At 61.7% G+C, this 43993-nt stretch carries 36 protein-coding genes and 1 riboswitch; of the genes, 19 read left to right on the forward strand and 17 right to left on the reverse strand.

The genetic code is table 11. The features are described from left to right. Nucleotides 1–64 precede the first annotated feature (64 nt). Together GFJ39_RS09550 and GFJ39_RS09555 are read right to left on the reverse strand one after the other, a co-directional pair. Nucleotides 65–988 carry a 4-(cytidine 5'-diphospho)-2-C-methyl-D-erythritol kinase gene (locus GFJ39_RS09550; protein WP_407645881.1) on the reverse strand — a complete coding sequence of 308 codons (924 nt, stop codon included), beginning with the start codon at nt 986–988 and terminating at the stop codon, nt 65–67. A 2-nt stretch (nt 989–990) separates the two neighbouring features. Further along, complete coding sequence (locus GFJ39_RS09555) at nt 991–2766, reverse strand: tetratricopeptide repeat protein (protein WP_153431120.1); 1776 nt, start codon at nt 2764–2766, stop codon at nt 991–993. Between the two features lie 100 nt (nt 2767–2866). On the opposite strand from GFJ39_RS09555, the gene GFJ39_RS09560 reads away from it, so the two are divergent. Together GFJ39_RS09560 and GFJ39_RS09565 are read left to right on the forward strand one after the other, a co-directional pair. Then, entirely contained in the window at nt 2867–3724 is an 858-nt protein-coding gene (locus GFJ39_RS09560; protein WP_153431121.1) for a uracil-DNA glycosylase, read from the forward strand. A 317-nt stretch (nt 3725–4041) separates the two neighbouring features. Further along, nucleotides 4042–5871: a transglycosylase SLT domain-containing protein gene (locus GFJ39_RS09565; protein ID WP_325062903.1), complete on the forward strand. Its 1830-nt coding sequence runs from the start codon at nt 4042–4044 to the stop codon at nt 5869–5871. A gap of 75 nt (nt 5872–5946) precedes the next feature. On the opposite strand, the gene GFJ39_RS09570 is transcribed toward GFJ39_RS09565, so the two are convergent. Next, nucleotides 5947–6525, reverse strand: coding sequence for a YqaA family protein (locus tag GFJ39_RS09570; protein WP_153431122.1), 579 nt, complete (start codon nt 6523–6525; stop codon nt 5947–5949). A 145-nt stretch (nt 6526–6670) separates the two neighbouring features. Here GFJ39_RS09570 and GFJ39_RS09575 point away from each other — a divergent pair, with 145 nt between their 5' ends. Continuing rightward, the gene (locus tag GFJ39_RS09575; protein WP_153431123.1) at nt 6671–7219 is read left to right on the forward strand and encodes a cytochrome b; all 549 of its coding nucleotides are present in this window, start codon (nt 6671–6673) and stop codon (nt 7217–7219) included. A gap of 85 nt (nt 7220–7304) precedes the next feature. Here GFJ39_RS09575 and GFJ39_RS09580 read toward each other — a convergent pair whose 3' ends face one another. From GFJ39_RS09580 to ccmA, 3 genes are all read right to left on the reverse strand, one after another. Beyond that, nucleotides 7305–10625, reverse strand: a complete 3321-nt coding sequence (locus GFJ39_RS09580) for a S41 family peptidase (protein ID WP_153431124.1) — start codon at nt 10623–10625, stop codon at nt 7305–7307. Between the two features lie 103 nt (nt 10626–10728). After that, nucleotides 10729–11394, reverse strand: a complete 666-nt coding sequence (gene ccmB, locus GFJ39_RS09585; RefSeq protein WP_153431125.1) for a heme exporter protein CcmB — start codon at nt 11392–11394, stop codon at nt 10729–10731. Further along, complete coding sequence (ccmA, locus tag GFJ39_RS09590) at nt 11391–12026, reverse strand: heme ABC exporter ATP-binding protein CcmA (protein WP_153431126.1); 636 nt, start codon at nt 12024–12026, stop codon at nt 11391–11393. Before ccmA ends, ccmB begins: the two co-directional genes overlap by 4 nt. Before the next feature lie 189 nt (nt 12027–12215). Between ccmA and GFJ39_RS09595 the strand changes: the two genes are divergently transcribed. Together GFJ39_RS09595 and GFJ39_RS09600 are read left to right on the forward strand one after the other, a co-directional pair. After that, entirely contained in the window at nt 12216–13010 is a 795-nt protein-coding gene (locus GFJ39_RS09595) for an amino acid ABC transporter ATP-binding protein (RefSeq protein ID WP_407645882.1), read from the forward strand. Continuing rightward, the gene (locus GFJ39_RS09600; protein WP_153431127.1) at nt 13010–14536 is read left to right on the forward strand and encodes an ABC transporter substrate-binding protein/permease; all 1527 of its coding nucleotides are present in this window, start codon (nt 13010–13012) and stop codon (nt 14534–14536) included. Before GFJ39_RS09595 ends, GFJ39_RS09600 begins: the two co-directional genes overlap by 1 nt. Before the next feature lie 223 nt (nt 14537–14759). On the opposite strand, the gene GFJ39_RS09605 is transcribed toward GFJ39_RS09600, so the two are convergent. Further along, nucleotides 14760–16769: a hypothetical protein gene (locus tag GFJ39_RS09605; RefSeq protein WP_153431128.1), complete on the reverse strand. Its 2010-nt coding sequence runs from the start codon at nt 16767–16769 to the stop codon at nt 14760–14762. A gap of 239 nt (nt 16770–17008) precedes the next feature. Beyond that, nucleotides 17009–17938: a hydrogen peroxide-inducible genes activator gene (locus tag GFJ39_RS09610; RefSeq protein ID WP_153431150.1), complete on the reverse strand. Its 930-nt coding sequence runs from the start codon at nt 17936–17938 to the stop codon at nt 17009–17011. A gap of 246 nt (nt 17939–18184) precedes the next feature. Between GFJ39_RS09610 and ahpC the strand changes: the two genes are divergently transcribed. From ahpC to GFJ39_RS09625, 3 genes are all read left to right on the forward strand, one after another. Next, complete coding sequence (ahpC, locus tag GFJ39_RS09615) at nt 18185–18748, forward strand: alkyl hydroperoxide reductase subunit C (RefSeq protein WP_011252874.1); 564 nt, start codon at nt 18185–18187, stop codon at nt 18746–18748. 125 nt (nt 18749–18873) lie between these two features. Continuing rightward, nucleotides 18874–20448: an alkyl hydroperoxide reductase subunit F gene (gene ahpF, locus GFJ39_RS09620; RefSeq protein WP_153431129.1), complete on the forward strand. Its 1575-nt coding sequence runs from the start codon at nt 18874–18876 to the stop codon at nt 20446–20448. Nucleotides 20449–20492: 44 nt separating this feature from the next. After that, nucleotides 20493–21131 carry a LysE family translocator gene (locus tag GFJ39_RS09625; RefSeq protein ID WP_153431130.1) on the forward strand — a complete coding sequence of 213 codons (639 nt, stop codon included), beginning with the start codon at nt 20493–20495 and terminating at the stop codon, nt 21129–21131. 40 nt (nt 21132–21171) lie between these two features. On the opposite strand, the gene acnA is transcribed toward GFJ39_RS09625, so the two are convergent. Both acnA and GFJ39_RS09635 read right to left on the reverse strand, forming a co-directional pair. Further along, on the reverse strand, nt 21172–23865 hold the full coding sequence (acnA, locus tag GFJ39_RS09630) for an aconitate hydratase AcnA (RefSeq protein WP_153431131.1): 2694 nt from the start codon (nt 23863–23865) through the stop codon (nt 21172–21174). 34 nt (nt 23866–23899) lie between these two features. Next, entirely contained in the window at nt 23900–24922 is a 1023-nt protein-coding gene (locus tag GFJ39_RS09635) for an isocitrate/isopropylmalate dehydrogenase family protein (RefSeq protein ID WP_153431132.1), read from the reverse strand. A gap of 112 nt (nt 24923–25034) precedes the next feature. Between GFJ39_RS09635 and GFJ39_RS09640 the strand changes: the two genes are divergently transcribed. Beyond that, nucleotides 25035–25961, forward strand: a complete 927-nt coding sequence (locus GFJ39_RS09640; protein ID WP_153431133.1) for a LysR family transcriptional regulator — start codon at nt 25035–25037, stop codon at nt 25959–25961. 4 nt (nt 25962–25965) lie between these two features. Here GFJ39_RS09640 and GFJ39_RS09645 read toward each other — a convergent pair whose 3' ends face one another. From GFJ39_RS09645 to GFJ39_RS09655, 3 genes are all read right to left on the reverse strand, one after another. Next, a complete protein-coding gene (locus GFJ39_RS09645) occupies nt 25966–27063 on the reverse strand; it encodes an AI-2E family transporter (RefSeq protein WP_153431134.1) in 1098 nt (365 codons plus the stop codon). Nucleotides 27064–27210: 147 nt separating this feature from the next. Further along, nucleotides 27211–28128, reverse strand: a complete 918-nt coding sequence (locus tag GFJ39_RS09650; protein ID WP_194285339.1) for a DUF4880 domain-containing protein — start codon at nt 28126–28128, stop codon at nt 27211–27213. A gap of 131 nt (nt 28129–28259) precedes the next feature. Then, nucleotides 28260–28469 carry a sigma factor-like helix-turn-helix DNA-binding protein gene (locus GFJ39_RS09655; RefSeq protein ID WP_153431136.1) on the reverse strand — a complete coding sequence of 70 codons (210 nt, stop codon included), beginning with the start codon at nt 28467–28469 and terminating at the stop codon, nt 28260–28262. Between the two features lie 19 nt (nt 28470–28488). On the opposite strand from GFJ39_RS09655, the gene GFJ39_RS09660 reads away from it, so the two are divergent. After that, nucleotides 28489–28791 (forward strand): hypothetical protein, encoded by a 303-nt coding sequence (locus tag GFJ39_RS09660; RefSeq protein WP_153431137.1) that lies wholly within the window; start codon nt 28489–28491, stop codon nt 28789–28791. Here GFJ39_RS09660 and pnuC read toward each other — a convergent pair. From pnuC to GFJ39_RS09675, 3 genes are read right to left on the reverse strand one after another with little or no spacing between them, the layout of a single operon-like run. After that, nucleotides 28777–29340, reverse strand: coding sequence for a nicotinamide riboside transporter PnuC (gene pnuC / locus GFJ39_RS09665; RefSeq protein ID WP_153431138.1), 564 nt, complete (start codon nt 29338–29340; stop codon nt 28777–28779). The genes GFJ39_RS09660 and pnuC overlap by 15 nt on opposite strands. Further along, complete coding sequence (locus GFJ39_RS09670; protein ID WP_153431139.1) at nt 29331–30485, reverse strand: phosphotransferase enzyme family protein; 1155 nt, start codon at nt 30483–30485, stop codon at nt 29331–29333. The genes pnuC and GFJ39_RS09670 overlap by 10 nt, the downstream gene beginning before the upstream one ends. 2 nt (nt 30486–30487) lie before the next feature. Continuing rightward, nucleotides 30488–32908: a TonB-dependent receptor gene (locus GFJ39_RS09675; protein WP_153431151.1), complete on the reverse strand. Its 2421-nt coding sequence runs from the start codon at nt 32906–32908 to the stop codon at nt 30488–30490. Between the two features lie 155 nt (nt 32909–33063). After that, nucleotides 33064–33193, reverse strand: a riboswitch (TPP riboswitch). 263 nt (nt 33194–33456) lie between these two features. Here GFJ39_RS09675 and GFJ39_RS09680 point away from each other — a divergent pair. Then, nucleotides 33457–34695 carry an MFS transporter gene (locus GFJ39_RS09680; RefSeq protein ID WP_041111745.1) on the forward strand — a complete coding sequence of 413 codons (1239 nt, stop codon included), beginning with the start codon at nt 33457–33459 and terminating at the stop codon, nt 34693–34695. Nucleotides 34696–34706: 11 nt separating this feature from the next. Further along, entirely contained in the window at nt 34707–35279 is a 573-nt protein-coding gene (locus GFJ39_RS09685; protein ID WP_228391885.1) for a YdcF family protein, read from the forward strand. 10 nt (nt 35280–35289) lie between these two features. Here GFJ39_RS09685 and GFJ39_RS09690 read toward each other — a convergent pair whose 3' ends face one another. Continuing rightward, nucleotides 35290–36549 (reverse strand): AGE family epimerase/isomerase, encoded by a 1260-nt coding sequence (locus GFJ39_RS09690; RefSeq protein WP_153431141.1) that lies wholly within the window; start codon nt 36547–36549, stop codon nt 35290–35292. A gap of 156 nt (nt 36550–36705) precedes the next feature. Here GFJ39_RS09690 and rpe point away from each other — a divergent pair, with 156 nt between their 5' ends. The 7 genes from rpe to GFJ39_RS09725 all read left to right on the forward strand — a co-directional run. Further along, nucleotides 36706–37383, forward strand: a complete 678-nt coding sequence (gene rpe, locus GFJ39_RS09695) for a ribulose-phosphate 3-epimerase (protein WP_153431142.1) — start codon at nt 36706–36708, stop codon at nt 37381–37383. Further along, nucleotides 37380–39032 (forward strand): heparinase II/III family protein, encoded by a 1653-nt coding sequence (locus GFJ39_RS09700; protein ID WP_153431143.1) that lies wholly within the window; start codon nt 37380–37382, stop codon nt 39030–39032. Before rpe ends, GFJ39_RS09700 begins: the two co-directional genes overlap by 4 nt. Before the next feature lie 25 nt (nt 39033–39057). Then, entirely contained in the window at nt 39058–40176 is a 1119-nt protein-coding gene (locus GFJ39_RS09705; protein WP_325062904.1) for a glycosyltransferase family 4 protein, read from the forward strand. 308 nt (nt 40177–40484) lie between these two features. Further along, nucleotides 40485–41228, forward strand: a complete 744-nt coding sequence (locus tag GFJ39_RS09710; protein ID WP_153431145.1) for a (Fe-S)-binding protein — start codon at nt 40485–40487, stop codon at nt 41226–41228. Further along, complete coding sequence (locus tag GFJ39_RS09715; protein WP_153431146.1) at nt 41225–42748, forward strand: lactate utilization protein B; 1524 nt, start codon at nt 41225–41227, stop codon at nt 42746–42748. Before GFJ39_RS09710 ends, GFJ39_RS09715 begins: the two co-directional genes overlap by 4 nt. Further along, a complete protein-coding gene (locus tag GFJ39_RS09720; RefSeq protein ID WP_153431147.1) occupies nt 42745–43338 on the forward strand; it encodes a LutC/YkgG family protein in 594 nt (197 codons plus the stop codon). The genes GFJ39_RS09715 and GFJ39_RS09720 overlap by 4 nt, the downstream gene beginning before the upstream one ends. 47 nt (nt 43339–43385) lie before the next feature. Then, a partial coding sequence (locus tag GFJ39_RS09725) for a DUF4291 domain-containing protein (RefSeq protein WP_228391886.1) occupies nt 43386–43993 on the forward strand: 608 nt, incomplete at its 3' end.

Here is a 43993-nt window from a genome sequence, read left to right on the forward strand (position 1 = left end):
CCCTCCACCTGCATGCGTGGTGCTGTCATGACGTTCGTCGCCTTTCTGCCCGGTTGCGTTGTGATCAGGTGGAAGTCCCAGTGTGGTGGAAGCCGCCAGCCCATGTCCACCAACCCAGACGTGCGCTCTGTGCACTCAGAACGCGGGCGGCGGCAACGGCGCTTTCGGGGCTGGAGAAAATGCCGAAACATGTGGCGCCCGAACCGCTCATGCGGCTGAGCAGGCAGCCTGGCAGGCTTTCGATCGAGGCCAGGACAGTGCCGATGACAGGGCATTGTGACAGGGCCGGGGCCTGAAGATCGTTCGTGGTCGCGTTCAGATCGACCACCATCTCGTGGACCGTGTTCCAGCGATCAGGCAGAAACGGTTCGGGACGTTCAACAATACCGCCCCCCGCAGCGAAGGCCCGGAAAACATCCGGTGTCGAGACACCGACACCGGGATTGACCAGCAGGAGACCGGCATCTGGCAGGAGCGGAGCGGGGGCGAGGATTTCTCCAATACCCTGCATCCGGGCTGGGCGCTGGGCGACGCAGACGGGGACATCCGCTCCCAGTGTTTCGGCAATCGGAAAGAGGGCGGCCTGATCGACATTCCATTCCCGCGCCAGCAGACGCAATGTTGCGGCGGCGTCAGCCGACCCGCCACCGATACCGGATGAGACGGGCAGGTTCTTTTGCAGTTCCAGATGAAAGGATTCAGTCAGGCCGCCAATCGTGGTGCCGGCCTGGGCCTGAAGGGCGCGGGCGGCGCGGAGCACGAGATTCTGGTCGTCCGCTTCAAGGCCCCGTCCAAACGGCCCGTCGATCGTCAGCGACATGCTGTCGCTTGGAGCGGTGAGTGTGACGCGGTCTGCGGCTCCTGCAAACACGGCAAGACTGTCGAGCAGGTGATAGCCATCATCGCGGCGGCCAGTGATGTGCAGGAACAGGTTGATCTTGGCGTGCGCCGTAGTCTGCGGGGCGGTGGAAGAGATTATGTCTGGCAAGGTCATTGTTTCTGTTCGAAAGCTGCGAGATGGGGGCCGCCCTTCTGGAGCGCCTGCACCAGAAGGGCGCGATCCTGCGGCTGGGGGCTGTCGTCCAGGGACTGGTTCCACTGGTCCTGTGCCTCGGTATGCCGTCCGAGATACCAGTAGGCAACGCCGAGATGGTAGCCGATTTCAGCATCGCCGGGCGCATGTTCCGCGGCCTGCACGAGGATGGGGAGCGCGGTTTTGATATCCGCGCGATATTTGAGCAGGGCCCAGGCATAGCTGTCCTGGATGGAGGCATCAGTCGGCTGGAGATCGACGGCCTTTTTCAGCATGGCAAGGGCCTGAGCCTGATCGGCGTCATGCTCGATATTGGCATAGCCCACGAAATTGAGCACTTCGGGCTGGTCGGGAGCAAGTTGCAGCGCATGCTTCATGTCATCCTGAACCATCGACCAGTTGCCGCTTTCTTCCGCCGCCATCGCGCGACCGAGCAGGATGGGCCACAGGATCTCCTTGCGGGGCGGGGAAGCCTTGAGGGCGCGGGTATAGAGATCAATGGCCTGCGTATGATTGCCGCGCTGGTCTTCGACTTCCGCAAGCTGGATCAGGAACTCGGGATTATCGGGACGCAGGGCAAGGGCGCGATGCAGGGCATCCGCTTCCTGCTCGAGGTCGCCCGAGCGCAGGGCCAGGTTGATGCGTTCCTGGGCGGCCAGGGCGGCGAGGGGATCGGAAGGCGGGATGCCATCCAGTTCAGCCAGCCCGCTGGAGATCTGGTTGGCTTCCCGAAAGGTGTCGGCCAGAAAGATTCGCGCGATTGTCAGGCCGGGATCAAGAAAAATGGCCTGTTGCAGGGCGATGATGGCCGGGTCCCGCGGAATGCCGTCCTGCTGGATGACATCCGTGATCATAAGGGCGATCTGCAGGTTGAGAACCGCGCCCCCAAGGGCCGGGCTCGGGCTCTTCAGATGCGGAAGGCTGTGCTGGATCGGGCCGATGACGAGAGAGGCCAGAGGAGAGGTCACGCCGAGGGCTGCGACGGTGTCATCGGCGTCCTTGTGACGGCCATGGCGTTCGAGCCAGCTCCCATAGAGCTGTGCATAGAGGATCTGAAGTGTGAGCGGGTCGCCGGAGGCATTTCCCGTCCGGTGATAAAGCTGTCCCGCCAGCTGCGGGGTGGGAAGGGATTCCGCGATCATGGCCGCATGCAGAAGATACAGTCTGCGGGTCGCGGGCTGGGCTGCCGCTTCTCCCAGCAGATTCAGGGCCTTGTCGACATGTCCCTCGGCTGCAAGGCTCCAGGCCATGAGAGTGGGGGCCGCAATGGCGACGAGCGGACCGTGATGGGGGCTGCGGGTCAGGATACGGCGCATTTCGGCCCAGTCCTGACGGGCAAAGGCATCCTGCGCGAGAATGAGGGTCCCGATATCGCTGCCGACGTCATGATCGGGGAGTGCATTGGCGAGTCTGACAGCCTCGGCCTGTTTCCCGGCCATCGCGGCGTAACGCAGGGCATCGTGCTGCAACCGGAGATTGTGCGGGGCGAGGGGCAGGGCATGCGAAAGCGCCAGATTGGCGGCGGAAACGTCTCCGCGCTCCATCATGACGGTCGCGGCCATCATCCAGCCGTTCAGGGATTTTTCGGGATTGACGGCCGGCAGCATGGCGGGAGGAACGGCGGCCGCAGCAGGCCCCGTGAGGCAGCCACCCAGCATGAGAGCGGGAAGCGCCAGACGGAGCGGACGGGAAAAATCCTCGAATGATCTGGGCCAGCCGCGTGTGATCTGCATAATGGACGAAACTTTAGCCCTCTTGAGGCCTGACGCCAACCGCTCCTCCTTTTTTGGAGGGCAGGGCTTCCGGCCCGGAGGCAACCAGAACGGATAGATCATGACGCCCCAGCCGGTTGTGAGCCGGGCCGAACTTCTGGCCGCGCTCCAGCTTCAGTATGAATGGGGAGCCGACGAGGCTCTGTGCGAACTGCCCGTGGACCGTCTCTCCGAGGCGGCTCCCCGTTTATCCTCCGCCAGGCAGCCGAGCGCGATGGTGGGGCGGCAGGCGACCGCGGGGTCCTTCCGGGAGACCGGGCGCGAGGAAGGGAATGCTGCGCGTCAGGCCGGAGCCAGGATCACCGGAATGGCAGCGGGGAGCCTCTCCACGCAGGCGCTGGAGAAGGCCCCTGATCTTCCGGCCCTGATGCGGCTGACAGAGGCCCCGGACGACCTGTTTCTGGCCCGGACTGCCACGCATCGGCTGGAACCGGTCTTCGTGGAGGACGCACCCTTCATGCTGATCGGCGAGGCCCCCGACGCGGATGAGGACCGGTCCGGCACGCTCTTTGCCGGCGAGGCTGGGTCGCTTCTGGAGAAGATGCTCCGGTCAGCCGGTCTGGAGCGGGGGCAGATTTCCATGGCGCCGGCCCTGCCGTGGCGACCGCCGGGCGGCCGGACTCCGAGCGATACGGAGATGCAGGCCTGCCACCCACTCCTGCTGCGGACGATTGCCCTGTGTCGACCCCGCTTTCTGGTGACGATGGGCGTGACGCCTCTGAAGATGCTGCTGGGGCCGGATGCGGCTGTCGGAAGATTGCGCGGGAAGTGGACGGAGGTTCTGGTTCCCGGGCTTGCGACTCCGGTTCCGCTTCTGCCGATGCGACACCCCCTTCAATTACGGGCCAGTGCGGCTGCGCGGCGGAATGCGTGGCAGGATCTGCTGATTCTGATGGAGAAACTGGCTCCGGAGGGATGAGGACCAAACCGGTACAAATGGCATCCTTAAAAAACTTCGGAAAAACGCAAAAAAACGCGCCAGAACAGGTGTTTGCCACTGGATTGTTTTGAGGTTGGGTTGTATCATTGCTCAGTCCAAGGTTATGTGAAACTTAACAAGTTCTTGCCAACGGCCTGCAAAGCGGGTAGCAACCCGCTGCTATGCGAAGGACAACCCCTTTCATTTCTGGCAGTAACGCACGGGCCCTGCTCGTTAGCGTGCTGATTCTGGCCGGTGGCTCACTGTCTCCGGCGCGCGCGGAAAACACACGAGAACTCCCCCCTCAACCGGAACGGGTGGGAGATGAGACTGCGTTTGCCGAAGCCCGTCCGTCTCTGGGCGGGGACGGCATTGTATCGCTTCCCCATCCGCTGACCGCTGCAATGGCCAGCCGCTACCGGCTGATCTTTCAGGCCCAGCGGGAAGGCAACGCCCGGTCCGTTCAGGACCAGATGCGTCTGGTGACGGATCATGTCCTGCTGCCGGATGTTCTGGCCGAGCGTTATCTGGCGCCGGGTGCTCATCCCGCCGTCGAACAGCTCCGGGAATGGCTGCATGACTATGCCTCCCAGCCCGATGCCGCCAGTATTCAGGCCCTGCTGCTGAAAATCGCGCTTCCGGGAACGGTGCAGCCGCAGTCCTTCATCCGTCCTCTCGCCGCTGATGCGCGGGCTGAAGACGTGAAGGGCACATCGGCCCCCGCTGACCCTCTTCTTCATGCCTTCGTGCGCAATCCGCTTCTGGACCGGACGGTTCAGGAGCGCGTGCTTTCTGGTGTGCGGGGGGCGGAAAGCGCGCTGCATCTTGTGGATATCACGCCGGGTATGACAGCGCCTTATGCCGCCCAGCTTTACGGTGAAGTGGCCCTCGGGCTGCTGTCCCAGGGCGAAACTCTTCTGGCCCTGCGGCATGGCAGCGCGGGATTTGCCCGTGGCAACAGTCAGGTCGGGCTGCCCGCCTATGTCGCGGGTCTAGCGGCCTGGCGTGAAGGCCATATCGAGGCGGCCTACGACCTGTTCCAGTCCGCCGCCAACGCACCCGTCACGTCGGTGGAACTGCGTGCGGCCGCTGCCTTCTGGGCGGCGCGGACCGAAGGGCGGCGTCATGACATGGCGGGCTATGTAAAGTGGCTGCATCGCGCGGCCACTCATCATGAGACATTCTACGGGATTCTGGCGTCCCGGACGCTTGAACTTGGACGACATGGTCATGCGCGTCTCCCGGGCGGGAATGTGGAAATCACCCTGCACGATCCGGTGCCCGTCCTCGCAGAAATTGACGTCGAGGCGGTCAGCGCTCTTCCGCAGGGGCGTCAGCTCTTCGCACTGTTGCAGGTCGGCGAGCGGATGCGGGCCGAGAACCTGATCCGGCGGATGTGGATCGACGTCGCAGATGACAGCGCACGGTCACGCTCGCTTCAGCTCGTGGCGCAGGCGGCGGGTTACGAGGATCTGTCCGAACAGCTCGCATCCCTCATCATGCATCAGGAATCGCGGGTCACGAAGCCGACACCCCTTCCCCTGCCGTCTTTGAAGCCCAGCCATGGCTTCCGGATGAACCCTGCGCTGGTGTATGCGCTGACGCGGGTGGAATCCAATTTCGATCCGTCGGCAACATCGGGGGCCGGAGCGCATGGCCTGATGCAGATCCGCCCCGTAACGGCAAGTTTCGTCACCGCATCGCACATGACCTATGATTCACACGGCGTTGCGGTGATCCCGGTCGCTCCGGACATGGTCAGCCGTCTGCACAATCCGTCCTCCAATCTGGAAATCGGACAGCTCTATGTGCTGTATCTGGCGAACCAGTCCAGCCGGATTGCGACGGTCACGCCGCCCGAGGGTGGCGACCTGGTCCGGGTTCTGGCATCCTATAATGCCGGACCGGGTGCCATTGCCCGCTGGGAAGGCGCGCAGAAGGCGGATATGCACGATCCGCTGTTCTTTATGGAAACGCTCCCCAATGGTGAAACGCGGGATTATGTTCATCGCGCTCTGACCTACACCTGGCTTTACGCGCACCGTATGGGGCTGCCGTCTCCGTCTCTGAAGGCGCTGACGCGGTCCGAATGGCCCTCCTTCGGGGAAGAGCAGGCTATGGCGCATGAGCGCATGGCGCTCAACTGACATTTTCAGTCTGATGACATAAAGAAAAAGCCCGGCACTTAAGCCGGGCTTTTTTTGTGTTGGTGCGCCGGCCTCTCAGAGGAACTCGATCAGCGCGATACCGCCTGCGATCAGGATCAGGGCACCAAACAGGACGAGCGCCAGACGTTTTTCGATAAAATCGCGGATGGGCTCTCCAAAAGCGCGGAGAAGGGCGGCTTCGAGAAAGAAGCGTGCGCCCCGGGTAACGATGCTGGCGGCGATGAACGGAAGCAGCGGGAAGTGCGCCGCGCCTGCCGCCAGCGTGACGAATTTGTAAGGCAGCGGGGTCAGACCCTTGGCGAGGATGATCCAGACGCCGTAATGGCGAAACATGGCCTCAAGATTCAGGATGCGCTGATCCGCGTGATAGAAATGCGCGATTGGCATGCCGAGATGTTCCATGAGGAACGCGCCGAGAACCCAGCCGATCAACCCGCCAGCGACACTGGCCGCTGTACAGACGGAGGCCAGGAACCACGCTCGTTCACGCCTGGCGAGCAGCATGGGCACGAGCATCAGGTCTACCGGAAGCGGAAAAACCGAGGCCTCAGCCATCGCGACAAGGATCAGCCACCACACGGCGCGCGGAGACGCCGCCAGTTCGGTAATGCGCGTGTACAGCAATGTCAGCATGGCGGTCGGGTATTCCTGTGAAAGCGTGCAGCCTGTCCTAGCCGTCCTGCGCACGCTTGAAAATCCGTAACTCCGCGCAACGTGTGTTCCGGCCATGGAACGGGTTATAGAAGGCGGAACCGTTCTTCAGGAGTGCTGCCGTCTCATGGACAAGACCCTTCCGCCGTTCCAGCGATATTCCCTTGTAGCCAGGATATTTCACTGGAGCATGGCGGCGATCATTATTCCCCTGTGGCTTCTCGGGTTTTATGTGGGGCGGATCATGCCGCATGCGGCAACCCCGCAGAAGGCGCTCCTGCTGCTGATCCACAAGGAAATCGGGCCGTTCATCATTGTCCTGACGGTTCTGCGGCTTGTCTGGCGGGCGACGCATCGGCCGCCCGCACTGTCGTCGGACATTCCGGAAGAAGAGCGTCTGGCGGTGCAGGTCGGGCATTTTGCGCTTTATGCGATGATGCTGGTGGTGCCGCTGACGGGATGGGTTCGGAGTTCGGTGCATGGGTTGCCGATCCCCATGATGTGGGTCGTCGATCTGCCGCCGCTGGCCCACAAGGCGCCTGTATTTGTACCGCTGGTGAATGTGTTGCACCAGTTTTCGTCATGGATTCTGGGGGTGCTGATCGCCGGGCACGGCATTGCGGCGCTGCTGCATCGCTATGGTCGCAGGGATACGGTTATGGACCGGATGCTCTGAAAACCGGCAGACCATAAAAAAGCCCATAAAAAAAGCCCCTGGCCGATCGCTTGGACAGGGGTTTTTTGTGGGGTGATGCCCCGGTTTACTTCGGGGCGGCGGGCTGCTGGGCCGGGAAGGGAGCCGGTTTCAGAGCTGGGCGTGGATGATCGGCCATATCCTTTCGCAGCCATGTCAGGGCCGCGTCGAGCTGCTGGTCCTGCCCGTTGAAGGTGGCGACCGGCATGTTCTCGACCTCGATGTCCGGGGAAACACCCTTGTTTTCCACCAGCCACTGTCCGTTGAGGTCGAAATAGGGATTTTCGGCCGTGCGGGCATTGCCGTTGTCGATCAGGCGGTCCCCGTCAGACAGCCAGACGCCGGCACCCGCCGTGCGCTCGCCGAGCAGCGGTGCGATATGCAGGGACTTGATGCCCTGAGAGAAGGTCTCGCCGTCCGAATAGGTCATTTCATCGGACAGGACGATCAGGCGCCCCTGGAAAGACTGCTGCATGTCCACCGAAGGCGCATTGCCATAGCGGCTCCAGAACATCCATGGACGACGCATGAGCTGGGTGAGGACCCAGCTGTCGATATTGCCGCCCGTATTGCCACGGACGTCCACAATCAGGCCGTCCTTGTCGATATTGGCGTAGAACTCACGGGCGAAGGCTTCCATGTCGTCACCGACCATGGACTGAAGATGCAGATAGCCGATGCGTCCGTGGCTGGCGCGATCGACGACATCCGCACGGCCGACTTCCCAGTCCCGCGCGCGCAGGGCCCGTTCTTTCATGTAAGACACGGGCGTTACGATGATTTTGTGCTCCTTTCCGGCGCGCGAGAGCGTCAGGAGAACCTGCTTTCCGGCCTGATCGGCAAGCAGCGAACCCAGATCGGGCTGCCCCGCCGTGGGCTGTCCGTTGACGGCGACGATAAGGTCTCCGTCACGGGCATCCACACCCGGAGCCGCCAGCGGAGACTGCTGGTCCGGGAGGTCGCGGTCTCCCTGATAGATATGGTCGATGCGGAAGCCATTGTCTTCATGCGTCAGATGCGCGCCAAGACCCGCAATGAGGCTGGACGCGGGCTGGTCAACGGTCGTGGGCGCGTGGAGCTGCGAGTGCATGGCGCCGATTTCCGCCACCATCTGGCCGAGCAGATCGTCGAGATCCGCACGGTCCCCGAGGCGGTCCACGAAGGGGGCGAAATGGGCGCGCACGGCTTTCCAGTCCACGCCGTGCAGGTCGCGGTCATAGTAATGGTCGCGGTGCAGGCGCCAGGCATCCACGAACTCGTCCGACCACTCCTGCCCGGGATCGATCCGCAGGCGCAGATGGTCAAGCTCGATCTTCCTGCCGGACAGTTCCTTGGGCTGCTTTTCACCCGCAGGCGTCAGGAGCAGTTCCGGCGCGCTCTTTCCGCGACGGCTGAGTGTCAGGAGTGTTTTGCCGTCGGGAGTGATATCGAAGCCCGAGATCCTGGCGGCGTAGGTTTCGATCTTGTGTTCGTTATTGTCGATATGGATCGACTTCAGATCGCCCGGACCATCGCCTGAGCCGGAGCTGTCGATGGTGAACAGATATTCGTCAGAAACGCCGAGACCACTATAGTCCCCGGCCGGGACGGGCGCCTGATACAGACGTGTCGCAAGGCCGGCCCATTCGATGGCGGGAAGGGGCTTCTTTTTGTCTGTATCCTTCTTTCTGGCATCCTTTTTGTCGGCGTCGGGCTTCTTGTCCGCCGGGTCCAGTTCGGTGGCGGGCTGGAACGGAAAGCGTTCGCCGGACTGAAGGGCGAGGGCGTAGATGCCTGTCCGCTTCGGGAAGGCGGGGCCGATATTGCGGTCACCCCAGGGCGAACCATTGGACAGAGAGAAGGTGCGGTCCGAAAGGAACCAGAGCCATTTCCCGTCCGGTGAGAAGCTCGGCGTATAGGATTCGTAGCGCCCGTCCGTGACCCAGTTCGTCTGGCCGGTGGAGGGAACGTAAAGCGCGATCTGACGACGCAGGTTTGCACCACGGGTCCGCACGAAGGCCAGCACATGCCCGTCCGAGGACCATGACAGGGAGTCAAAGACGTTGGTGCCGTCCAACGTGGCGTTGTCGACGAGCTTATCGGCCTTCGTGGAGAGGTCCGTCAGCCACAGCCGGCCCAGAAGATCGGTATGGGCGGCGTATTTTCCATCCGGCGAGAGCGACAGGATCACGGGTTCGGTCGGGGAGGGTTGGGTGATGGCCTCACCCTTGTCACTGCCGTCTGCTGCAAAGCGCCACAGAGCGGAATCGCCGTTGACGTCGCTGAAGGCGATGACGGATTTGCCGTCCGGTGTGATCTGGGCGAGGCGCAGGCGCACATTGTCTGGGGTGGCGAGGACGACGACGCGGCGGGGCGAAGCGCCCGCGACGACGACATGGCCGCGCATGGTGAAGGTTGCGGTCTCCCCTTTGGGCGAAATTGTTGAGGACGTCAGGAAGCGCGTGGGTTTCTCCAGCCAGTACGGGCTGCGCGGCAAATTGTCGGAGGTCAGGTCGACCTTGATGGGGGTGGTCTCGCCGCTCGCCAGATTGAAATCGAACAGGTCCGCACCCTTGCGGAAGACGATGTGATCGCCGGAAATGGAGGCTTCGAGGATGCTGTAATCCGTGAAATGGGTGAGCTGTTTCGCGTCCGTGCCGTTCGTGGCGAGGCTCCACAGATTGTAGCGGCCGTTCTCGTCGGAAATGACGATCAGCCGGTCACGCCAGGGCATCGGGCGGATGAGATTGGCCTCATGCGTGCCGATGCGCTCGGCTTCCCTGCCGTTCTGAAGATCGAAGCGCCAGAGCTGGGACAGGGCTCCGCCGCGATAGGCGCGCATGTGGTCGCCGGTTGTGGCGAGGCCGAAGCGGACGGCATAGAGCCAGCGTCCGTCCGGGCTGAGGGCGGCATCATTGACGCCGGAGAGCGGGAAGACGTGCTTTGCGCTGGTCTTCGGATCAATGGCGGTGACGGTCTGGGTGTAATATGGCCCCGTAGCGGCGGGAGCGGCGTAGAGGATGCCGGCATGGGCATCCCAGCCGATGATTTTCAGGCGGGCGACGTTCTCGAAGGTCAGGCGCCGGGGCGTGCCGCCACTGCGGGGCATGACGTAGATTTCGGTCGGGCCGTCGAAATTGGCGGCAAATGCGATCCGGGTGCCGTCGGGGGACATGACGGGGTGCGGGTCGATGGCATTCGCACCCTGCGGCACGGTCGTCAGGCGCTGGGCCTGCCCGCCCGCGAGGGGAACGCTCCAGACGGACTGCTCGGCGTTGAACAGGACGGTCTGGCCGGAAATCGAGGGTTCACGCAGATAGCCCGGCTCGGCCTGAGCGACGCCGAGGCCCAGCCCCATCAGGGCTGCGCAGGACAAAAGGGACCTTCTGAGCGACGGGCGCTGGAGCATGGTGATGATCTCGATGTGAAACGAATATGGTCCAGTCGTTTCACAAAGGTGTCATCGCGTCAAAGGCCCCCGGATGACATCCTGTTAAGATATAACACTTCGTTCAGCCCACCGCGGCTTTCAGCCCCTGTCCGGCGGCGAGGGGACACAGTGGCAGGCAGGCGAAGAGGCATGCCCCCAGCAGATCCAGACTGGCGGCAGGCGATGTCGCAAGCTGTCCGGCATAGGACGAGGCCGCGCCGAAGATCAGCACAGGCGTTGCGAGTGGCAGGACCAGCAGCGGCAGCAGAACGCCACCCCGTCGCGCGCCCAGGACGATCGAAGCCGCCATGCCGCCGAGGAGCGAGAGGGACATCGTACCCATCGCAAGGCCGAGCAGCAGAAGCGGCAGTTCCGGGCCTTTGACGCCGAGCATGATGCCGAGCGGGATACTGGCGATCAGCAGCGGCAGGCCGGTCGTCAGCCAGTGGGCGGCCATTTTGGCGAAGGCTACGGCAGCCGGGGCGGGGCCAGTCAGCATCAGCAGGTCGAGGGAGCCGTCCTCGAGTTCCGCTCCGAACAGCCGGTCCAGCGGGAGGAGGCAGGCGAGCAGGGCGCAGACCCAGATGATGCCCGGCCCCATGTGTCGCAGCAGGTCGGGCGAGGGGCCGAGGGCGAGCGGGAACAGGCTGCCGCACAGGATAAAGAACAGCAGAGAGGCCAGCGTGTCGGCGCCGAAGCGGAAGGCCAGACGGAGGTCACGGTCGATCAGGGCAAGAAAAGCGGTCATGACAGCCAGAAGGACTCTACATGTGCGAGCGAAGGCAGCTCGTGCGAGCGGGTATTATCGAGGGGAAGCGGAACATGTGTCGTGACGATTATGGCACCGCCCTTGGCGCGATGAGCCGCCATGACGGCACCGAGACGCTCGATACTGGCGATATCCAGCCCGACAGTCGGCTCGTCGAGCAGCCACAACGGAGCGCCGGAGAGCATGACACGGGCAAAGGCGGCGCGGCGCTTCTGCCCGGAGGACAGCAGGCGCGCCGGAAGGTCGGTCAGATGGGTGAGATCCAGGGCCTCAAGTGCGTCCGGCAGACTGTTCGTGCCGAGCTTTTCAGCCAGGGCCAGGTTCTGTGCCAGTGTCAGTCCGGGCTTGAGCGCATCCTGATGGCCGAGCCAGGCGAGATCGCCATAGCGGATGACTTCCCCGGAATCGGGGCGACGCAGACCGGAAATCGTGCGCAGGAGGGTGGATTTCCCGGCCCCGTTCGGGCCTGTCAGGATCATGGCATCTCCGGCATCCAGCGTCAGCGACACGCCGTCAAGAACAAGCCGGTCCCCACGGAAGACCGTGACGTCCTCGACATCGAGCAGGCGTCCAGGGACGGTGGGTGTGGGGAAGTCAGACGGGCTGGTCATCAAAGGGTCTCATGCGCGGGTTCGGTTCTGTCCCGGTGTGTGTCTTTCTGTTTTAGAGACCCTGCGGACGTGCTTCGCAAGAGCGGGGCTCCGGATGGGCGGAATATGATGATCGTATGAATTGTGTCGCGCACTGTATTAAGGTCTCGATACACTGGCGCAGGTCCGTTATGAGGGCTGCGCGGTCATGTGATCGTGCATCTCTTTTTTCGAGGGTTTCCGGAACTGGCTGATCTGGTGCTGCAGGCGAGTGGTATCGCCAAGTCCTTTGGTGGGAACGAGGTTCTGAAGGGCCTGTCGCTCGACGTGGAGCGCGGCGAACTGATCTCGATGATCGGGCCTTCGGGATGTGGCAAGTCCACGTTCCTGCGCTGCCTCAATTTTCTGGAACATCCGGATGCGGGCTCTGTCCGGATCGAGGATGTGACGGTCGCGTGCACGGGCAGGCACTGGAGCCGCGCCAACGAGGCCGAGGCTCATAAGCTGCGCTCGCATGTCGGCATGGTGTTTCAGGCCTTCAATCTGTTTCCCCATCGCACGGTGCTGGACAACGTCATGATGGCGCCGATCCAGGTCAAGAAAATGTCGCGTGACGAGGCGCAGTCCATTGCCTGCGAACTTCTGGCGAAGGTCGGGCTTGCGGCCGTCAAGGACCGGTATCCGGACAGTCTTTCAGGCGGTCAGAAGCAGCGCGCCGCCATTGCGCGCGCTCTGGCGATGAAGCCGTCCGTGATGCTGTATGATGAACCGACATCCGCGCTCGACCCTGAGCTTTCCGAGGAAGTGCTGTCCGTCATGCGGGCACTGGATGACGAGGGCATGACGCAGCTTGTGGTGACGCATGACATGCGGTTCGCGCGCGCGGCCTCGGACCGTGTTCTGTTTGTCGAGGGTGGGGAAATCGTCGAGAGCGGTGATCCGGACCTGATGTTCGCCAACCCTCAGGAGGGACGGACACGCCGGTTCCTGCGGACGCTGCTGTGATGAAGAAACTTTTCGCACTCCTGCTGGCGCTTGCCGTCAGCCCCGTTTCCGTCGCGCTGGCGGACGCGCCCGCTGCATCGCAGGAGCTGCTCTGGGCATCGGATGGTGAGGCGAATGTGCCTTACGTCTTCCACGATCCGGCCCATGAATCCCGGATGACCGGTTTCGAGTATGAACTGGTCAACGAGATCGCCGCACGGATGCACCGGAAGGCACAGTTCATCCAGAATGACTGGGACGGCCTGATCCCCGGCCTGTCGCGCGGGCTGTACGGGATGGTGCTGGACGGCATCGAAATGACGCCGGAGCATAAGGCGGCCGTTCTGTTCTCGCGTCCGTATTATGTGACGAGCGAGCGGATCATCGTCCGGCACGACCAGACCGGTCTGGACACGATGGAGGCCCTCAAGGGCCATACCGTTGGCACGATCAAGGATACCACGGCCGAGCGGATGCTGCGTCGGCAGGGCGGCTCGAACGTGCGGTCCTATGAAGAAGAGACGAATGCGTTCTCGGATCTGCGGAACGGGCGTCTGGATGCGATCCTGCTCGACGCCCCGATCGCACTTTATTATGGCAGCATCTCGCCAGACATGAAGCTCGTGGGCGAGCCGATCGGCAGCATGGAATACGGGATCGCGTTCTCGCCGGAGAACCGTGTGTTGCGCGATCAGGTGGATGCGGCGCTCGGCGAGATCATCAAGGATGGAACGCTGCATCGTATTCTGGCGCGCTGGAACCTGTGGACGCCCCTGATGGCGAATTACACGGGCGATAACAGCCAGCCGGACATCGCGCCGACGGAATGGGACCATTACCGGCAGGCCATGGCGAACACGACGGGCAGCGGCTGGCATGTTCTGGTTCGGCGTTATGTGAGTTTCCTGCCGCTGATCGGGCAGGCGGCGCTCATGACGCTGGCGGTGTCGGCACTGGCCATGGTCCTGGCCGTGGCACTCGGGCTCCTGCTGGCGCTGGCCCGGCATTACGGCTCGGCTCCGCTGCGTTTCGTGGCGGGCGTCTATGTTGAAGTGGTGCGCGGAACGCCGCTGCTGATTCAGGTGCTGTTTATCTTCTATGGACTGCCGGCTTTCGGCATCCGTCTGTCGCCATTCATGGCGGGTGTGCTGTCGCTGGGCCTGAATTACGCGGCCTATGAAGCGGAAAACTACCGCGCCGGTCTGCTCTCCGTGCCGCGCGGACAGATGGAAGCGGCGATTGCGCTGAACATGACGCACTGGCAGGCGCTGCGGCTCGTGATCGTGCCGCAGGCATTCCGGACGGTTGTGCCCGTCATGACCAACGACTTCATTTCGCTGCTCAAGGACAGTTCGCTCGTCTCCGTCATCACGCTGACGGAGCTGAGCCAGACCTATGTGCGGCTCTCCTCCACCTATTACGATTATTTCGGGACGGGGATCATGGTCGGCCTGGCCTATCTGCTGCTCGGGCTACCGTTTGTGCGGCTGGCGCGGATGGCGGAACGACGGCTGGGGCGTGGCTTCTCGGGGGCAGGGCACCACTGAGCCTGTTGTTTGGTGCCGGGGTTCCGGTTGAAATCTGCGGTGCGGCTCCACAGGTTCGCCATTCCAGCTCGGTCGGTTGGCAGGAGGCTTTCCAGCCCCAGCGTTACCGCCCACATAGGTGGAGGGCCGCGCCGGATCCACCTTCTCCGGGGCAAGACGCAAAAGAACCGTTGCTGTCATTAATGTTGCTGCTGCCCGCGCCGTAACGACTGAAAGCACCGCTCTATGGTGCTTTCTTATGCTTGCGAAGAAACGACATCCGGCCGCGTATTACAGCACTCGACGTGAAATTAGTGTTTGTGACCGCGCTCAGGCCCGTTGCGCTCCATTGATATAATCCAGCAAGTCCATTTCCGCCGTTGTCCATTGACAATGTGACGGCGCCGCTCAGCCCGGAAAGTCCGGTGGCATAATTGACGCTTCCTCCACCACCTTGAGCAGTAATGGAATTCTGTCCCATGGGCAGGTTTGCGATCGTGGCTGAACCAGTGGCCGACCCAACATCGCTCAGTGCGATATTAAAATCGACATTCACCGTCATGCCATCCAGCGTGTATTGGCCACCCTGCGTGCGGTAGGATATGCCAGTCGCATTGCCACCAAACCGCAATTCCGGCGCAAAGGAAAAGGGGCCACCGTAAAGCGGGAGCGTGGAGGACAGAGTATTCACATCGTAAGCCGTGCCATTCAGCATGACCGGGTTGTGGCTTGCGATCTGCATTCCAGGAGCCGAACTGGCGATATTCTCTTTCGCGTTGTTTCCAAATATCTCTGAAGACGCAATCGTGATCACGGCACTGGGGTCCATATCATAAACGCCGTGACCCTGATGTCCCTGAATGGCATATCCAGCCAACACCACAGCGCCATTTGTAAAGTTTTGGACGGTAACCCCGTTGCCCGAGCCGCTGGCGCATCCGCCACAGGCATTCCACCCGTAGTCGAAGAAGCGCTTGGTTCCGCCGAAGCCGTTCACAGCCACGCTCCCCGTATCGTTCAGGACGATATTGTCGTCGATCGAACTATCTGTGAAAGTCGCTGGCCCAAGAAGAACAGTCTGGTTTTGGACACTGGTCTGAGAATTATCGACCAGAACATTATGATGGTTCGCAATGATATCCACGGCATCGACAGACAGGCCACCCACCGATCCTGCGACGTGAATACCGGTTTGCGAATACTGCCCGCCGCCGCCACGATTGAGCTGCGGATCGCTGGGTGCGATCTTGCCCTGGCCCAGCCGGACCTCACCGACGTAATTTGGATACCATGATTCCGATGGCTTCGAGCCGTTGACGAGGACATTGTCGTTCGCAGCCCCGTAGATATAAGCGTTGGGAGTGCGGACGATGTCCACCTCATCATAGTGAACGCCGTTCCAGAACTTACCGTTACCGGACTGGCCGGACATGGTGGGGTCGATGCGGGACTGCTTGAGGTGCCACAGGTGCAACCCGTCGCCCGCCGTCATCTGTGTGTTGCTGTCCAGTCGGAAGCCGGTGATCGTGACGCCATAACTGTCGCCTGACGTCCCCACACCACCGATCGTCAGGAGATCAACAGTGGTGCTGGGGCCGCTGTAGACAAGCGTGCTGCACGTCGCATTATCGGCTCCGCGCATGGTCCAGTTCGTGCCATTTCCGGCTTTTAGCGGAGTGGAGAAATAGCCGTAACCGCACGGCAGGACCAGTGACCCTGAATTGGCTACCGCCCAATTTATAGCGGCCTGTAGTGGAACAGAATCGTCGGTTGAATTGAATTTTGCGCCCCATATCTTGGCGCTCGCCTCATTGTTCGGGAATGACGCGATCCAGCAACGGTTGATCGGAGCAGGAATTTGCGATCCATTGTCTCCTGCACCACCGTTGAGGGTGCATGGGGACGATGAAAGCGTGTAGTTCGCCTGGCCGCCATCACCGGCGGCATAGTATCCGGCTCGATGAGCGGTAGTGGAACTGGCGATCACCCAACTCGACAGCGCCGCCAGAGTGGCCTGGTCTCCAACCTGCAAGACGCCGTTGATCGTGCCCCCCGATATTGTCGGCGCCAGTAACTGGCCATTGCTGGCATCGACCTTGCGGCCAAGGGCCGCTGCCACCGTCGGCGACCTGATCTGATCCGCAGGATTGCCCGTGGCTTCAGCGGACTTCCAGCCCGGTGTAAAATTCGTCGGGAACGCCATGGCCGATCCGGCCGCAAGCGCGACAATGACGGCAGGAATGAACTTGTTCATGTATGGCTCTCAGGCGAGTAAATGCTCCCGATCGAATATGCCCCGGCGTCACCGAGAACAAAAGCCATGCCGCCCGCAGGGAGAGGGGTCGAAGAAGCGTTTTTTGAACTCCTGTTTCCTGGGTTATGGCGTTTGATTGACGGTTGTCAGGGGCATTTTTTGTCTGAGTGAAGAAATGGAATCACGGCATAGGCCACAAAACCAGGAGGTTTTTTCGATTCCTCCAGGCCGTACATGTCTCAGTTTCTGGCGTGGCAGTGTTCCGGGGTGATGCTGCGCAGATAGGCCGCGAACTCGCGGAAGACCGGAGCACGGGGGTCGGAGGCGCGCCAGGTCAGGCCGATCGTGCGGCGCGCCTCGGCTTCGGGCAGGGTGCGGACGGTGATCAGGTCTTCGAAATCCGCGCGGTTGCGGAGCGCGAGCTGGGGGATGAGGGAGAAGCCTTCGCCCGCGCCGATCATGTACCACAGCATTTCAAGGCTGGTGGCCAGGCGCTGCTCGCCTTCGCGTGGAACCGTTGGACAGATGGACAGGGCCTGATCGCGCAGACAATGCCCGTCTTCCAGAAGCAACAGGTCCGGGCGGCCAAGCTGGCTGAGGGAGAGTTCCGGTTTCTGTGCCAGTTCATGCGTGTTTGGAAATACGGCGAGGAACGCCTCTTCGAAGATTGGTGCGCTTTCCAGAGCTTCTGAAGGTGCGGGCAGCGCCATCAGGGCCACGTCCAGTTCGTTGTTGCGCAGGGCGCGGACGAGCGTGTCCGTCATGCTTTCGCGCAGGCGCAGGCTGAGCGCCGGATAATGCTCCCGCAGGCGCGGCAGGACGCCCGGAATGTAATACGGTCCGAGCGTGGGAATGACGCCGAGCCGCAGCGCGCCTTCCATCGGTCCGGTCTGGGCGCGGGCGACTTCGAGCAGGTTGCGGGCTGCGGCGAGAACTTCCCGTCCAAGCGCCAGCAGGCGTTCGCCATCGGGCGTCGGCGCGACATGACGTCGGGAGCGCTCGAAAAGCGTGACGTCGAGAAGCTGTTCGAGCTTGCGGACCTGTTCGGACAGCCCGGCCTGACTGACGCCGCAGCGTTCTGCCGCGCGGGAGAAGTTGCGCAGATCATCGACCGCGACCACATATTCAATATCGCGCAGGGACAGGCCGGAGAGGGGGACGTAGCTCATGTCCCATAGATAGGACCGAATAACGTCATGGGGAAGCGCGGCTTTGCCTGTCAGGAGAAAATAGCGGCGCAAGAGGCGGTTTCCTGAAGATGGGCTTCATACCATGATCGGGAGTCTTGATATCTTCATCTGGTCAGTTCGGTTTTGACGATCAGTCATATTGACAGGAACTGTTTCCTGTCCCTCTCTTTCTGTGGGACACAGAGTCCGCAACACAACACCAACCCAAGGTCAGGAGACAGTCTGATGGTTCGCATCAACTCCCCGCTGAAGCCCTTCTCTACCGATGCTTTCCGCAACGGTGAGTTCCTCACGGTCACGGACTCCGACGTTCGCGGCAAGTGGTCCGTTTTCTTCTTCTACCCTGCTGACTTCACGTTCGTCTGCCCGACGGAGCTTGAAGATCTCGCTGACAACCAGGCCGCTTTCGACAAGCTGGGCGTGGAAATCTATTCCGTCTCCACGGACAAACATTTCACGCACAAGGCCTGGCATGACACATCGCCGGCCATCGGCAAGATCAAGTACACGATGCTGGGCGACCCGACGGGCACGATCGCACGCAACTTTGATGTGCTGATCGAGGAAGCCGGTCTGGCCGATCGCGGCACGTTCCTGATCGATCCGGAAGGCAAGATCCAGTACATCGAGATCACCGCCGGCGGCGTTGGCCGCAGTGCTGCCGAGCTGCTCGACAAGATCCAGGCGGCCCAGTACGTCGCCACGCATCCGGGTGAAGTCTGCCCGGCCAAGTGGAAGGAAGGCGGCGAGACGCTGAAGCCGTCCCTCGACCTCGTCGGCAAGATCTGATCCGGCACCGGATCTGATGATGGTGGGACCTTCGGGTTCCACCAGCCCCGCCTCCTTCATGGGGGCGGCTGCGCCGGACAGTCTTCCGGCCCAAATTGTCCAGTCCCGAAATCCGGAGAAAAACAATGCTTCAGGACGACCTGAAAACCCAGATGCGCGCCTATATGGAGTACCTGCGTGATGCGGTCGTGCTTGAGGCGACCCTTGGCACGGATGACCGCTCCAATGAGGTACGCGGTTTGCTGGAAGATATTGCCAGCCTGTCTCCCAAGGTCACGTTCTCGGACAAGGGGCACGGCACCCGCATCCCGTCCTTCGTGATCCGCCGGCCGGGCACGGATGTGCAGGTCTGCTTTGCCGGTCTGCCGATGGGGCACGAGTTCACGTCCCTGGTTCTGGCGCTGCTTCAGGTCAGCGGGCATCCGCCGAAAATCGAAGCGGATGTGGTTGCGCAGATCCGCGCGCTGGACGGGGACTACCATTTCGAGACGTATTTCTCCCAGTCCTGCCAGAACTGCCCGGATGTGGTGCAGGCGCTCAATGCCATGAGCGTGCTGAATCCGAAGATCCATCACACGGCCATTGATGGCGCGGATTTTCAGGATGAAGTGGAACGCCTTGGCATCCGCTCGGTTCCGCAGGTCTATCTGAACGGGGAGCCCTTTGCGTCGGGCCGGATGGAAGTGGCGGATATTCTCGCCAGGCTGGACACGGCTTCCGTTGCCCGTTCGGCGGAGACGCTGAACGATCTGGCACCGTTCGACGTGCTTGTTCTCGGCGCGGGGCCGGCTGGTGATGCGGCGGCGATCTATGCCGCACGAAAGGGCCTGCGCACGGGCCTCGTGGCCGAGCGGTTTGGCGGTCAGGTTATGGACACCGCCGGGATCGAGAACTTCATTTCCGTGCCCGAAACGGACGGCCCGAAACTCTCCGCGGCACTTGAGGCGCATGTCCGGCAGTATGACGTGCAGATCATTGCCTCGCAGCTGGCGGCGAAGCTGATCCCGGCTGCGGAAACCGGCGGTCTGCACCAGATCGTTCTGGAAAGTGGTGCGACCCTGCGCTCGAAGACGGTCATCATCGCGACCGGCGCGCGCTGGCGGCATCTGGGTGTGCCGGGTGAGGACGAGTATCGCACCAAGGGTGTGGCGTACTGCCCGCATTGCGACGGTCCGTTCTACAAGGGGCGTCCGGTTGTGGTGACCGGCGGCGGCAATAGCGGCGTGGAAGCGGCGATCGACCTTGCGGGAATCGTCTCACATGTCACGCTGTTGCAGCGTGGCGCGCATCTCAAGGCGGACAAGGTGCTTCAGGACCGGCTGCTGAGCCTGCCGAATGTCACGGTCCTGACCAATGCCCTGACCACGAAGATCGAGGGTGACGGCAAGGAAGTGACCGGCCTGACCTATAGCGACGGGGACGGCGGCCTGCACCAGATCAAGACGGATGGCGTGTTCGTGCAGATCGGCCTGCTGCCCAATACGGAATGGCTGAAGGATACGCTGAAACTGAGTCCTTATGGCGAGATCGTCATTGACGACCATTGCGGGACGTCTGTTCCGGGCGTGTTTGCGGCGGGCGATGCGACGACCGTGCCGTACAAGCAGATCGTCATTGCCATGGGTGAGGGCGCGAAGGCGTCCCTGTCCGCATTCGATTATCTGATCCGCCTGCCGATCAATGCGCAGACAGCAGGCTGAGGGGAAGGATTGGGCCTTTGTAAAAGCGGGTGTATGTCTGGATCATGCACCCCTACCTTATTCCCCTCCTGACCTTCGCCGCAGCAGCGGCTGTTTTCACCATCACGCCGGGCCTCGATACGGCCATGACGTTGCGAACCGCCACGACATCCGGCTGGAAGGCTGGTCTTGCGGCGGTTGTGGGGATCTGTCTGGGGCTGGGTCTCTGGGGGCTGGCGGCGGCGTTTGGTCTCACGGCCCTGCTGGCCGCATCCGAAACTGCGTTCACGATTGTTAAATGGGCCGGTGCGCTCTATCTCGCGTGGCTCGGGATCGGGTTGATCCTGCATCCCCGTTCTTCACTGGGTACAGGCGAAGCGGCGGTTCCGGCAGGACATGATGATGCATATGTTGCATTCCGACGTGGTCTGCTGAGCAATCTGCTCAACCCCAAGGTGGGCGTTTTCTACATGACGTTCATGCCGCAGTTCATTCCACCACATGTGAATGTGCAGGAGTTCTCCCTCCTGCTGACCGGCATCCAGGCAGCCCTGTCTTTCTCGTGGCTGGCCCTGCTCGTCGCCATGACGGTGCCGCTGGGACGGTTTCTTTCCAGCCCGGTGGTTGTGCGTCGCATGGACAGGTTGACGGGCGGGATTTTTATCGCGTTCAGTCTGAAACTCGCGCTCAGCCGTCGGGCTTGAGATGTCAACGAAAATGGCGGGGCTGAAGCCCCGCCATTTCTCAGTCCACTGAGGCCATTCCCCGCAGGACGTAGGGCAGGATGCCGCCGTTGCGGTAATATTCCGCCTCATCGACCGTATCGACACGACACAGCAGCGGGACATCCTGCGTGCTGCCATCCTGACGGGTGATCGTCATGGTCAGGGTCTGGCGCGGTGTCAGGGTTTCGATGCCGTGAATGGCGATCGTCTCCGTTCCGTCCAGCCCCAGCGTCCTGCGCGTCGTGCCCGGTTCGAAGGTCAGGGGCAGGACGCCCATGCCCACGAGATTGGAGCGGTGGATGCGCTCGAAGCTCTCCGCGATGACGGCCTTGATGCCGAGCAGGCGCGTGCCCTTCGCGGCCCAGTCACGGGACGAGCCCATGCCGTATTCCTTGCCGCCGAACACGACGAGCGGCACGCCGTCCTGCGCGTAGCGGCTGGCGGCATCATAGATGGACATCTGCGCGCCATCCGGCTGATGCAGCGTGACGCCGCCTTCGGTTCCGGGAGCCATCTCGTTGCGGATGCGGATATTGGCGAAGGTGCCCCGGACCATGACGCGGTCATTGCCGCGACGGGAGCCGTAGGAATTGAAGTCCTTCACCGCGACCTGATGTTCCTGAAGATACACGCCCGCCGGAGAGGACGGTGCAATCGCGCCGGCCGGGGAGATGTGATCGGTCGTGATGTTGTCTCCCAGCAACGCCAGAGTGCGCGCGCCGGTGATGTCCTTCGTGGGCGCGGGTTCGGCGGTCAGCCCGTCGAAATAGGGCGGGTTCTGCACATAGGTCGAGCCCGGCTGCCAGTCATAGGTGGCCGAGGTGCCGGCAGAGGCCAGAGCCTGCCATTCCTTTGTGCCTTCCGTGATGTGGCTGTAACGCTCGACGAAGGCTTCGCGCGTGACGGCGGAGCCCACGAGTTCTGCGATCTCGTGGTTGGTCGGCCAGATATCGCGCAGATGGACCGGCGTGCCGTCGGGCGCGTGTCCCAGAATGGCCGTTGTGATGTCCTCGCGCATCGTTCCCAGCAGGGCATAGGCGACGACGAGCGGCGGGCTTGCGAGATAGTTGGCGCGGACGTTCGGCGAAATTCGGCCCTCAAAGTTCCGGTTGCCGGACAGGACAGACGTTGCGACCAGACCATTGCCTTCAATGGCGTCCACAAGCTCTTTCGCCAGCGGGCCGGAATTGCCGATGCAGGTCGTGCAGCCATAGCCGACCGTCTCAAAGCCCAGCGCGTCCAGATCGGCGCTCAGATTGGCGCGATCCAGATAATCCGTGACGACCTGCGAGCCCGGCGCGAGGGACGTCTTGACCCAGGGCTTCGGCATCAGACCGAGCGCTCTCGCCTTGCGCGCCACCAGTCCGGCCGCGACCAGAACGGCGGGGTTGGACGTGTTGGTGCAGGACGTGATGGCGGCAATGACGATGGAGCCATGCCCGATCGCATAATCCGTGCCAGCGACGGGGGCGGTCTTGTGAATGTCGGCGGGTTTGACGCCCAGCGTTTCCGTCAGGGCCTTTTCGAAAGCCGGGGTGGCGGCGGAGAGTTCGATCCGGTCCTGCGGGCGCTTGGGGCCGGAAATGCAGGGCGTGACCGTGCCCAGATCGAGCGTCAGGACGTCCGAAAACACCGGCTCCGGCGTGGAGGCGTCGCGGAACATGCCCTGCGCGCGCAGCCAGGCTTCCGTCAGCGCAATGCGATGCTCGTCACGGCCGGTTTGGCGCAGATAGTCGAGCGCCAGTGCATCCACGGGAAAGAAGCCGCAGGTCGCGCCATATTCCGGGGCCATGTTCGCGATGGTCGCCCGATCCGCGACCGGAAGATGATCCAGAGCCGGGCCAAAGAACTCCACGAACTTGCCAACCACGCCCCTGGCGCGAAGCATCTGCGTGACCGTCAGGACCAGATCGGTCGCGGTCGTGCCTTCCGGCAGACGCCCGTCCATGCGGAAGCCCACGACATCGGGGATGAGCATGGAAATCGGCTGTCCGAGCATGGCGGCCTCGGCCTCGATCCCGCCAACGCCCCAGCCCAGAACACCGAGGCCGTTGACCATGGTGGTGTGGGAATCCGTGCCATACAGCGTGTCGGGATAGGCGTAGGTGACGTCCCCGACCGTGCCCGTCCAGACCACCTGGGACAGATATTCCAGATTGACCTGATGGCAGATGCCAGCCCCCGGCGGGACGACGCGGAACTGGTCGAACGCTTCCTGACCCCAGCGCAGGAACGCGTAACGCTCGCCATTGCGCTCGAACTCCAGCGAGACATTCTGCTGGAGCGCGTCCTTGCGTCCGGCGACGTCCACCATGACGGAATGGTCGATCACCAGATCGACGGGCACGAGCGGATTGACCTTCTGCGGGTCACCGCCGAGTGAGACGATGCCATCGCGCATGGCCGCCAGATCGACCACGGCAGGCACGCCGGTGAAATCCTGCATCAGGATGCGGGCGGGCTTGAACGGGACTTCCTGCGTGGAGTGGGCGTTCTTCGTCCAGTCCACGATCGCCTGTGCGTCCTCGACGCGATAGGTCGAGCCATCCGTAAAGCGCAGGACATTTTCGAGCAGCACCTTCAGGCTGACGGGCAGGCGTGAAATGTCCCCCAGCTTTTCAGCCGCGACAGGCAGGGAGAAATAGCGATAGGAGCGGCCTTCAACCGAAAGGTCGCGCTGGCAGTCCAGAAGGTCGTGTCCAACCTGTTTCATAATGGGAATGGTCCTTGGAGGGCTGTCAGGAAAATTACTGAATGGCGCGCAGAAGGGCCTGCGTGACGTCCTGCGTGGTGGCCTTGCCGCCCAGATCGCGGGTGCGGAGGCCGTCGACCTGAAGGATCTGCTTCATGCCGCCGTCCAGCCGCTCGGACAGGTCCAGCCGTCCGACATGCGCCAGCATCATGCTGCCCGCCATCATCAGCGCCAGCGGATTGGCGATGCCCTGTCCGGCAATATCGGGCGCGGACCCATGCACGGCCTCGAAGATCCCCATTTTCTCGCCGATATTCGCACCCGGCGCCATACCCAGGCCGCCTACGAGACCGGCTGTCAGATCGGACAGGATGTCGCCGAACAGATTGGTCGTGACGATAACGTCGTAGTTCTCCGGACGGATCACAAGTTCCATCGCGCAGGCATCGACGATGCGCTCTTCCAGCGCCACGCGGCCTTCGTATTCCGCAGCGACCTTGCGACCTTCATGCAGGAACAGGCCGCTCAGGATTTTCAGGATGTTCGCCTTATGGACGAGCGTCACCTTCTTGCGGTTGTTCTTGATGGCGTATTCGAAGGCGAAGCGGACGATCCGGTTGCATTCGGCACGGGTATTGAACCCGGCGCCGTAAGCCACGGCTTCGGGGTCCCCGTCCACGGCCATGTAATGCTCCATCGCGGCGTAAAGCCCTTCGATGTTCTCGCGGATTACGACCAGATCGACGTTTTCATAGCGGCCGCCCGGTACGATCGTCTGGGTCGGGCGGACATTGGCATACAGGTCGAACGCCTGACGCAGCGTGACGTTGATGGAGCGGAAGCCCTTGCCCACAGGCGTGGTCAGCGGCCCTTTCAACACGAGGCCGGTGCGGCGGATGCTGTCGAGCGTGGCCTCGGGCAGGGCCGTACCGTGCTGGTCGAATGCGCCGACGCCTGCGCTCTGGTGATCCCAGAGGAAGGGGGCGCCGAGGGCCTCCATGACGGTCGTGACCGACTGCATGATTTCCGGGCCAATTCCGTCACCGGCGATGAGCGTGGCGGGAATGGTCTTGGTCATGGCGCGTTCCTGTTCGGTCAAGGGATGTGTCTGTGACGCGGCGGACCTTAAAGAAGTTCCGTGTCTGAACCAATGTTTGCGGAACGGTTTCATCATACCTTAAAAGTATGGAATGATCGAACTCAGACATCTCCATGCCGTCATCGCGATTGCCGAAGAACGCAACCTGACCCGGGCTGCCGAGCGCCTCGGGGTCCAGCAGCCGCCTTTGACCCGGCTGCTCAAGGGCATGGAACAGGAACTCGGTGTTCAGCTCTTTGAACGTCATGCCCGTGGCATGCGTCTGACCCCGGCCGGGCGCAGCATGCTCAAGGGGGCGTATGATGTCATTGAGCGTATGAATGAGACGGTCGAGGATGTTCGCCGCATTGTGCGTGGCGAGGCTGGAGAGCTGTCGATCGGGTTCACGAACTCCGCGCTGTGTCATCCCAGTTTGCCGGATATGCTCGGGCAGTTCCGCGAAACCTGGCCGGATGTGGGGCTGATGCTGATGGAGGGCAATTCCAGTCAGCTTCTGGGCGCATTGCGCGACGATACGGTGGATGTCGCGTTCGTGCGGACGTCCATTCCCGATGTGTCGGATGTGGTGGTCGAGCTGATCGTGGAAGAGCCCATGGTGGTGGCTGTACCGAAGAGCCATCGTCTTGCAAAAGAGGCGCCGGCTGCGGGTCTGAAGCTGGCTGAACTCGAGGACGAGGACTTCATCCTGTATCAGAGCCAGTACAATAACGGTCTGTACAAGACGATCATCGATGCCTGTCTGGGTGCGGGCTTCACGCCGCGGATCCGCCAGAAAGGTCCGCAGCTTCTGGCCGCCCTGAATCTCGTGGCCGGGGGCTTGGGGATTTCACTCGTGCCCCAGTCCATGCAGCAGCATCACGCCGGACAGGTGGTCTATATCCCGCTCTCGTCCCGCACGGCCCTGACAGCGCCGCTTTATCTGGTGTTTCGCTCGGTCCGGATGACGGGGGCCAAGCTGTATTTCATCCATCAGGCCCGCCGTATCCGACAGGCCTATGGCGCTGTCGCGTCGGAATGAGGGTTCAGGAATCCAGAGACGTCGAAATGGATGGGGGTGTCTGGCGGGAGTCGCTGATCCAGCTCTTGGTCAGCGTATAGGCCACGGACAGGATCAGCGGGCCGATGAAGATCCCGACCAGCCCCAGACCGCCGAGGCCGCCAATCACGCCGAGCATGATGAGAATGAGCGGGATATCGGCCTGTTTGCGGATCAGGAACGGGCGCAGGACGTTATCGATGATGATCGTGATGATGGTGACGACGAGCAGAAGCGCTGCCGGGGCAAGGCCACGGTCAAAATAGACCCAGATCACGGCGGGGATCAGGGTGACGCCGGGGCCGGCCTGAAGCAGGCAGACCATGAAGGTCACGGCGGTCAGGATACTGACCCAGGGCGCACCGGCGAGTTTCAGCCCGATGCCGGCCACGGCGGATTCAACGACCGCGGTGACGGTCACGCCAAAGGCGACCCCCCGGATCGTATAGGCTGCAAGCTGAAGCATTTCCTTGCCGCGATTGCCGGCAAGGATGGTGACGAGTGTCTCTGCGGTTGCAATGGCGGCTTCGGCGCGCATGAGGAGTACGCCGAGGATAACCAGCGTCAGCACGAACTGGAGGGCAAGAATGCTGAAACTCCCGGCATAGGCCAGGAAGGTGTGAATAAGGGTTTCCGGGGATGGAATGATCTGCCGGACCATTTCGGGAAATTGCATGCGCTGCACGCGATCCCAGAATGGCGCGATATGGGGACCGATCAGGGGCAGGCGCTCGATCCATCCCGGTTCGTCAGGAATATGGAGGGTTGAAGAGGATGAGACCAGACTGACGATCTCGCCGAAATGACTCGAAACCGTCGTGATGGCGAGCCAGAGCGGCATGATGAAGACCAGCATTGCGATCAGGATGGTGAGGGAAACGGCAATCCTGCGGCTGTTCCCGACGAGAGCCTGAAGCCGTCGCAGCATGGGCCAGGTGGTCACCGCGATCGTGACGGCCCAGATCGTGGCGGGAAGGAACGGCTTGAGAATCCAGATGGCGCTGATGACAATGCCGCTCGCCAGCAGGGCAACCAGAACGGACCGGGTACTGTCCTGAGAACCGTTCTGGAAAAGATCTGGCATTGAAGGCTTGGCTTTCCATGGAAATAAAATCAGCAGTGCTGCGCAGGGAAAGATAGGCCGATCGGTCCGAAGGAGAAAGTAGGGGTATCTGAAATCTGCGAACATCCGCCAGGAGCCCTCAAGGCAGCCAGATTGTCCGGGGTGTTTTTACGCCGTAAAGGTGATGCTTCTGTTTGATATCTCAACCCGGCATCGGATCAGGCGTGCAATGGACAGGGCGAAATCTTCCGGCGCCGCCAGAGCGAAGCTGCCGGAGATCCTGCTTCCTGAAAGATGGGGATCGCGGATCATGAGTTTCAGGCGCGTATAGGGTGCAAATCGCGCAAGCGCATTCTGGAGCGTTGTGTCGTTCAGCACGAGGGTTCCCTGTCTCCACGCCGTCTGTTCGATGATGTCATCGGGGGAAAGCGGGCGGCAGGTCGCTTGCAGACTGCGGCCGGCTTGCGTGAACTCCACAGCTGTGGGGATGGTCAACTGGTGTTGGCCATCAGGGGTCTGCCAGGTGAGCGTTCCGGCATAGTGCTGAAGGCGCAGGCCCTGAGGAGAGCGTGTCAGATCGAAATCCGCTGCCGTTCCCGTAAGGCGCAGGGTGTCTGTCGAGACCGAGACGATCCCGGAATGAAGCTGGATGCCGAGCCGACCATTGACCATATCGATCCTGTCGCTGGAGGTCGCTTCCGGCAGGTAAGCGGTGGTGAGGGCATCCAGTGTAATGACGCCCTGATGCCAAGCATAATTGCGCGGGAGTTCGTGTCCACGCTCCAGACGGACTGTTTGGTCCCGGGCCGTATCGTACAGCATCAGGCTCCCGATCGAGGCGGCGGCAAGCGGCAGAAAGCGGCGTCGCGATATGGTCGCTGTCCGGGGCGGACGGCTCGGAGTATTCCGGGCAGGGAAATGGCTCAGGGATGGAGAAGCCCGGTAATTCAGATGTCTGAAAAAGGCCTGCGCGCGGACATACGCTCCGAAATTGCGCACGTCCTGAGCAAGCCATGCCTCGAAATCCTGACGCTCTTTGCCAGTGAGGGATTGAGCATCCTGCTGTGTGACCCAGTGTGCGGCCATTGCGTCACTGTCTTCTGATCTGTCTTCAGGCAAGAAACGATACTTTCGACTTTGGACCCTGTCGCGGGATGGGGGCGCGCTTTCCATGATGTGTCCGGCGCCGCGGACAAGTCTGACTGACGGGGTGGCTGTCAGGAATCGTCACTTCCAGCCTTGAGGAGATAGGCGAGGCCGGTTGCGATATGCCGTTCGACCGACCGTCTTGAAATGCCAAGTCGGGTCGCGATGTCGTCCTGATCGCAGTCATACAGTTTTCGGAGAATGAATGTATTTCGGTACGGTTGCGGCATATCGTCGCGCGTGACACCGTGCAGAGACACCGCGCCGAGCCAGGATCTCACGGCACGTTCATGCGGGACAATGGCCCGGGCAATCCAGTCGAAGCAGTCCTCTTCCGGCAGGGATGCAGGGCTGGCGTATCATCCGGCCAGTGCCCAGAGCGAACTGGCGTCATTCAACGGCTGCGTTTCGGATGCGCAATCAGCGGTCGCAGCGTATGAGGATCTGCTTGCGAAGGCCGTGGATCAGAAACTCAAACAGCTCTTCTACGGGATCGGCAGGCATGACGCGCAGGCCGTGGCCGCAAGAGCGGGCATGTTGCATGCGGCGCTGAACCGCGCCCGCTCGCTTATGGCGCAGGGGGCAGGACTACGGGGCGGCTGACGGAGCGGGCTTCCAGAGGCGGTATCCGTTGGCGGCGAGCAGGACGAAGCCGGCATACAGCACTGCCGTCGGATAAAGGCCGCGGCTGATGAACAGGGCGACATAGGCGCTGTTCACCACGATCCACAGGACCCAGGTCTCGCGATAGCGCATGGTGTCCCACCCTTGGGCAAGGATGCTGTAGGCCGTGAGAGTGGCATCCGTGACGGGCATGGGATCGTTGGTGAAACGGGCGAGGACGAAGGCCCAGACCGCGCTTCCCGCCGCGCCGCAGAGCAGTCCGTTCAGGAGGGTCCGGCGTGTCGGGCGACGGACGCGGATCCGGCCATCCGGTCTTTCCATTCGGTGCCAGTGCCGCCATCCGTAGACAACATACAGACAGAACGCGATCTGAAGCCCTGCATCGGCATAGAGCCGCGCTTTGAGGAACACCCAGCAGTAAAGCCCCGCCGCCGCCAGCGAGACGGGCCAGCAGATCATGCTGCGTCGCGATGTCAGCCAGACGGCGAGTGCGCTGAGGATTGCGCCCAGAATTTCGATCAGGGACATGAGGGGGCCTGAAGGGTCCGGGTCAGCCAGCGCAGGAACTGCTGCCCGGAGGGCGACGCGAACCAGTGCGCGTGGCCCAGAAGATAGTCCGTATAGGCCGCTTTCACGCCAGCCCGGTCGTGGACCAGCGTCTCGTAATAAGCGACTTCGGAGAGGGCATATTCGACGTGAACGAGGGGCAGGAAGAGGGGCACCAGACGGCGTTCTTCGCGGGAGAGCGCATATTGCGCCAGATAGCCCGACAGGAACGCTTCCAGCCGTTCATGAATGACGGGGCAGTCGTTCCGGGGTTCGAGCCACGCAATGGCGGTGCGTTCGATGGCGACAGCCAGATCATAGGCGGCGCAGGTCCGGTCCGACATGCCGAAATCGAGAATGCCACAGACCTGTGCATCGGCTCCGGTGCCGTTCCAGAACAGATTGGAGGGATGCCAGTCGCCATGGCCCCAGCGGGGCTGGATCGTGCCGAGATGGGGTTTCAGTCTCTCATGAAACGGCAGCAGGGCGGCGGGGATATCCTCACGCCAGGGATGACGGGTCAGGGCTTCTGTCAGCCCGGCCTGTTGGGGGACCCAGCGTTCCAGCCCGCTCATCAGATCGGGGGATGTGATGACCTCGAACGTGGAGAGCAGGGGGCGTCGTGAAGGGCGGGCAGGGGCATTGAAACTTCTGGCCGCCTCGTGAAGCCGCCCCAGATGCAGGCCGCCGGAAAAGGCGTGTTTGACGTTGTGGAACGGCTCCCAGGACTGCACGGTTTCGTACAGGTCATGGCCGGGCATGATGGAAAAGACTTCGTATGCTGACCCATCGAGATCGAGGGCGGCCTGCCCGGTTTTCGTGCGCCATGTCTGGCCGACCGGAACGCCCTGTTCGGCCAGATGCGTGATGAAGCGGTGCTCTTCCCCAAGAGCTGCGGCATCGCGCAGGCAATGGTCATGACGTTTGACGAAAACCCGGCTCCCGTCCGCCAGCGCGACGACGCCCGTTGAGGAAAACGGTCGCCGTCCATGCCAGATGACCTGTCTGGCCGGGGCGGGGAGCGGGAAATGGGACAGGACCTCGCAGGCTTCGGCATCCGACAGCGCCGGCCAGTCCCGTTTGTTTTCGGGACCGTTGACGCCGAACTGTCCGGATGCCTCTGCCATGCTCAGAATCCCGTGGAGGCGGTGAACAGGGCCGCGAAGCCACCACCGATATAATAGCTCGGGGCACTGCCGGCGATGGTGGTGCCATAGACGCCGGTCGTGTCCTTCGCGTTCAGGGTGGGGCTGGCCACGCCGGAAAGATAGTGCTCGTTCGTGATGTTGATGAAGTTCATCCGCAGGGTCGGCTGATGCAGATGGACGTGGTCCGAAAAGCGGTAGCCGATGGCGAGATCACCCGTCGTATGATCCGAGACGCGCTCGTCATTCATGAAGGTGGCGTACTGGTGGCCGGTGTAATGCACGGTGGCGACGCCGAAGATGTGTCCGTCATCGTAACTCAGCCCGGCCGCGGCCTGAAGGGTGGGGCTGCGGACAGCGATCTTGCCACGGGTGCGCAGAAGGTCCCCGCCGGACATCAGATCGTTGTCGATGGTGGCGTGCAGGTATTCACCCGACACATACGGGCTGAAATGGTGCCAGGGGCGCAGGCCGATTTCCACGTCCACACCGCGTGACGTCTGGCCACCGGCATTCATGGTCGTGCTGACGATGGAGCCGTTCTGCACGGCCTGCGTGGAGATCTGGCGGTTGGTGAAGTTGTAGTTGAACAGTGTCAGGCTGCCGATGATCCAGCGCCCCGTCCGGCGATATCCCAGCTCTTCGGAAATGGAATATTCGTTGCGGATATCCGTGGAGCCGGTTCCGTACATCTCGCCCGATGAGGGGTCATAGGTGTTGTAAAGCGCGGTCTGATCGGGTGCTCGGAAATTGGTCGTGGCATTGAAGAAAAGCTGGTTCTCGCCGTCAATCCGCCAGCGCACGCCCAGACGGGGCAGGGGCTCCATGCTGTTGGACGCGACATGATACTGCGGGCCCGGCAGGCTGTTCGTGCCATCACGGCTCATCATGACGGCTTTGAAGCCGAGGTCGATGGCCAGACGATCATGAAGCAGCGATATATGATCGCCGACGAACAGGGCATTGGTCTGGGAAATGGTATGGAAGCTGCCTCCCAGAAGCCGCTCGCCATTTGACAGGCGGATCACGTCCTTGCCGTTTTCCGCCCAGATGTCCGGTGCATATCCGTTGGTCTGGACGGCTGTGAAGGGCTGCTGCTCGTTGTCGTCGCCGTAATCGTACCAGTAACCGAGGACGAAATCGTTCCAGCCGGTCTTGTAATGCAGGGCGCTGGTAAAGCCGGAACGGTAGCTGCGCTGGGTATAATCCGCGCGGACCACACCGACGCCATCCTGCGCGCCGGGCAGGTTCAGCGTGTCGGACAGGGCCTGCGTGCCCTGATAGAGACCGGAGGTGGACATCGTGCTTCCGCCCGGCCAGTTGCCATAGGCGAACTGGGCATAAGGCGTGACGTCCAGGGACAGGCGGTCTGTCAGCGTCAGATGAACGGGCGCCCCGCCATAAAGCGTGCGCTCTCCGTCCCGCCACAGGCGCCAGTAATTCGCGCCATTCTCGGGATTGCTGCTGTCATAGTGAGCCAGAAGATTGTTCTGGCCTCCGATGCCGTCCGATTTCCAGGAGGACATGGTGGGTTCGGGATACCAGCTTGTGATGGTCGTGTTGAAGGACCCCAGGAGACTGGCGCGGTTGCCCTGTCCCCATTCCTTGAGGAACTTGAAATCGACGTGCTGTTTCTCGTCGCGTCCGGGGCCGCGCCAGTTATCGGTTGCGCCATGGGAATAGGACACGAAGCCACGGATGCCGGTATGGGCGATGTCGCCGGTATCAAGCCGGATGAACTCGCGGTTGGTGTTGTAGGACCCATAGGACACGCTGGCATTGCCACCGGCTTTTTTGGCGGGGTCGCGGAATGTCAGGTTCATCAGGCCGCCGGCCGCGTTCAGGACCGGGCTGTCGAGGTCGGCCGATCCCTGCGCCAGGGCGATTTCCTGATAGTTCTCACTGTCCGCGAACTGGCTCGGCGTGCCGGAATAATAGGCCACGTCATTCAGCGGCATGCCTTCGAGAACATAGCCGATGGCGCTGTTATCGAGACCGCGGACGGTGATGTTCGTATTTGGGGAAAAGCCCATTGGATCGGAGGAGGCGACATTGGCGCCGGGCAGCATGGAGGCAAGCTGGAAGGCCGTCGCCATCGGGGCCTGTTTGGAAATGAAATCCTGGCTGACGGTACTGACGGATTTCACGCCGTCCTGCAGATGGATCAGTCCGCCCCCCGGCTGGTTGCCGGGAGCGCTGTCCGCAATGCGATGCACGATGATGTGCTCGGCCCTGGCGGACTTGACGGCCTGCGCCTGGGCTGTGGTCTGCTGGACCGGTGGTTTGGTCGTGGCTGGCGTATCGGCGGCCCGCGCGACCGAAAAACAGACCGTTGTGCCGATCAGGACAGGCAGAAGGCTGCGATATCGCGAACGCGAGACGGGAGGCGCAGGCGCTTCCCGCATTGTGGAGCAGTATGGTCTGACAGACGCCGGGGCCGGAATGGCCGGGTGTTGTCTGTGTGCCATGATGAGAGACTCCTCGCCTGCAAGCAATGAGATCTCAGCTCTGACAGGAAAGGTTCAAGCTGCTGGCTGCATTGTGCATGGGCATGCGTCGGGCAGACAGCGACCACCATCCCTCCGCCAGTACGAACTGGATCAGGTTCAATGGGTCACTGCGCCGCATGACTTTTAAGGGTCACATCAGCAGAATCTCAGCCCCATGCCGGAGCCCCCCACGGTGAAACGCCACAAATCCTCTGTAGAAGATCAATTGTCAACATGAAGAAGGGGAGCCTGACCTGCACGTTCCGGCGGCCTTTCAGTCTCGTCCGGGAGATCCGCAGCATCATCACCTCCTCGGGGCGTCCGCCTGAGAAGGACTTTTCCGCGGAGCCGGGCAGGGGGAACATTATCGCGACATGCCTCGACATCGGCCCTGATATTCCCGACACTGTCGGCATGCCGGCTCGTCCCTCGTGCTCTCCTGTCCTGAATGACGGATCCTGCCCATGATGGGGCAGGCGTTCCGCTCTCTGGGGAGACGTAACTACCGCATCTGGGCCATGGGGGCCCTGGTCTCGAATATCGGGACCTGGATGCAGATGACGACGCAGGACTGGCTGGTTCTGACGGAACTGACCCGGCATGATGCGACGGCTGTCGGCATCGTCATGGCGCTTCAGCTCGCGCCACCGCTCCTGCTGATTTTCTGGACCGGGAAAATCGCCGACAGGGTGGAGAAGCATCGCTTTCTGCTGCTGACCCAGGCTGCACTTGGGACTCTGGCTATTGCGCTGGGGGTTTTGGTGGTGACGGGCCTGATCCGGTTGTGGGAAGTGGACCTGTTTGCGTTTCTGAGCGGCTGTGTGGCGGCGTTTGACAGCCCGGTGCGGCAGATTTTCGCGGGCGAACTGGTGGGCGAAGCGGATCTGGCCAACGCCGTTGCGCTCAATTCCGTCTCTTATAACGCGGGGCGCATGATCGGGCCGGCCGTAGCGGGGTTCTGTATCGCGGAACTCGGTTCGGGCTGGTCGTTCATTCTGAACGGGCTTTCGTTTTATGGCGTGCTGATGTCGCTCCTCTCCCTGCGGACACAGGAACTGCATCGTCTTGCCCCCGTCAAACCGGAAAATGCGCATCAGGAAAAACAGGATCTGCTGACAGGCGTGCGCTACGTCTGGAAGCGCGATGACCTGCGGACCATCCTGTTCATGCTGTTTTTGCTGGGGGCGTTCGGGCTCAATTTCCCGATCTATATCTCAACCATGGCCGTCAGCGTCTTTCACGTTGGGGCGCATGGCTATGGTGTTCTGAATTCGGCCATGGCGGTCGGGACGATCACGGGGGCCCTCTTCGCGGCCAGCCGTAAGACCATGCAGTTTTCCGCCCTGCCGCAGGGGGCCGTCGTCTTCAGTCTGGCCTGTCTGCTGGGCGCACTTTCGCCGGGATACTGGGCTTTTGCTGTCACGCTGGTCATGGCCGGCATGGCGTCGCTGACCTTCACGGCGGTGAGCAATAGCTACATGCAGCTGGCAACGGATCCGGGCATGCGCGGGCGTGTGGTGTCGATCCGCTTTGCCGTCTTTGCAGGATCGTCTCCGCTAGGGGCACCGCTGGTGGGCATGGTTGCGAACTGTCTGGGCCCCCGCTGGGCGCTGGGGGTGGGATCTCTTTCCGGGATTCTGGCAGCCGGGGTGGCGCTGCTTTACCTGCACCGGTTGCAGGCTGGAAAAGAGACCTGTTCCTGATGTTCTGGGGCATGATCGCCAGAAGGCTGCGTCGGGGACTGGTTGGCGTCGTGGTGCTGGCCGGTCTGTTGCTGCTCTGGATGGGGTGGGTCGCGTTCCGGGGTGTCTCGGCTGTGCCGGTCCGCTCGGAAATGGCGGTTATTCTCGGAACAGCCGTTACTCACAACGGAGAGCCGCGACCGGCGCTGCGTGAGCGGCTGGAAGAAGGGCTGCGGCTGTGGCGTGCCGGGTTTGTACGGACGATCATGGTGAGCGGTGCGATCGAAAGCGGCAACCATCAGGACGAGGCCCGGATCATGGCGGACTGGCTGATGGCCAGGGATGTTCCGGCTTCGGCAATCATTGTGGATTCGCACGGAAACAACACCTGGCTGACGGCCCTGCATGTCGCCCGGCTGCATCCCGAGGGCGCTGTCGTGGTCACGCAGTGGTTTCATGTCCTGCGGTCGGAATGGTCGCTTCGCCGGGCTGGGGTGAAACCGGTCTCGGGGGCGGCGCCGTGCCGCTTCCGGATGGTGGAACTCTGGTACCTGTTCCGGGATTCCGTGGCGCTTCCGGTCTATGTGCTGACGAAAGCGCCTTAGGGCTGGCGGGTCAGTAAGGGACGCCGATCTGCTCGATGGCCGTGGCAAGGGACGGGGCGAGCGGCATCATCGGGGCGAGCGTGGCCTGATAGGCGTGGTACAGGTCTCCCTTGCCCTTGTAGATCGTCTCGGTGGGTTCGCCCTCGGGGCTGACTTCATTGAACCAGCTCCCGAAATCGCGGTCGATCAGGGTCGTGTCGATATAGTCCCAGATCATGCGATACCAGTGCTTGTAATGGGGATTTCCGGTCCGCTTGTAGAGGTTGATGGCAGCCGTCAGGGCTTCGGCCTGCGCCCAGTGGATGCGGCTGCGGTTATGCGGGCCGTGCTCCCAGTTGATGGTGTAGAGCATGCCTGGCCGACCATCGGCGTTCCAGCCGGTATTCATCCCGGTTTCAAACAGGGCCTGGGCGTCATGCAGCATCCATTCGGGCGTGGCCAGGCCGTGACGCAGAAGGGCGGCTTCGAGCTTCAGGGTCAGATGGGCCCATTCCACGAAATGTCCCGGCGTCATGCCATAGGGCCGCAGGTCATCGTTGGGTTTGTCGCTGTGATAGTCGCGCATGAGCGTCCAGTTGCGGTTGAAATGCTCAGGCATCGCGAATCCTTCCGCGGCGGCCAGTTCATGCACGAAGCGCGTGACGATGCGCCGGGCGCGATGCAGCCATTTCACGTCTCCCGTGACGTCCGCCAGCGCCATGAAGGCCTCGGTGGAATGCATGTTGCTGTTGGCACCGCGATAGTCTTCCTCGTCCGACCAGTCCGGGGCGAAGCTTTCGCGCATGACGCCTTCGTCCTCGCTCCAGAAATGGGTTTCGATCTGATCGATCGCATCCCGGAGCAGGTCGCCCGCGCCTTCCGCCCCGATCAGGACGGCCGAGGACGCCGCGAGGGCCACGAAAGCGTGCAGGTAAGCCTGCTTGCGGTCATTGTCCTTGTCCGCGAAATGCTGCCAGCCGCCATGGGCATCATCACGGAAATTCGTGCGCAGGGCATGGATTCCATGGGCGACGAGAGGCGCGCTTCCGGGAAGGCCCTGAAGCTCGGCCACGGCATAGGCATGGACGCAGCGCGCGGTCAGCGTGGCTTCAGGTTTCGCGTTTTCGGGGAGCGTGCCTTCCAGATCCAGCCCGGTAAAACCGCCGTCAATGCACCCGCCCTTGCTGAAATCCAGAAGGCGGCGACCCTGCATTTCCAGCCATGCCCGGTGAGAGGGGCGGCGGATCCAGCTGTCGCGGCTGAGGAGGGTGGGTGAAAGGCGGTCGGTCATGAGGCACTCCGGGCAGGTCGACAGATGTGGCTATCAGGACGTTTCAGGGACGCCGGGGTTCCGGAAGGGTGTGTGGACAGACATGATGCTCACGAAGATGCGCACGGATGCGGATGTGGCTTGCGTCGCGCGATGGGTTTGCCGATACAGGAGAGTATGACTGACCGGCCCTCGATCATCGTCGCTCCCAGCCTTCTGGCTGCTGACTTTTCCCGCCTCGGGGAAGAGATCGCTTCCATTGCGCGTGCGCCCTGGCTTCATCTTGATGTGATGGACGGGCATTTCGTGCCGAATATCTCGTTTGGCCCTCCGGTCATCGCGGCCTTGCGTAAGCATACGGATGCGAAATTCGACGTCCATCTGATGATCGATCCGGTGGACCCGTATCTGGAGGCCACTGCGAAAGCAGGTGCCGATCACATCACGGTGCATGTCGAGAACGCGCCCCATCTGCACCGTTCGCTTCAGACCATCCGCGCCCTGGGCTGCCGTCCCGGCGTTGCCATCTGTCCGGCGACGCCTGCCGTGGCGCTGTCGGAAGTCATGGATCTGGTGGACATCATCCTCGTGATGACGGTCAATCCGGGATTCGGCGGCCAGAGTTTCCTCGACAGCCAGCTTTCCAAGATCAGGACGCTCGCGGAAATGATCCGGGAGAGCGGTCGGGACATCATCCTCGCCGTGGACGGTGGGATCGACCCCAGCACGGCACCGCGCGTGGTTGAGGCTGGTGCCACCATGCTCGTTGCCGGATCGGCCATTTTCGGAAAAGAGGACCGGGACGCCGCCATCAGGGCGCTTGAAGGGCCGTTCGTGGAACAGATTACCGGATGACAGGCAGTCGCTGGCTTCGAGGTCTTCGTCTCTCCCTTGCCCGTCTGCCCTTCGGGGGGCCTGCTTCCGAAGGCCCAGTGCATGCGTTCCGTGATCCCTGGAAAGGCGATCCGGATCAGGGTGCGCGCCTGATTGGTGGCCATTTCCGTTTCGACCGACAGGATTATCCGCTGCCGAACGGAAACTGGGAGCGTGGTCCCTGGCCGGAGCCGGTGCGCGAATGGCTCCACGGATTCAGCTGGTTGCGGGATCTGCGGACCCTCGGGAGCGACAGGGCCCGTCTGACCGCGCGGGGACTCGTCAGTGACTGGCTGGCGCATCCGCCAACCGATCCGCTGGTTCGCGATGCGTGTGTCACGGGGTCCCGCCTGGCGTCGTGGCTGTCGAATCATGAGTTCTGCCTGGCCTCTGCCGATCCGCGACTTCAGCAGCGTCTGATGGAACGGATGCTGGTGGAGGGCCGGACCATCGCGGCCCTTCTGCCTCTGCCCCCGCAAGGTGCGCGTGGCCTGATGGCATTCCGGGGACTGCTGGCGGCAGCCATGGCGATGCCGGAGCAGACGGGGTTCATGTCCCGATTCCTGCGGTATCTGCCCGGGGAACTGGAGCGGCTGGTTCTGGCGGATGGCACGGTGGTGGAGCGCAGTCCGGAGGCGCAGTTCCTTGTTGCGCGGGAGTTGGCGGAAATGTCCGTCATGTTCCGCACTGCCCATGCCAGTGTTCCGCCCTTTATCGACCGGGCGCTGGACAAGGTCTGTCCCGTTCTGCGGGCGATGCGGCACGGGGATGGCGGTCTTGCGGTCTTTAACGGAGCGAACGAGCGGCACAGTGCCGCTGTGGAAGACGTTCTAGCGCAGGGCTCGCGACAGAAGCTGATTGCGCCTGCCATGCCGCAGGGAAAATTCACGCGGCTGGCACTCGGCAAATCACTGCTGCTGGTGGACAGCGGCCCCCCCCCGCCAGCCGGTTTTGACAACATGGCGCATGCCGGAACGTTGTCCTTCGAGTTCTCGCACCAGCGTCATCGCCTGTTCGTGAACTGTGGAAGTGCCGTGGTCGGGGCCTGGCGTGATGCCATGCGATGCAGTGCCGCTCATACGGTTCTGGTGGCGGATGGTCTGTCGTCCGCGGACTTCGGACCGGATGGCGGCATGACGCGCCGGCCGGTTACCGTGTCCTGCGATCATCAGACGGACGGTTCCGCGCACTGGCTGGATCTGTCGCACGATGGCTACCACGCGCCGCTGGGCGCAAAATGGACCCGTCGCCTGTATTTCGGCTCCGATGGCGAGGATCTGCGCGGACAGGAAATCATTGATGGGGAACGCAACATCGACTTTACCATCCGCTTTCATATTCATCCGGATGTGAAGGTGACGCAGGATGATGAGGACATCATTCTGCAGGTTGGCGGGACGATCTGGCGTTTCAGGCAGCGTGACGGCGCCGTGCGGCTGGAGAACGACGTTTATCTGGGGCGCGGAAAGCGCGAAGTCTGCCAGCAGATCATCATTACGCCCCGCCCCCTTCCTGATGCGGCCCCACCGGAAGGAGAAGCCGCGCCGGCTGATGAAAAAACTGACGCCGAGAACGCGGTCAAACGGACCCATCAGAGCGTGACCTGGCTGCTCGAACGCATCCCGGAATAGGCTGTTTCGTGTCCGGGATGCGATTGTGAAGATACTTGAAATCACCAACGTGGATTTTGCGCTCCGGCAGTTCCTGCTGCCGCTGATGCGGGAGCTGCGTGATGCCGGGCATGACGTTCAGGGTGCCTGTGCCGAAGGCTCCCATCTGGAGCCTGTCCGGGCCGAGGGCTTTACGGTGCATGGCGTTCCGATGGCGCGCTCTTTCTCCCCAGTGGCGCAGTATAAGGCATTTGTTGCTCTGGTGCGGCTGATCCGGCGCGAAAAGCCGGATCTGGTCCATGGGCACATGCCGATCAGCGGCATTCTGGCGCGATTTGCCGCGCGGCTCTGCGGGGTGCGTGTCGTGGCCTATACCTGCCACGGCTTCCTGTTCAATCAGCCGGGATCATGGCGTCGGCGGACACTTTCCCTGATCCTGGAATGGGCGGCAGGGCGCATAACGGACCTGTATATGACGGTCTCGCGTGAAGAGGCGCGGGATGCACGCCGGCTGCATCTGAACCGTAACCCCATTGCCATCGGCAACGGTCGTGATCCCAAGCGCTACCATCCCGATCCGGAGACGCGTGCACGCTTGCGCAGGGAACTCGGAGTGCCGGAAGACCGGCCGGTGGTCATCGTGGTGTCGCGCCTGGTGCGGCACAAGGGTCATCCCGAACTGCTGCGTGCGATGGAAGATGTGCCGGAGTCGGAGCTCTGGGTGGTCGGGGAGCGTCTGCCTTCGGATCATGGTGCGGATCTGACGACAGCCTTCGCATGCGCGCGCGACCGTCTCGGCCCGCGTCTGCGGATGCTTGGATATCGTGAAGATGTCCCGGAGTTGCTGAGGGCTGCAGATGTGTTTGCGCTGCCCAGCCATTTCGAAGGGCTGCCCATGTCGGTTATCGAAGCGATGCTGACGGGATTGCCGGTCGTGGCGACGGATGTCCGGGGGCCGAGAGAGCAGGTGCTGGACGGCAAAACGGGATTTCTGGTTCCGCCTGGCCTGTCCATGCCTCTCGCAAAGGCCCTGCGCACACTGACGCAGGACGTAGCGTTAAGGCAGAAGATGGGCGCGGCCGGAAGGCAGGTCGCGCTTGAGGCGTATGACGAACGGCATATCCTGAAGCATGTCGTGGCGCTTATGGAAAAAGCCTGTTCCTGAAACCCTGTCAGCCCCGGTGTCGCTTTTCCCCGGCCCTTCTGTATCGAAAGGGTCGGGGATTGAATATGGAATTGCCGGACCGGATAATTTTAATGAAAACATGGATTAATACTTAAGAGAATGAAATACATTTATTTATTGTAATTTTCAAAGAGCCCATAATCCACTATTCTGTTTTGGTGTTATTATCAGGACTAAAATACTCTGTTTATGATGACTTCGATTCTCCCGTAAACTTGTCTTTTGTTTTTGTGCTGTTTTCATGAGACTGTCGTCGCACGAGATGATTGAAGACAAAGGTATTCCCCATGAAGGTCGGTCTGTTCGTTCCCTGTTATGTGGATATGTTTCACCCCGAGACAGGAATTGCGACTCTGGAACTGCTGGAGCGCTTTGGGCTGTCCGTTGAATATCCCGTTGACCAGACATGCTGTGGCCAGCCCATGACCAATACCGGCTGCGAGCGTGAAGCGGCCAGGACGGAAGAGCTGTTCGTCCGTAATTTCGAGAAATACGATTATATTGTCACGCCGTCCGGAAGCTGCACCAATCAGGTCCGCAACAACATGACGGCCATCGAGCAGAGCGACGCCGTCAAACACGTTCGCGGCCGGACCTACGAACTGGTCGAGTTCCTGCATGATGTTCTGAAAGTGGATGCCTTTCCCTGGGCCGAGTTTCCGCATCGTGTTGCGCTTCACAACAACTGCAATACGCTGCGGAACCTGCGGATCGCGAGCATGACCGAGCGCCGTGAAGAGCCGTTTTCCAAGCCGAAAGCGCTCCTGAAGATGGTCAGGGGGATCGAATTCGCTGATCTGACGCGGCCTGACGAATGCTGCGGCTTTGGCGGGACGTTTTCCGTGTTCGAGGAAGGTGTCTCGGCCAAGATGGGTCAGGACAAGGTCACGGACCAGCTCAAATCCGGAGCGGAATATGTCACGTCCTCCGACAGTTCCTGCATGATGCATCAGGAAGGCTGTGCCCGGCGGATGGGTGCCAATCTCAAATACATCCACATCGCCCAGATCCTGAATGGAGCACGCGCATGACCGCCGAACTGCATGAAGAACTGACCGATCCCCATGCCGATCAGCTGGATCACGGGGCAGCATCCTCCCGGCCGCTGAAATCGAGGATTTCGGAGCCCCAGCCCCGTGGCGCGAAAATCCACGGGAACCGGCCGGTCGATCAGTCCGAGGCGGCAAACCGCTTCATGGCGGCGACCGAACATGAGGCCATGCATGACGCGCGTCTGTGGGACCTGCGCCAGAAGCGCGACAAGGAAATGCATGGGATCGAGGAATGGGAAGAGCTGAGAAACCTGGCCTCGGGCATCAAGGAGCACACGCTTTCCAAACTCGATTACTATCTTGAGCTGTTCGAGAAAAATGCGACGGCCAACGGGATCAAGGTTCACTGGGCCAAGGACGGGGCCGAGCATAACGCCATCGTTCTGGAGATCCTGCGCAGCAAGGGCGTCGAGCGGCTGATCAAGAGCAAGTCGATGCTGACGGAGGAATGTGGCTTCCGGGAGTTCATGGCCGAGAACAATGTCGAGGTCATCGAAACGGATCTTGGCGAGCGTATCCAGCAGCTGGATGATGAAGCACCCAGCCATGTTGTCGTGCCCGCCGTGCACAAGCTGCGGACCGATGTCGCGAGTGTTTTTGCCAAAACAATCGGTTCCGATCCGGACAATGCGGATGCCCATTACCTGACGGAATGTCAGCGCGAAGCCACGCGCCCGCTGATCCTGTCGGCGCAGGCCGGCATGACGGGCGGCAATTTCGTAGTGGCGGAGACGGGGACCTTCGTTGTCTGCACCAATGAGGGCAATGCAGATCTGTCCGCCAACACGCCGCCGCTGCATATCGCGTCCATCGGGATCGAGAAGCTGATCCCCGGTCTGGATGATCTGCCCGTCTTTATCCGGCTCCTGTCCCGCAGTGCTCTTGGATCGCCGATCACGCAGTACACGTCCCATTTCCGCGGCCCTCGTGAGGGGGGCGAGATGCATGTCGTGCTCGTGGACAATGGCCGTTCCGCCCGGCTTGGCATGGAGAAGTTCTGGCCGGGGCTGAAATGCATCCGCTGTGGTGCGTGCATGAATACCTGCCCGGTTTTCCGGCGTAGTGGCGGCCTGAGCTATGGCGCGACCTATGCCGGTCCGATCGGGCTGATTATCGACCCGACCTTCAACGTCCACAAATACCGCAACCTGCCGTATTCCTCGACGATGAACGGCAGTTGCACCAATGTCTGTCCGGTGAAGATCAATATTCACGAACAGATCGCCGACTGGCGCAAGACGCTGGCGGGGGAGGGGGAAATCTCCCCGGTCAAGAAGGTCATGATGAAGGCGGCCGGCGAGGTTCTGGCATCCCCGGTGGTCTATCGGGCAAGTCTGCCCCTGGGCCGCAGCGCGCTGCGGCATCTTCCGCATTTCATGCTCTACAACAAGCTCAATACCTGGGGCCGCAAGCGCGACATTCCCGAGACGCCCAAACAGACGTTCAATGAATGGTATCGCAAGAACCGGAAGCAGCAGGACGAAGGGAAGAAGTCATGAGCGGTTCACGCGAAGCCATTCTGGACACAATCCGGAAAAATCACGTCCAGGGCGACCGCCCCCGACCCACTGTGCCGCTGTTCGATCAGGCCGCACCAGCAGACCTGAAGGCGCTGTTTCAGAAGTCTCTTGAACGCATGGGCGGCAAGATGCTGACCCCGGATGTGGCCGATCCGATGGCGCCCGTGCGTCAGGCCATCGTCAAGCCGGGGCCTGTCCTGTCCTGCGTGCCGGAGTTCGAAGGGGACATGAAAATCACGCCCCAGACGAAGCCGACGGATATCGCCCCGGTCGAATATGCCGTTCTGCGGGCGGCATTCGGTGTGGCGGAGACGGGATCGCTCTGCTTCACCGAAAAACAGCTTCTCGTGAACACGACGGGCTTTCTGCCGCAGCATCTGGTGATCCTGCTGGACCCGGCGCAGATCGTGTACAACCTGCACAATGCCTACCAGCGCCCGGAATGGACGCAGGCGCATTATGCCGTGTTCCAGAGCGGCCCGTCAGCCACGGCGGACATTGAGGGTGTGCTCGTCCATGGTGCGCAGGGTGTGCGTTCGCTGAGCGTGCTGTTTCATCCGGTGTCCTGATCCGGAAGGAGGCATAAACCCTGCATCCCGAAAGGGGAGCGGAAAAATTGGCGGGACTCCATACTTTTTATTGGGCTCCCGCTTGCGCTCCCTGTCGTTCAGCTGGCCATGAATGTACGGATAAATGCAGCGCTCAGATTGGAAAAAATCTGGAAAACGAATTTAAAATTGATGGATTTATTTTGGAAAATATTCAGGAGCGTCAGATACGGGCCGTATTCGACCAGAAAACAATCCGTGTCTATCAGGCCTATAGCGATGAAATAGCGGATGCTGCCCTGTCAAACGGTACGTTTCGACCGCCTACGTTCAAAATGGAACGTATGACCTGGATTAAACCGTCATTCCTGTGGATGATGTATCGAGCGGGATGGGGCTATAAGGACGCTGGGCAACGCCGAATTCTTGCCATGGATATTACGCGCACAGGCTTTGAGTGGGCTCTTACGCATAGCTGCAACACTCATCGGGGTGACGTCATGAGTCCAGAAGAATGGAGCAACCTTAAACTTAAATCGCCTGTACGAATTCAATGGGATCCAGAACGAAATTTGCAGCTTGAACCTCTGCCCTATCGTTCGCTTCAAATTGGATTGAGTAAAGAAGCTGTCAGTCTCTATACTGGTGAATGGATACAGAAAATCACAGACGTGAC

The organism is Gluconobacter aidae, assembly GCF_009547075.1.
GTDB classification, from domain to species: Bacteria; Pseudomonadota; Alphaproteobacteria; order Acetobacterales; family Acetobacteraceae; genus Gluconobacter; species Gluconobacter aidae.

Coding starts and splice junctions, on each gene's coding strand:
- GFJ39_RS09555 (WP_153431120.1), bottom strand. CDS start 2,766: ATGCAGATCACACGCGGCTGGCCCAGATCATTCGAGGATTTTTCCCGT.
- GFJ39_RS09560 (WP_153431121.1), top strand. CDS start 2,867: ATGACGCCCCAGCCGGTTGTGAGCCGGGCCGAACTTCTGGCCGCGCTC.
- GFJ39_RS09570 (WP_153431122.1), bottom strand. CDS start 6,525: ATGCTGACATTGCTGTACACGCGCATTACCGAACTGGCGGCGTCTCCG.
- GFJ39_RS09575 (WP_153431123.1), top strand. CDS start 6,671: ATGGACAAGACCCTTCCGCCGTTCCAGCGATATTCCCTTGTAGCCAGG.
- GFJ39_RS09580 (WP_153431124.1), bottom strand. CDS start 10,625: ATGCTCCAGCGCCCGTCGCTCAGAAGGTCCCTTTTGTCCTGCGCAGCC.
- ccmB (WP_153431125.1), bottom strand. CDS start 11,394: ATGACCGCTTTTCTTGCCCTGATCGACCGTGACCTCCGTCTGGCCTTC.
- ccmA (WP_153431126.1), bottom strand. CDS start 12,026: ATGACCAGCCCGTCTGACTTCCCCACACCCACCGTCCCTGGACGCCTG.
- GFJ39_RS09600 (WP_153431127.1), top strand. CDS start 13,010: ATGAAGAAACTTTTCGCACTCCTGCTGGCGCTTGCCGTCAGCCCCGTT.
- GFJ39_RS09605 (WP_153431128.1), bottom strand. CDS start 16,769: ATGAACAAGTTCATTCCTGCCGTCATTGTCGCGCTTGCGGCCGGATCG.
- GFJ39_RS09610 (WP_153431150.1), bottom strand. CDS start 17,938: ATGAGCTACGTCCCCCTCTCCGGCCTGTCCCTGCGCGATATTGAATAT.
- ahpC (WP_011252874.1), top strand. CDS start 18,185: ATGGTTCGCATCAACTCCCCGCTGAAGCCCTTCTCTACCGATGCTTTC.
- ahpF (WP_153431129.1), top strand. CDS start 18,874: ATGCTTCAGGACGACCTGAAAACCCAGATGCGCGCCTATATGGAGTAC.
- GFJ39_RS09625 (WP_153431130.1), top strand. CDS start 20,493: ATGCACCCCTACCTTATTCCCCTCCTGACCTTCGCCGCAGCAGCGGCT.
- acnA (WP_153431131.1), bottom strand. CDS start 23,865: ATGAAACAGGTTGGACACGACCTTCTGGACTGCCAGCGCGACCTTTCG.
- GFJ39_RS09635 (WP_153431132.1), bottom strand. CDS start 24,922: ATGACCAAGACCATTCCCGCCACGCTCATCGCCGGTGACGGAATTGGC.
- GFJ39_RS09640 (WP_153431133.1), top strand. CDS start 25,035: ATGATCGAACTCAGACATCTCCATGCCGTCATCGCGATTGCCGAAGAA.
- GFJ39_RS09645 (WP_153431134.1), bottom strand. CDS start 27,063: ATGCCAGATCTTTTCCAGAACGGTTCTCAGGACAGTACCCGGTCCGTT.
- GFJ39_RS09650 (WP_194285339.1), bottom strand. CDS start 28,128: ATGGCCGCACACTGGGTCACACAGCAGGATGCTCAATCCCTCACTGGC.
- GFJ39_RS09660 (WP_153431137.1), top strand. CDS start 28,489: ATGGCCCGGGCAATCCAGTCGAAGCAGTCCTCTTCCGGCAGGGATGCA.
- pnuC (WP_153431138.1), bottom strand. CDS start 29,340: ATGTCCCTGATCGAAATTCTGGGCGCAATCCTCAGCGCACTCGCCGTC.
- GFJ39_RS09670 (WP_153431139.1), bottom strand. CDS start 30,485: ATGGCAGAGGCATCCGGACAGTTCGGCGTCAACGGTCCCGAAAACAAA.
- GFJ39_RS09675 (WP_153431151.1), bottom strand. CDS start 32,908: ATGCGGGAAGCGCCTGCGCCTCCCGTCTCGCGTTCGCGATATCGCAGC.
- GFJ39_RS09680 (WP_041111745.1), top strand. CDS start 33,457: ATGATGGGGCAGGCGTTCCGCTCTCTGGGGAGACGTAACTACCGCATC.
- GFJ39_RS09685 (WP_228391885.1), top strand. CDS start 34,707: ATGATCGCCAGAAGGCTGCGTCGGGGACTGGTTGGCGTCGTGGTGCTG.
- GFJ39_RS09690 (WP_153431141.1), bottom strand. CDS start 36,549: ATGACCGACCGCCTTTCACCCACCCTCCTCAGCCGCGACAGCTGGATC.
- rpe (WP_153431142.1), top strand. CDS start 36,706: ATGACTGACCGGCCCTCGATCATCGTCGCTCCCAGCCTTCTGGCTGCT.
- GFJ39_RS09700 (WP_153431143.1), top strand. CDS start 37,380: ATGACAGGCAGTCGCTGGCTTCGAGGTCTTCGTCTCTCCCTTGCCCGT.
- GFJ39_RS09710 (WP_153431145.1), top strand. CDS start 40,485: ATGAAGGTCGGTCTGTTCGTTCCCTGTTATGTGGATATGTTTCACCCC.
- GFJ39_RS09715 (WP_153431146.1), top strand. CDS start 41,225: ATGACCGCCGAACTGCATGAAGAACTGACCGATCCCCATGCCGATCAG.
- GFJ39_RS09720 (WP_153431147.1), top strand. CDS start 42,745: ATGAGCGGTTCACGCGAAGCCATTCTGGACACAATCCGGAAAAATCAC.